Raw genomic sequence first — 57671 nt, forward strand, 5'->3', positions numbered from 1 at the left:
ACTGCACCCGACAGGGTGTGGGAGAGTAGGACACCGCCGAACACACTTTCACAGAACACCCCCGGGAACCACACGGTCCCCGGGGGTGTTCTGCATACCCGAACCAAAAACACCCCACCATGCACACCCCCACGAGCCACAGCGACCACACCCACCGAAAAACACCCCCCGAATGTGCGCTGACACCACCCCCACACGCACAACACGAGGGTGAAATCGACCCTTCCGGACCCGGAGACTCAGTACGAAACCAGAGGTCCGAACCAGGACGAGTGGATGCGTCTACGTTCTGGTCGGTGAGCATGTGTAGTTGCGTAACCCACATCGGGGCTCTGCAATTTTCAGTTTTCAACCCATTCTCTGTTTGGATGAACGGTGTCGGTCGACCGACGCAGAGCTTTATCTCTTTATAGAAAGGACCCGTTGTGCCGGAAGACAGCAACGACCGCCGCTCCTTCCGTGGCGACGGAAACCGTCGCTCCAACGATTCGCGGAGCCGTGCCGGCGGTGGCGCAGGCCGTTCGGGCAATCCTCGTCGAGGCGAGGGCGGTGGAGGTAGGTCCGACGGGCCTCCTCGTCGTCGAGGCGGTGAAGGCGGATTCTCGGGCGATCGCAGGGGAAGCGGACCCGCGGACAGGCGTCCGCCGCGTCCCGAGGAGCCGGATCTGCCCGACGAGGTCGAGGCCGGTCAACTCGAGCCTGCGATCCGTCGTGATCTGTTGAGTCTCGACAAGAACAATGCCACTGCTGTTGCACGGCATCTCGTGATGGCGAGCCGTTTGCTCGACGACGATCCGCAACTCGCGCTGCAGCACGCACGTGCTGCGCGGCAGCGAGCGGGACGTATCGCCGTCGTCCGCGAGACTGCTGGTGTGACTGCCTACCACGCCGGTGAGTGGGCGGAGGCTCTGTCCGAGCTCCGTGCAGCTCGTCGTATGGCCGGTGGACCGGGCCATCTGGCGGTGATGGCGGATTGCGAGCGCGGCTTGGGTCGTCCGGAGCGAGCTATCGAACTCGGTCGAAGCGACGAGGCGCGGGAGCTGACCGGTGAGGCGGCGTCGGAGCTGCGTATCGTCGTTGCCGGTGCGCGTATGGATCTGAGCCAGTTCGATCAGGCAGTGGTGACGCTGCAGACTCCTGATCTCGATGCATCGCGTTCGGGCACCGCGGCTGCGCGGCTGTTCTACGTGTACGCCGACGCTCTGGTGGCGGCAGGCCGCGTCGAAGAGGGCGTCAAGTGGTTCCTCAACGCGGCCGCAGCCGACGTCGACGGAGAGACGGACGCCGAGGAGCGCGTCGAGGAGCTGTCCGGGCAGTGACCACTGATTCGGTTCTGAGGTCTCAACACGACGTTCTGTTGCTCGATCTGGACGGCACCGTCTACCAGGGCAAGGATCCGATTCCGGGAGCGGTGGAGTACCTGCGCGGTCGTTCGGAGGACTCCGGGCGTATCGAGAAGCAGTATTTCGTCACCAACAATGCGAGTCGGTCGCCGTCGGATGTTGCGCAGCATCTCGTCGAGCTCGGGTTCGATACGTCGGAGGAGTTCGTGGTGACCAGTGCCCAGGTCGCTGCTCGGATGCTCGCTGAGCGTGTCCCTGCCGGCTCGACGGTCGTGGTGGTCGGCACGGATGCATTGTCGGCGGAGATTTCACTGGTGGGTCTGAGTCCGGTTCGTCGAGCCGAGGGCGAGCCTGCTGCCGTCGTTCAGGGGCACAATCCGGCGACGGATTGGGGAGTTCTCGCCGAAGCCGCGTTCGCCATCCGCGGAGGAGCTGTGTGGGTAGCCACCAACACCGACGCGACCCTGCCGACCGAAAGAGGTCTTGCGCCCGGCAACGGATCGATGGTCGCTGCCGTTCGAACGGCGACCGGCAGCGAGCCGCTGGTGGCAGGAAAGCCGGCGGCGCCCATCATGCAGGACGCCATTCGATTGAGTGAGGCTGCGAGCCCGCTGGTCGTCGGCGACAGGTTGGACACGGACATCGCCGGTGCCTGCACCATCGGCATTCCGTCGCTGCTCGTGCTCACCGGCGTCAGCAGTGCGTTGGATGCGGTGCGTGCGGTGCCGTCGGAGCGTCCGACGCACATCGGTTTCGACCTCGACGTGCTGAATCTGCCCTCCGACAAGTCTCGGGTCGGGGCGAAGCAAGGTTGGTCCGCTGAGGTCCGGGACGCTGCGCTGGTGGTGACCTACAGGGGAACCGACGCACCGGATACCGTGGACGGACTCCTGACAGCAGCCGACGCTGCGTATCGTTCCGATCGAGAGTGGAACACCGTGACGGTCGACGGGGTCGGCACCGAGGTGCTCGCTCGACTGCTTACGTAACCGGCGCGGCGTCGGGCGCTCGGGCACACGTCGGACCTATCCGATAGCGTTAGCGTCGATGAGCACGTCGATTCCACTTCCAGGGCAGCACCGCCCGCAGGATTCAGCGACCCCCGATGTCGACCCGAGCGCCGTCGTGTCGGAGGTCGACGCTTTGCTGGACCGGCTGCCGGGTGAGGGCGACGCACCGATGGATCTGAACGTTCAGGCGCAGATTCTCGGACGGGCGCACGACGTCCTCGTTCATGCGCTCTCCTCCGTGGACAAGAGCTGACATGGCACGACGCGCACGCGTCGACGCCGAGCTCGTTCGTCGTGGCTTGGCGCGCTCGAGGGAACACGCTGTGGAGCTGATCGCTGCCGGGCGGGTGAAGATCTCGGGAACGGTAGCAACCAAGCCTGCGACGGCCGTGGAGGCCGGTACGCCGTTGCTGGTGTCGGAGGCCGAAAACGAAACTCAGTGGGCGTCGAGAGGTGCACACAAGCTTCTGGGAGCACTCGAGGTGTTCGAGCGAGATGGCTTCTCGGTCGCGGGCAAACGGTGCCTCGATGCAGGGGCGTCGACGGGCGGGTTCACCGATGTTCTGCTGAGCAGGGACGCGAAGGAAGTCGTCGCTGTCGACGTCGGGTACGGCCAACTCGTCTGGCGCTTGCAGTCCGACGAGCGGGTTCATGTCGTCGATCGAACCAACGTGCGTTCCATCGATGCTGACACGATCGGAGGTCGCGTCGAGGTCGTGGTCGCGGACCTGTCGTTCATCTCGCTCAAACTGGTGTTGCCTGCGTTCGTGGCGTGCACGGACCCCGACGCGGACCTGGCATTGATGGTGAAGCCGCAGTTCGAGGTCGGCAAGGACCGTGTCGGTTCAGGCGGTGTGGTTCGTGATCCGCAGCTGCGCATCGAGACGGTCGTCGACGTGGCACGAGCAGCTGCCGAGCTGAACTTGTCGCTTCGGGACGTGACGGCGAGTCCGCTTCCCGGTCCCTCGGGCAACGTCGAGTATTTTTTGTGGCTACGATCGCACTCGTCCGCGCAGGAACCTGCTGCGGATGCCGATGTGCAGGCCTTGGTAGAACGCGCGGTCGAGGAGGGCCCACAATGACTTTCGTTCCGGCGACTACTCCGGTGCGCGAGGTCTTGCTGGTCGCTCATCCGGGTCGTCGCGAGATAGCCGACACCGCCAGACGGGTCGCGAAGGTGCTGGGTGAAGCGGGCATTCGCCTGCGCGTGTTGTTGGACGAGGTGGACTCGTCGCGTATCGAAGCCGTCGGCCCTACCGGTACCGACGTGACACTCGGTGCAGATCTGGAACTGTCGGTCGTCGAGTTCGGTCCCGACGCCGCCGCGGGTTGTGAGCTGGTGCTGGTGCTGGGCGGGGACGGTACGTTTCTGCGGGCAGCGGAACTGGCACGCAGCGCGGACATTCCGGTGCTGGGGATCAATCTCGGACGTATCGGGTTCCTTGCCGAAGCGGAGGCAGAGAATCTCGAAGAGGTACTCACCCGAGTGGTGAGTCGGGAGTACCGCGTCGAGCAGCGAATGACGTTGGACATTGCGGTGCGCGTCGGCGACCGGGTTGTCGAGCGAGGCTGGGCCTTGAACGAGGCAAGCATCGAGAACGGTTCACGCCTCGGCGTCCTCGAGGTCGTGTTGGAGGTCGACGATCGTCCCGTCTCCGCGTTCGGCTGCGACGGGGTGTTGATCGCGACGCCCACAGGGTCGACGGCCTATGCCTTCTCGGCCGGCGGTCCGGTGGTGTGGCCCGAGTTGGAGGCGATTCTGGTCATCCCCAGCAATGCGCACGCGTTGTTCGCGCGTCCTCTGGTGACCAGTCCGGAGTCGTTCATCGCCGTGGAAACGGATGCCGCCGGGCACGATGCGTTGGTGTTCTGTGATGGACGTAGAACCATGAAGTTGCCTGCCGGCGGCCGCGTCGAAGTCATCCGTGGGGGCACGCCGATTCGGTGGGTTCGCCTGGATTCGGCGCCGTTCGCCGATCGAATGGTCACCAAGTTCGCGCTACCTACATCAGGATGGCGGGGGAGAGCGAGGTAAGCATGCTCGAAGAGATTCGAATCGACAGCCTCGGAGTCATTTCAACTGCAAGCGCACAGTTCCACGAAGGACTCACAGTCCTGACCGGTGAAACGGGTGCGGGCAAGACGATGGTCGTCACGAGCCTGCACCTGCTGTCGGGTGCCCGCGCCGACGCAGGCAGGGTGCGCCTCGGCGCCGATCGTGCAGTCGTCGAGGGCAGGTTCAGCACCGAAACCGCGTCGGCGCAAGTTGTCGACGAGGTCGAGCGTGTACTCGAATCGGCCGGGGCTCAGCGCGACGAGGACGACTCCATCATCGCGTTGCGGACCGTCAACGCAGACGGACGATCGCGCGCCCACCTCGGGGGCAGAAGTGTCCCAGCAGCAATTCTGTCCGGCTTCACCGATTCGTTGCTGACCGTCCATGGCCAGAACGATCAGTTGCGGCTGCTCCGCGTGGACCGTCAGCTCGATGCGCTCGACCGGTTCGCAGGTGACTCCGTCGCCACGCCGCTGAAGAAGTATCGCACCGCACGCACCGAGTGGCTCGCTGCCAGAACCGAACTCATCGACCGCACCGACCGCAGCCGCGAGCTGGCACAGGAAGCCGACCGGTTGCAGTTCGGCCTACAGGAGATCGATGCCATCGCGCCCGAGATGGGCGAGGACGTCACCATCGCCTCCGACGTGCGACGGCTCGGCGACCTGGACTCGCTGCGCGAAGCCGCCGAAGGTGCCGGCGCAGCGCTGGTGGGGGCTGCGGACGACGTCGGCGACGGCATTTCGGCTCTTCATCTTCTGGGCGAGGCCAGAACAAGGCTTGAACAGACCGACGACACCACGTTGACCGATCTGCTGCCCCGGCTGAACGACGCGTTGGCGTTGGTCACCGATATCGGCGCGGACATCACGAGCTATCTCTCCGACCTACCGTCCGATCCGTCCGCGCTCGAGACGATGCTCAACCGTCAGTCCGAGCTGAAGTCGTTGACGCGGAAGTACGCAGCGGATGTCGACGGTGTCATCGCGTGGGCCGACGATGCGCGTGATCGTCTGTCGAAGATCGATGTGTCAGCCGACGCTCTTGCCGAATTGTCCGCGAAGGTCGAATCCGCTGCGGTCGAGGTGTCCGCGGCGGCGAGCAAACTGACGGCTGCGCGAGCCAAGGCAGCCGCGAAGCTGGCCAAAGCCGTCAGCGCGGAGCTGGCGGGTCTGGCGATGGGCAAAGCCAAATTGCAGCTGGATCTGCGCACGATTCCCGCCGGGCCCCAGGACTCCGCGCCGCTGTCGGTCGACGGTGCAGAGCTTCATGCCGGTGCCAGTGGTGTCGACGAGGTCGAGTTCAAGCTGTCGGCGCACGACGGGGCTCAGGCGCTACCCATCAGCAAGAGCGCCTCGGGTGGCGAGCTGTCCCGCGTCATGTTGGCGCTCGAGGTCGTGTTGGCAGGGTCCGACAAGGGCGCCACCATGGTCTTCGACGAGGTCGATGCCGGTGTCGGTGGTCGCGCAGCGGTCGAGGTCGGACGGCGGCTGGCTCGCCTGGCGAGGACGCACCAGGTCATCGTCGTCACTCACCTGCCTCAGGTAGCTGCATTCGCCGACACACATCTGGTGGTCGACAAAGCGGACTCGAAGAAGGGCGCTGCGAACAGCGGCGTGAAAACACTGTCCTCGTCGGAAAGAGTCGTCGAGTTGGCCCGAATGTTGGCAGGTCTGGACGACACCGAAACCGGTCGGGCCCACGCAGAAGAACTACTCGCCACCGCCCGCGCAGACCGACAAAAATAACCGCCGCAGCTTCGATTCGGTCATTCCTGCAGGCTCCACTCCTTCCTTCCGGTCATTCCTGCAGGCTCCACTCCTGCTGGTACAGATGTGACCAGTGTGGTAATTGGTTCGGCGCGCCTCCACCGTCGGGCGTGTCGTCGGCGTCATCATGGGTGCCATGAAGATGCCGGCTCTGCTGTCACGCAATCAGGATTCGCTGCCCGGAATCAGTGGTATCGCCCGGGTCGATCGCAACACTGCCAAGCTGCTGAAACGCGTCGGTCCAGGGGACATCGTCGTGCTCGACGAGCTCGATCTGGACAGGCTGACGGCGGATGCGCTCGTTTCGGCGGGTGTGCTGGCGGTCGTCAACGCCTCCCCGTCGATCTCGGGAAGGTATCCCAATCTCGGACCCGAGGTGATCGTCGCGAACGGCATCACCCTGATCGACTCGGCCGGCGCCGAGGTGTTCAAGAAGATCAAGGACGGGTCGAAGATCCGCTTGAACGACGGCGGCGTCTACACGGGCGACCGTCGCCTCGCCAAAGGTGAGGAGCAGAGCGAAGCCGAGATCTCCGATCGGATGATCGAGGCCAAGACCGGTCTGGTCGACCATCTGGAGGCGTTCTCGGGCAACACGATCGAGTTCATCCGCACCGAGAGTCCGTTGCTGATCGACGGTGTCGGTGTGCCGGACATCGACATCGTGTTGCAAGATCGCCATGTCGTGGTGGTGGCCGACGGTCCCGGTCACGCCGAGGATCTGAAGAATCTCAAGCCGTTCATCAAGGAGTACCAGCCGATCATCATCGGTGTCGGCGCCGGCGCGGACACGGCGATGAAGGCGGGATACCGACCCGATCTGATCGTCGGAGACCCCGAGGAGATCACGGCGCAGACCCTCAAGTCCGGCGCGGAGGTCGTTCTTCCTGCCGACTCCGACGGTCATGCCAACGGTCTCGAGCGCATCCAGGATCTGGGCATCGGCGCGATGACGTTCCCGGCGACGGGCGCGCCCGCCGATCTGGCACTGCTGCTGGCCGACCACCACGGGGCGTCGTTGATCGTCACCGTCGGTAGCCCGGCAAGTCTGGACGAGTTCTTCGACCGCGGTCGCCGCAATACCAATCCCGCAGCGTTCATGACCCGACTGAAGGTGGGCGCGAAATTGGTGGACGCCAAAGCCGTTGCGACTCTGTACCGCAGTCGCGTCTCCGGCGGGGCCATCGCTCTGCTGATCCTTGCGGCTCTGGTTGCGGTGATCGTCGCTCTGGTGGTGTCCAACATGGGCGGCGACGTGCTCGATTGGGCCGTGAATCTCTGGAATCAGTTCGCGACGTGGGTTCAGGGGCTGCTCGCGTGATTTCGATGCGTCAACATGCCATTTCGATCGCGGCGATCTTCGTTGCTCTTGCGATCGGAGTGGTTCTCGGTTCCGGGTTGCTGTCGAGCGGCCTCGTCTCGGGCCTTCGCGACGACAAGACCGATCTCGAGAACGAAGTCGGTGCGCTGCAGGACACCAACAATCAACTCGGTGAGCAGCTGAACTCAGCGGACGGTTTCGACGCTGCGGTGTCAGGCCGCGTCGTACGCGACGCGTTGCTGGACAGGAGTGTCGTCGTCATCAGCACTCCCGACGCGGACCCAGGCGACGTCGACGGCGTGACGCGGTCCATCGAGGCGTCGGGCGCTGCGGTGACGGGCCGGGTGTCGCTCACCGACTCGTTCGTCTCCGCTGCGAGCGGCGACGATCTGCGGACGCGACTCACCAACGTGGTGCCTGCCGGGATTCAATTGCGCACGGGTGCAGTGGATCAGGGCAGCATGGCCGGCGATCTGCTCGGTTCGGTGTTGTTGCTGAACGCACAGACCGCAGAGCCTCAGTCGACGCCGGAAGAGCTCGCGTTGGCTCTCGAGACGCTGCGCAGCGGCGGGTTCATCGCGTACGACAACGGTGCTGTTGCACCCGCTCAGCTCGCAGTGGTCGTCACCGGTGGTAGTTCCGAGGACGGTGACGGCAATCGAGGTGCGATCGTCGCGAGGTTCGCCGGCGGACTCGACGCCCGGGGAGCGGGCACGGTTCTTGCCGGTCGCACCGGAGCCGCGAACGGGAACGGGCCGGTCGCCGTCGTGCGGGCAGATCCGGCGTTGTCCACGGGCGTGAGCACGGTCGACAACGTCGACCGTGAGGCGGGACGGATCACGACAACCCTCGCGCTGCAGGAGCAATTGGACGGTGCTGCGGGGCGGTACGGCACCGGGGCCAACTCGACGGCAGTGACGGTGGGAGCCCCCGCGCGGTAACTCGCAGCACAGAAGTGGCGAGTCGTTCGCGTGAACTGCCGTAGTGGTGTTACCGTGAAGACCCGTGGGTAGCAGGCCCATTATGGACGTTGTACCTCTCTTGTCAGCTCTCTGGCAGGAGCAAGCCCTGCAGATTGGTCACGGGAGCATCATTGTCACGCCTTCAGTCGCGATCTGACACCAAGCACATCTTCGTCAGCGGAGGCGTTGCGTCTTCGCTCGGCAAGGGCCTCACGGCGTCGAGCCTCGGGCAGCTACTGACCGCACGTGGCCTTCGCGTCACCATGCAGAAGCTCGATCCCTACCTCAACGTGGATCCAGGCACCATGAATCCGTTCCAGCACGGCGAGGTCTTCGTGACCGAGGACGGCGCGGAGACGGACCTGGACGTCGGCCACTACGAGCGGTTCCTCGATCGCGATCTCTCCGGGTTCGCGAACGTCACCACCGGTCAGGTCTACTCTGCCGTGATCGCCAAGGAACGCCGCGGTGAGTACCTGGGAGACACCGTTCAGGTCATCCCGCACATCACCGACGAGATCAAGAGTCGTATCCTTGCGATGAACGGGCCGGATCTGCAGGGGCATCAGCCCGACGTCGTCATCACCGAGATCGGCGGCACTGTCGGCGATATCGAGTCGCAGCCGTTCCTCGAGGCCGCTCGCCAGGTCCGTCACGACGTCGGACGCGAGAACGTCTTCTTTCTGCATGTGTCGCTGGTTCCGTTCCTCGCCCCGTCGGGCGAGCTGAAGACCAAGCCGACGCAACACTCCGTCGCGGCGCTGCGCAGCATCGGTATTCAGCCGGACGCGTTGATTCTGCGCTGCGATCGGGAGGTCACTCCGGGCCTCAAGAACAAGATCGCGCTCATGTGCGACGTCGACGTCGACGGCTGCATCTCCACCCCCGACGCGCCGTCGATCTACGACATCCCGAAGGTCCTGCACAAGGAAGGCCTGGACGCGTACGTCGTCCGCAAGCTCGGACTTCCGTTCCGTGACGTCGACTGGACGGTGTGGGGCGGTCTCCTCGAGCGTGTTCACGAGCCCCGCGAGACGGTGCGTGTCGGCCTCGTCGGCAAGTACGTCGATCTACCCGACGCTTACCTATCGGTCACCGAGGCGCTTCGTGCCGGAGGTTTCGCGCACCGGTCGAAGGTCGAGATCAAGTGGGTGCCGTCCGACGAATGCGCGACGCCTGCCGGTGCGCATGCTGCCTTGGGCGATGTCGATGCGGTGCTGATTCCCGGAGGGTTCGGTATTCGCGGTATCGAGGGCAAGCTCGGAGCTATCGAGTTCGCGCGGACACGGAAGGTTCCGCTGCTGGGGTTGTGCCTCGGGTTGCAGTGCATGGTCATCGAGGCGGCGCGCTCGGTGGGCTTGACCGACGCCAATTCGGCCGAGTTCGAGCCGGACACGAAGTATGCCGTCATCTCGACGATGGCGGACCAGGAGGATGCTGTCGCCGGTGAGGCCGATCTCGGTGGGACGATGCGTCTGGGTGCCTACCCGGCGAAGTTGAACAAGGGATCTGTCGTGGCCGGTGCGTACGGTGCGACGGAGGTGTCCGAGCGTCACCGTCATCGGTACGAGGTCAACAACACCTACCGTGACCGAATCTCCAAGAGCGGCTTGGTATTCAGCGGGACTTCGCCCGACGGCCACCTCGTGGAGTTCGTCGAGCTGCCCGCGTCGGTGCATCCGTTCTTCGTCGGTACGCAGGCTCACCCCGAGCTGAAGAGCCGCCCGACGCGTCCGCATCCGCTCTTCGCGGCACTGATCAATGCGGCGTTGAAGTACAAGGCCGCCGAGCGCCTTCCGGTCGATGTGCACGGTGAAGAGGCCACCAAGGATTCCGAGTTCCCGGTGTCCGGTGCCACTACCGAAAGCGTCGGATGACCACTTCGGAATCCGGCTCGGGTCCGCAGGACCGCCACGAGTTCACCACCGTCGCAACCAAAACCGTGTACGAGGGTGCAATTCTGGCGCTTCGGCTCGACCAGGTCGAGATGCCGGGCGGACGTGTGGCCGAGCGTGAGGTCGTCGAACATCACGGCGCTGTGGCGATCGTGGCACTCGACTCGTCGGACCGCGTGGCGATGATCGAGCAGTACCGTCACCCGATCGGTCGGCGCCTGTGGGAGCTGCCTGCCGGTCTGCTCGACGAGCTCGACGAGCCACCTGTCGACGCCGCCAAGCGCGAACTGGCCGAGGAGACCGGTCTTGCCGCGGACACGTGGTCGGTGCTCGTCGACGTGACGGCGTCGCCAGGCTTCACCGACGAGTGTGTGCGGATCTTCCTCGCGGAAGATCTGTCCGAGGTGGACCGCCCGGAAGCACGGGATGAAGAAGCGGACTTGGTGCTGCAATTCGTCCCGTTGACCGAAGCCGTCCAACGCGCCCTGTCCGGCGAGTTCATCAACGCCTCCGCGGTGTCGGGGATCCTCGCCTTGGCAGCGTCCAGGGCTGGGTCGACGCCGCTGCGGCCCGCCGACGCCCCGTGGCCGGATCTTCCGACGACCTTCGAGCTGCGGAAGCGTTCTCACGGATAGGTCAGGGGTGCTGGCGAAGCAGATATCCGCGTATCTCGATCACCTCGAGGTCGAGCGCGGTGCTGCGAAGAACACTCTTTCTTCGTACCGCCGGGATCTTCGGCGGTACGAGGCCTTCCTGTCCGGGCATCACATCGACGATCTCGGAGTCGTCGGCGAACAGGACGTCACCGCGTTCGTCATCGAGCTCCGACGTGGGGGAGACGAGTTTCCACCTCTCGCTGCGAGTTCCGCCGCGCGCACCCTCATCGCGGTCCGCGGGCTGCACAAGTTCGCGGCACTCGAAGGCTTCACCCGCGTCGACGTGGCGAGGGCGGTCAAGCCGCCGACGCCCAGTCGTCGGTTACCCAAGTCTCTGCCGCTGGATCAGGTCATCGCGATTCTCGACGCTGCGACGACGGATGGCGCCGACGCTCCGAGAGGGCTGCGGGACAAGGCGCTACTCGAGTTGCTCTATTCGACGGGCGCTCGTATCTCGGAAGCCGTAGGCCTCGACGTAGACGACATCGACACCGACAACCGTGCGGTACTGCTGCGCGGCAAGGGCGACAAGCAGCGCGTCGTACCGATCGGCCGTCCGGCGGTCGACGCCGTCGACGCGTATCTCGTGCGGGGTCGACCGGCGCTGGCGAAGAAGGCGACTCCTGCGCTGTTTCTCAATGCTCGGAGCGGGCGGTTGTCACGGCAGAGTGCGTGGCAGGTGCTGCACACGGCGGCGGAACGGGCCGGTATCGCCACCGCGGTCTCCCCGCACACATTGCGGCATTCGTTCGCTACGCACCTGCTCGACGGTGGTGCGGATGTGCGCGTCGTTCAGGAGCTTCTCGGGCACGCATCGGTGACGACGACGCAGATCTACACCCTTGTCACCGTCAACACGCTTCGTGAAGTGTGGGCCGAGGCGCATCCGCGCGCCCGGTGACATGCTTTGCGCGTGTCCGGCGAAGGTGTCGACCGAGCACGCGGTAGCGTTGGACAGCAGTCGCGAAGGAAGAATCGCACAGTACGAACGGACAGGGGAGCGCTGGAGACGTGTCGACACCGTGGCCGCCAGCGGCGGAGTCTGGTTCGGAGAAGACCTGGGAAGAGTCGACCCCTACGCCTCCCGCTCCACCGGCACCGCAGGGCCCGGCCACGCACTCGGCTCCGGCGAGTGACTCGTCCTATCGAAGCTACGAGGCCACTCCCGACGGCCTCACGCCCCAGCATCCGCACAACGAAGGCGCGTTGTTCCATACGCGTCAGCCCGACACCAGCCGTGAGACGAGAGAAACCATTCCTGCGGCAACCGAATTAGGCCCGACCGGTCGCAAGACCAGGGAGGTTCCCGATCCCCAGCCCTTGGCGAAGCACGGTCCCGCGAAGATCATCGCGATGTGCAACCAGAAGGGTGGCGTCGGCAAGACGACGTCGACGATCAACCTCGGTGCGTCGCTTGCCGCCTACGGCAGGCGTGTCCTGCTCGTCGATCTCGACCCTCAGGGTGCGTTGTCGGCCGGCCTCGGCGTCGCGCACCACGAGCTGGATCTGACGGTCTACAACCTGCTCGTCGAGCCGAAGATTTCCGCCGACGACGTCCTGATGCGCACGCGGGTGGAGAATCTTGATCTTCTGCCGAGCAACATCGACCTGTCGGCAGCCGAGATCCAGTTGGTAACCGAGGTGGGCCGCGAGCAGACGCTCGGTCGGGTTCTGCATCCGGTGCTCGATCGGTACGACTACGTGCTCATCGACTGCCAGCCGTCGCTGGGTCTGCTCACCGTCAACGCACTCACCTGCGCCGACGAGGTGCTCATTCCGATGGAGTGCGAGTACTTCAGTCTGCGCGGTCTCGCGCTGCTCAACGACACCGTCGAGAAGGTGCGCGACAGGCTGAATCCTCGGCTGAAGCTGGCCGGCATCGTGGTGACGATGTTCGACGCGAGGACGCTGCATTCGCGTGAGGTCATGACTCGTGTCGTCGAGGTGTTCGGCGACGTCGTCTACGACACGGTGATCACTCGGACGGTCCGGTTCCCCGAGACCTCCGTCGCCGGTGAGCCGATCACCACCTGGGCGCCCAAATCATCTGGTGCACAAGCCTATCGGTCGTTGGCCCGTGAGGTCATCTACCGTTCCGGTCCGTAACCGATGACCGACACCGCCACCGAGACCACGCCGATCGAAGTACCCGAGAACGAGGACCCGTCGCGTTTTCGTGTTCGGCTGCTCAACTTCGAGGGGCCGTTCGATCTCCTTCTCACACTGATCAGTCAGCATCGCCTCGACGTCACCGAAGTCGCGCTGCACACTGTCACCGACGATTTCATCTCCTTCACCAAGAGCCTGGGCAAGGAGATGGGCCTCGATCAGACGACGGAGTTTCTGGTCGTCGCGGCGACTCTGCTGGATCTGAAAGCGGCGAGGCTGCTGCCGTCGGGTGATGTCGAGGACGCCGAGGATCTTGCCCTTCTCGAAGTGCGCGATCTTCTGTTCGCGCGGTTGTTGCAGTATCGGGCGTACAAGCAGGTTGCTCAGCTCTTCGGCGAGCTCGAGGCAGCAGCCCTGCGTCGGTATCCGCGGTCGGTCTCCGTGGAGGACCGCTACACCGACCTGATCCCCGAGGTGCTGTTGGGCGTCGATGCAGCTCGATTTGCGGACATCGCGGCGGCTGCCTTCCGGCCGAAGCCGATCCCGAAGGTCGGTCTCGATCACATTCACCAGCACTCGGTGTCGGTTCCCGAGCAGGCGAAGTGGGTCATGGAACGGCTGGAGAGCAAAGGCGAAGGCGCATGGACGCCGTTCTCGGAGCTGACCGAGGGATGCGAACACACCGTGGAGATCGTCGCGCGGTTCCTTGCGCTGCTCGAGTTGTTTCGCGAGCAGGTTCTGGCGTTCGAGCAGCCCGAGCCGCTGGGTGAGCTGTTGGTGACGTGGACGGGTAAGGAGAAGTCGGGGCAGGTTCTGGTCTCGGCGGTGGATTATGGATGAGCAACAGCCGCTCGACGTGGAGTCTGCGGAGGAGACGGACGAGCTGGACGACGCCACGCTCGTCTCGGCTCTGGAGGCCGTCCTGCTGGTGGTGGATTCGCCGGCATCGAACGAGCAGTTGGCGTCGGCCGTCGGGAGCGATGTCGGACGCGTGAAGCCGATTCTCCAGAGGATGTCCGCGGATCTGACCGAACGACGCAGCGGAATCGATCTCCGATACGCCGGTGACGGCTGGCGTTTCTACACGCGCACGGTGTACGCGCCGTACGTGGAGAGGCTGCTTCTCGACGGCGCTCGGTCCAAGCTCACACGCGCGGCATTGGAGACTCTCGCCGTTATCGCATATCGTCAACCGTTGACCCGCGCGCGAGTCAGCGCCGTGCGAGGGGTCAACGTCGACGGAGTGATGCGCACGTTGCTCGCTCGCGGACTGATTTCGGAAGCTGGAGTGGATCCGGAATCGAACGCAACCATGTACTCCACAACCGAGTTGTTCCTCGAACGGCTCGGTCTGGCTTCGCTCACGGATCTGCCACCGCTGGCACCGTTGTTGCCGGGAGTGGACCTGATCGACGAGATCAGTGACAGCATGGATACCGACCCGAGAGTCACCCGCTCCACCAAGAACCGCGGATCGAAACCCGATCCGGTAGCCGAGCTCGACTCGGACGACTGATAGGTAAAGAAGTGAACAAGCCCGCTCGCCGTGATGGCACACCGGACAGGAACAAACGACAGGCTCCGCGTAGGAAGCCGACGACCGGACGGTCGGAGGATCCGCGCGAGAACCGACGCAGGGACGATGCGCCCCGCGCCGGAGGACCCCGCAAGGCTGTCCCGCGCAAAGGCGTCGACCAGCGCAAACCCTTCGAGAACAAGCCGGTCGACAGTGGCATCAACGATCGCAGCAACGACGCAGTGCCGCGCAAGAAGCCCTCTCGGCCCAAGCCACCGAAGCCGCAGAAGAAGCAGGCTCCGTCGACCACCATTTCCAACGCGAAGCCCGCGAAGCACCAGTACATCGAGCCCGACGCCAAGCGGCGTCACGTCCCGCGCGGTGAGGGTGTGCGTCTGCAGAAGGTGCTCGCTCAGGCCGGTGTCGCATCGCGCCGGGCTGCCGAGGAACTGATCGCCGACGGTCGCGTCGAGGTCGACGGCCGCATCGTCACCGAGCAGGGAATCCGGATCGATCCGGACGTCGCGATCGTCCGCGTCGACGGCACACGCATCGTCGTGAAGGAAGAACTCGTTCACCTCGCGATGAACAAGCCGCGTGGATGGCAGTGCACCATGTCCGACGATCTGGGACGCCCGTGCGTCGGCGACATCGTCTCCGAGCGCGTGCAGGCAGGGCAGCGACTGTTCCACGTCGGACGTCTCGATGCCGACACCGAGGGCCTTCTGCTCTTCACCAACGACGGTGATCTTGCTCACCGCTTGATGCATCCGTCGTACGAGGTGTCGAAGACCTACCTGGCCACGTTGTTCGGCGCGATCCCGCGTGATCTGGGCAAGAAGCTCAAGGCCGGTGTCACCCTCGACGACGGTCCGGTGAAGGTCGACGGGTTCGCGCTCCTCGACATCTCCAACGGCCTGTCACTCGTGCGCGTCACGCTGCACGAGGGCCGCAAGCACATCGTCAGGCGCCTGTTCGACTCGGTCGGATTCCCGGTCGGTCGCCTCGTGCGCACCGACGTCGGCAACGTTGCTCTCGGCGACCAGCGTCCCGGCACGTTGCGTGTGCTGGGACGCGGCGAGGTCGGCAAGCTCTACGAGTCGGTCGGTCTGTGATGGACGATCTCGGTATCGACGGCCTGGTCATTGCCATGGACGGGCCGTCGGGAACCGGTAAGTCAACGGTCTCGCGCAAGCTCGCCACGGCACTCGACGCTCGGTACCTCGACACCGGTGCGATGTACCGCGTGGCGACGGTGTGGGTGCTGCGCGCCGGAATCGATCCGACGGATTCGGAGAAGGTGGCCGACGTCGTCGCGACGCTTCCTCTGGACATCGGCACCGACCCCGCCGCGGAGGCAGTCACTCTTGCAGGTGAGGACGTTTCGGAGGAGATCCGAGGAGAGGCCGTCACCAAGGCGGTCTCTGCCGTGTCGGCCGTTCCTCGGGTGCGGGAGCTCCTGGTGCAGAAGCAGCGCGACATCTCGGCGTCGTTTCCGCGGATCGTCGTGGAGGGTCGCGACATCGGGACCGTCGTGTTGACCGACGCCGACGTCAAGGTCTTCCTGACGGCGTCGCCGGAAGCACGGGCGGACCGACGCAACAAACAGAACATCTCTCAGGGACGGGTCGACGATTACGAGGCAGTTCTCGCCGACGTCCAACGCCGCGATCATGCGGATTCCACTCGCGCCGTATCTCCGTTGCGGCCTGCCGAGGATTCCGTGATCGTGGATACCAGCGATCTGGGCATGGACGGCGTCATCGACGCGTTGCTCCAGGTTGTGCACGACAGAACTGGAGTGAAGCAGTGACCGAGGAATTCTACGCAGGCGAGGTCGCAGGCGACGGCACGTGGAGCGAAGAGGGGGAGTGGGACCTTCTCGATTACGTCGACGGTGACGATGCAGAGGCAGCGGTCGCAGTCCCGACTCTCGCAGTCGTCGGACGGCCCAACGTGGGAAAGTCGACTCTCGTCAACCGCATCATCGGCCGACGCGAAGCGGTTGTCGAGGACATTCCCGGCGTCACGCGTGACCGAGTGTCCTACGAGGCCAACTGGGCCGGACGTCGGTTCCTGGTGCAGGACACCGGCGGGTGGGAGCCCGACGCCAAGGGACTGCAGCAGTCCGTTGCGCGCCAGGCCGAGTTGGCGATGAACACCGCCGACGCGATTCTGCTCGTCGTCGACGCACGCGTCGGGTCGACGACGACCGACGAAGCGGTTGCGCGGGTGCTGCGCCGCTCGAAAACCCCGGTGCTGTTGGTGGCCAACAAGGTCGACGACGGACGCACCGAGTCCGAGGTTGCATCACTGTGGTCGCTCGGCCTCGGCGAGCCGAATGCGGTGTCGGCGACGCACGGCCGCGGCACCGGTGATCTGCTCGACCGCGTTCTCGAAGCGCTCCCGGAAACTCCCCGCGAAGGTATTCCCGGGGGCGGTCCGAGACGAGTCGCCTTGGTCGGTAAGCCCAACGTCGGCAAGTCGTCGCTTATCAACAAGCTGTCCGGCGACGAGCGATCCGTTGTGCACGACGTTGCGGGCACCACCGTCGACCCCGTCGACTCGCTCGTCGAATTAGGCGGCAAGACATGGCGTTTCGTCGACACAGCCGGCCTGCGCAAGCGAGTCAGCCATGCCAGCGGCGCCGAGTTCTACGCGTCGCTGCGGACGAAATCGGCCATCGAGGCCGCCGAGGTCGCAATCCTGCTCATCGACTCGTCACAGGTCATCTCGGAGCAGGATCTCCGAGTTCTGTCGATGGTCGCCGACGCGGGCCGTGCGCTCGTGCTGGCGTTCAACAAGTGGGACCTCGTGGACGAGGACCGTCGACTGCAGTTGGAGAAGGAGATAGATCGCGATCTCGCTCGGGTGCCGTGGGCGCAGCGTGTCAACATCTCCGCGCACACCGGCAGGGCCGTGCAGAAGCTCGTTCCGGCCCTCGAAACAGCTCTCGAGTCCTGGGACAAGCGAATCCCTACCGGCAGGCTCAACAACTGGCTCAAGGAGGTCGTCGCGGCGACACCTCCACCGATGCGTGGTGGGCGTCTGCCGAGAATCATGTTCGCCACCCAGGCGACCACCCGTCCGCCGACATTCGTTCTGTTCACCACAGGCTTCCTCGAGGCCGGCTACCGCCGGTTCATCGAGCGGCGTCTGCGTGAAGAGTTCGGCTTCGACGGCAGCCCCGTCCGTGTCTCGGTCCGTATCCGCGAAAAGCGCGAGCGGCCGGGCAAGGGCAACAACCGCCGATAGATTCTCCGCCCACCCCTGACCAGGCGATTTCGTGTCAGGGGTGGGGCTGGGGTAATCTCATCGAGCGCCTTAACCGGCGCGGCGGGCTGTGGCGCAGCTTGGTAGCGCACTTGACTGGGGGTCAAGTGGTCGCAGGTTCAAATCCTGTCAGCCCGACACAATGCAGTTTCAAAGGCGGTCTCGGAGAAATCCGAGGCCGCCTTTGTGCTTTGACGTAAGTACCGCAAGCCGAACCTATTGCAGTTTCGGAGATTCGGGCCAGTTTGCCTTGCAGACAATGGGGCTGGCCGGAGTCTCAACCGTGGAGAGCAAGCCAGGTACCTGGTCAATCAGGTACCTGGCTTGCTTCCGCTGCACAGAGCTCGAGCGGGTCAGGTGATGGTCATGATGTAGCGGGTTGCTCCGTGGGGGTACTTGCTGCCAGTCGTGCTTTCCGTGTTCTCGGCCCGAAGACGGCGAGCGTAAAGGAACCGAAGAGCCACATACCTGCGATGAAGTAGAACACGCTTTGATAGCCCTGACCGTTGTAGAGAGCGACGATGATCAGTGGTCCGATGGCGTTGGAGAGTCGCCCCAGTCCGTAGGAGACGCCGGTGCCCAGTGAGCGCGCTCGGGTGTCGAACACCTCAGGGGAGTAGGCGTAAGCGACTGCCGTGTAGCCACGTTCGAAGAAGTTCACGAGGAATCCGAACGTGACGATCATGATCGGGTTGAACGTGAGACCATACAGCAGACCACAACCGGCAATGACTGCGCCGAAGATTGCCAGACACCACTTGCGTTCGAATCGGTCGGTGATCTGCGCTGCGAGCAACGATCCCAACGGTGCACCAACTGTTGTGAGCGCTACGTAGAAGATCGAATCCTCGACGCTGAACCCTTCGTTGGCGAGAAGAGTGGGTGCCCAACTGGAGTACCCGAAGAATCCGATCGTCTGGGTGATCCACATGACCGACAGGAGGATGGTCGGGAACAGGTATCGCTTCTGCAACAACATTTTCACGGGTGCTTTGGACTGCGAAGCGGTCTCGATCACCTCGGTCTTCGGTTCAGGAAGGGGCCCGGACTCGGCAACTATGTGCTCTTCGATGTCTTTCAGGACCGCATCTGCCTTGTCGTATTCGCCTTTGCTTTCGTACCAGCGTGGCGACTCCTTCAGTCGACGTGCAAATATCAAGAAGAGGATTCCGCATGCACCCCACAGATAGACCAACCGCCACGACCAGTCACTGGCCGGGACCACTGCACTGGCAATGAGGTTGGTGACCGGGGTCCCGCAGATCCCGATGGCAATCGCGTAGGCCTGGTACTTACCGCGGATCGCGCTCGGAAATATCTCGTTGACGTAGATGACCGCGGCGACGGTCATGGCCGACAGTCCTGCTGATGTAAGGATTCGCAGCAGTCCCAGGGAGTAGATGTCCCAGGAAAAGACCGAGAGGAAAGAGAAAGACGCGAACCAGATGGTGGTTGCGAACAGTGCCTTTTTGCGTCCGAGTCGGTCGGCGATGTAGCCGCCGATCATGGAGCCGAAGAACATGCCGACGAACGACAGCGAGGTGACGTAGGCGATCTGATTGACGTTGACGCCCCAGACCGAGATGAGTTTGGGGACGGTGGTGGCGAAAGTGTTCAGGTCGGCGAATTCGAAGAAGTACGCGAACGAGATTGCGATCAGGGTGATCTTGTGAAATTTGGACACCGGCATCCGATCGAGTCGGTTCGCCGCGTTGGAGTGTTGCATCGTCTTACTCAATTCTTGGGGGAGGGGAGCGGCGATCAGGCGGTCTCGTTCGGCCAGTACAGCCGCGTGGGGTTGGCGACAAGGAGTTTGTGCTGTAGCTCGGGGGTTGGTGCGAAGAGTGGAATGCGGTCGACTACGAGTCCGTCGTCGGGCATATGGTCGGTCAGGTTCGGGTGTGGCCAGTCGCTTCCCCAGAGCACCGAGTCCGGGAACTCGTCGACGACTTTCCGCTCGAAGGGGACGACGTCGATGTAGGCGCTACTTTCACCGTGAAGTGCAGCCGGCCCGATGACGGTGAGTCGTTCTGGGCAGCTAACTTTCACCCACGCGTTGTTGCGGTCTACGAACCTGAGGAACCGATCGAACTCCGGTCCGTCGACGGGCGCGGTGACGTCGGGTCGTCCCATGTGATCGATGACGATCGGGACGGGGAGTGTGTCGAAGAATCCTTCGAGGTCCGCGAGGTCCTGCCCCTCGAAGTAGATGACGATGTGCCAGCCGAGACGCTCGATTCGCTTGGCGATCGTGAGCAGTTCGGATTCGGGAGCGGTGTCGACCAAGCGTCTTAGGAAGTTGAAGCGCACTCCTCGGACGCCCGCGTCGTGCAGGGTGCGCAGTTCGGTGTCGGTGACGTCGGGGCGGACGGTGGCGATGCCGCGGGCAGTACCGCTGGAAGCTTCGACGGCGTCGACCATGGCGGTGTTGTCAGCTCCGTGGCACGTTGCTTGGACGATGACGTTGCGGGTGGCTCCGAGGTGGTCGCGGAGTGCGAACAGTTGGTCTTTGCTTGCGTCGCAGGGTGTGTACTTGCGCTCGTCGGCGAACGGGAACTGATCGGACGGTCCGAAGACGTGGCAGTGAGCGTCCACGGCCCCTGTCGGCATCGCGAAACGTGGTGCGCTCGGGTCGGGATACCAGTCGAGCCATCCAGGGCTTTTGACTGCAGGTGTGGTCATGCGGTTCTCCAGTCTCGAAGAGTTGGGTGTTGGTTTCGTATCTCGCGGCGCGCGACCGCATGGCGAATGTCGATTCGGTCGAAGTCCGCAGAGAACCCGTTGAGTGAGCTACGATTTGTACAACAATTTTGGTGACAATATTGAAGGTGGTTCGAAGTCGATGGCGGAACTGGGATCGAAGGAACTGATTACCGATCACACTGTGGTGACCGATGGGATTCGGCAGGCGATTCTCGGCGGTGACTTCGCACCCAATCAACGAATGGTCGAGGCTGATCTGTGCATGCAATTCCATGCCAGCCGGAGCGCTGTTCGCGCTGCTTTGCAAGAGCTCGGCGCTCAAGGCTTGATCGAACGTGTAGCCAATCGGGGCGCGCGGGTTCGGTCGGTGTCGCTCGATGAGGCAGTCGAGATCACCGAGGTTCGCATGGTCGTCGAAGGGTTGTGTGCCGCCCGGGCCGCTCGCAATGTCACCGACGCCGACATTGCCGAGTTCACCGATCTTCGCCGAGCTATCGCCGAATCCGCCGCAGCAGGCGACGTCTTTGGATACTCGCGTCAGAATCAGTTGCTGCACCGACGTATTCGTGAGATAAGCGCCCAGCGATCCGCAGACGAGATCTTGGAGCGGCTGCGCGGGCAACTCGTCCGCCATCAGTTCAAGCTGGCGATGCATCCTGGACGCATGTCGGTGTCGCTGCCCGAGCATGTTGCCATCATCGATGCCGTCTGCGCCCGCGACTCCGACGCAGCCGAGGCTGCCATGCGCGCACATTTGCGGAGCGTGATTACTGCTCTTCGCGAGGTTGCCGCAGCGCGGTAGATCCGGCACATCCTTCACTGGAGCGACACGCGAGGAACTCGAGGCCGACGGCGCATCGAGTTCTTCGTACGAGGTCATGGAGCTCCCGGGGATGTTGGTTGGGTGGTGACTCAGGTCACCTGGTGGGGACATACGTTAACCACGCTGTGGCCATTTCGTCAACAGTTCAGTCAATCTTTCTGTGTCCAAAATTGTTGACAATCTCGACGGTGATGTGGATTACTGATGGAGCAGCGGTCGCGTTCGTGGCCGGAACTTCGTCGTTAGGTGAAACCAGTGTCAGCAAATGTCACACCAGCCCTGCTGGTGATCAGTGCCCACGCCGGAGACTTCGTGTGGCGTGCGGGTGGCGCAATCGCGGCCGCCACGGCCCGTGGTGAACGAGCCAAGGTGGTGTGTCTCAGCTACGGAGAACGCGGAGAGTCGGCGCGTGCGTGGCGCGATGGAAAGACTTTGGAGGAGATCAAAGCGATTCGTCGCGGCGAGGCGGAAGCCGCTGCAACAGCTCTGGGCGCGGAAATCGAGTTCTTCGACGCGGGCGACTACCCTCTACTGCAGTCTCCCGAGATCGTCGACAAGCTGGTTCACGTCTACCGTGATGTCAAACCGACTGTAGTGCTGACACATCCGCTGACCGACCCGTACAACGCGGACCACCCTGTCGCGGCGAGAATGGCTCTCGATGCTCGGATCCTCGCTCAAGCAATCGGATATCCCGCCGAGGGTGAGGCCCTCGGGGCGCCGCCGGTCTTCTTCTTCGAGCCACATCAGCCCGAACAGAGCGACTTCAAGCCCAACGTCCTTCTCGATATCACCGAGGTGTTCCCGCAGAAACGCAAGGCGATGGAAAGCCTTGTCGCGCAGGAGCACATGTGGACCTACTACACCGACCTCGCGCGCAGGCGCGGTGTGCAGCTCAAGCGCAATGCCGGCCCTAATCTCGGTTTCACCACCGACACCTTGGGAGAAGCCTACGTGCGGTATTACCCCGAGGTCGCCGGGGTTCTGGCATGAGCTCGGTCATCGTCACCGACCCGGTGCGCACGCCACTCGAGGTCGTCGACGCACTGGCGCAGTTCGGGACGGCCACCGTCCACGAAGCGCAGGGGCGAACCGGCCTGCCTGGTCCGGAGTTTCGGCCGATCCAGTCGGGCGCCCGGATTGCAGGCAACGCAGTCACCGTCCACTCGTGGCCGGGCGACAACCTGATGATTCACGCGGCCATCGAACAATGCACTGTTGGTGACATTTTAGTGGTCGCGACCAATTCACCGTCGACCGACGGCATGTTCGGCGAGCTGTTCGCGACGGCGCTGCAGGTACGAGGTGTTCGCGGACTTGTGACCGCGGCAGGCGTTCGCGACCTCACCGAGCTCAACGAGATGGACTTTCCGGTGTGGTCCCGGGCTGTATCGGCCCAGGGGACGGTCAAGTCCACCGCAGGGTCGGTCAACGTCCCGATCGTGTTGGGGCAGGTTACGGTGAATCCAGGGGACGTGGTGGTGGCCGACGACGATGGTGTGGTCATCGTGCCTCGTCGCAGCGCGGCTGCAACGGTCGAATCGTCGCGTGCTCGTCTCGACAAGGAAGAAGCCGCACGGCAGGCCTTTCGAGGCGGGCAACTCGGTCTCGATCGGTATGGTCTGCGGCCGGTTCTCGCTGATCTGGGGGTCCGATACCTGACCCAGCAGGAATTCGATCGGGAACAACGGGGTGACGCATGACCGGTGGAATCCAGTGCACCTGGATGCGCGGCGGAACATCGAAAGGTGCGTTTTTTCTGGCCGAGGACTTCCCTGCCGATACGATCGAACGTGACCGTCTGCTTCTACGAATCATGGGCTCGCCGGACGCCCGTCAGATCGACGGTATCGGCGGGGGACACCCGCTGACCAGCAAGGTGGCGATAGTCAGGGTGTCCGATGATCCACGGGCGGACGTCGATTATCTGTTCCTTCAGGTCGGCGTCGACACGGCCACGGTCAGCTCGGCGCAGAACTGCGGCAACCTACTCGCCGGGGTAGGGCAGTTCGCCGTCGAACGAGGACTCGTCTCCACCGGCGAACACCAGACCACAGTACGAATCAAGATGCTCAACTCCGACAGCTACGCCGCTTCTACGTTTCCTACTCCGTCGGGAGACGTCGACTATTCGGGAACAAGTCGTATCGACGGTGTCCCCGGCACGGCAGCCGCGGTACGCATCGAGTTCTCCGACACAGCAGGGTCGAGTTGCGGGAAGCTCCTTCCGACCGGGAACGTGATCGATATCGTCGATGGTGTCGACGTGACGTGTATCGACAACGGAATGCCCACAGTGGTTCTGGCCGCGACCGATGTCGGAGTAAGCGGGCACGAGAGCCCGTCGGATCTCGAGGGCAACGCCGAACTCGCCGAACGTGTCGCGATCATCCGGGCGCAGGCCGCCAAGTTGATGGGGCTCGGCGACGTATCCGAAGCGACCGTTCCGAAAATGACGCTCGTGTCCGAACCTGACAACGATGGCAGTATCGCGACCAGGACCTTCATCCCGGTCCGGTGCCACACCGCCATCGGCGTTCTCGGCGCGCTCACCGTGGGAACAGCCGCCCGCCTTGGGGGGTCGGTAGCGGAACGAGTGACCCGCACTAGTGATGGCGGCGTAGTGCGAATCGAGCACCCGACCGGTTTTTTCGATGTCGACGTCGAAGTGGAATCGGCGACATCAGGTGAGGTCGACGTACGCCGCGCTGCGGTGATCCGGACCGCCCGAAAACTCTTCGCGGGCGAAGTGTTTCCGGGGCCTGAACGCGCTGAAACATAAAGACATTCTCGACGGTTGACCGTATTCTCCTCCGGGGCCGGCAATCACCCCGGAGAGCTCACTTCGAAAGTTGACCCATGCGTAACTCTTTCCCTCCACCCAGGCTCCCCGCTCCTCAAAGCTCGGAGTGGGAATGGCAGCTCGACGCTCGGTGCCGCACGGAATCGATTTCGATCTTCTACCCGCCGCGTGGAGTTCGCGGTGCGGCGTTGAGACGGATCGAGAACGCGGCAAAACTTCACTGTGCAACTTGTCCAGTAGTAGACAGGTGTCGCTCTTTTGCACTCGAAAACTTCGAGCCCTACGGAATCTGGGGTGGGCTGACTGCTTCGGAGCGGTTCGAACTGTTGGTGCGACCCCCCGATAACCCATCGATCGGGATCGAAAACGCGTCGCGTCGACGACCTGCCGGGCTGCGGTTGTCACCGGATCTCGCGCCCCCCGGACGGCGGCACGCTGTCAGCTTCTGTTGACGAGACTCGTCTCGTTCTCTACTCAGCTCCGCCCGTCAAGTCTTCCAAGGATCGTGCGTGCCCGCAGGATAGAGGCTTCGATGTCGTCCAGTCCGGCGGGGAGAGAGTCGACTTCACCGCGCAGGAGGGCCACATCCTCGAGTAACAGGTCGTACTGGACGTCGACGATGTTGTCGCCCATCCAGCTTTGCCCAGTGGACACTCCGATCACGTCGAGGAGAGTGCCCGCGGGCATCCCGAGCTGATCGGCGAGGGCGAGCATTCGAGCGGTCGAGGCCAAGTTGTACGTGGCAAGTGTGTTGTTGAGAAGTTTCAGCAGAGCAGGCCGACCGTAGGTCTCCATACGAAATACACTGCCCGCGATTGCTTCCAGCACGTCGTCGTCTGACGGCAGCGTCGCTGGACCGGCGAGGAACACGGTCATCGTGCCGTGTCGTGCGCCCTGGGGCCCGCCCGAGACCGGTGCCTCGAACACTCGCCAGTTGTTCGGCGCAGATGCCATGAGACGGCGGCTCCCATTCATACTGATTCTGCAATACAGAACTACCGATCAAGTATTGGACTGAATGTAATGGATGCCGTGATACTCGGGCTATGAGCATGCTGAATCCCGATGTACCCGATGACGTCTTCGCCGACGTTTTGAAGCAGATCTCGCACTTCGTTCGGTCGCGTGTCGTGCCGCGCGAACTCGAGATCATGAACAACGACGCAATCCCGTCGGATGTGCGGACGCAATCCGCAGAGATGGGATTGTTCGGTTTCGCGATTCCTCAGGAATGGGGCGGGCTCGGTCTCAACCTCATCCAGGATGTCGAAGTCGCCATGGAGCTCGGCTACACCTCGTTGGCTCTGCGTTCGATGTTCGGTACCAACAACGGTATCGCCGGGCAGGTTCTCGTTGGTTTCGGTACCGAGGAGCAGAAAGCGAAGTGGCTACCGGGCATGGCGGCAGGTGACATCGTCGCCTCATTCGCGCTGACCGAGGACGGTGCCGGATCCAATCCCGCTGGACTCAAGACCACTGCCAAGGTCGACGGTACGGGTTGGGTCATCAACGGCAACAAGCGCTACATCACCAATGCTCCGATTGCCGACGTGTTCGTCGTCTTCGCCAAGCTGGATCCGAAACCGGAGAGCGGCAACGGTATCGCGGTATTCCTCGCTCCCGCCGACACTCCGGGCATCGAAACCGGGGTGAAGGACGCGAAGATGGGCCAGCAGGGTTCCGGAACTGCGGACGTGACGTTCACCAACGTGAATGTCGACGCCGAGTCCCTCGTCGGTGGCAACGGGGACATCGGATACAAGGCAGCGATGACCTCGTTGGCACGCGGTCGGGTGCATATCGCGGCGCTGGCTGTCGGTCAGGCGCAGCGGGCGCTCGACGAATCGGTGTCCTACGCTGCAGCGTCGACGCAAGCCGGAGAGCCGATCGGCAATTTCCAGTTGGTTCAGGCGATGATCGCCGACCAGCAGGTGGGGGTGATGGCGGGGCGGGCGATGGTCCGCGAGGCTGCGAGGGCATGGGTGGAGCAGACCGACCGCCGCATCGCACCGTCTGCTGTCAAACTTTTCTGCACCGAAATGGTGGGCAAGGTTGCCGATCTCGCTGTCCAGATCCACGGTGGTGCGGGCTATATGCGTGAGGTTCCCGTCGAGCGCATCTACCGTGATGTTCGTCTGCTGCGCTTGTACGAAGGTACCAGCGAAATTCAGCGCTTGATCGTCGGCGGCGGGCTGATCCGCGCGCAGCAGAAGCGCAGCAAGTGAACGCACCACTCGACGGTGTCGCAGTCGTCGCGATCGAGCAGGCCGTCGCCGCGCCACTCGCAACCAGAAACCTCGCCGACCTCGGTGCGCGAGTGATCAAGATCGAGCGGACCGATGGAGGGGATCTGGCACGGGGATACGACCATGCCGTCCATGGTACGGCCGCTCACTTCGTCTGGCTCACCGCGGCAAGGAGTCTCTCGCAGTCGATCTCAAGTCTCCGCGGGGACGTGCGGTGGTCCACGAATTGATCGCCGCCGCAGACGTGTTCATCCAGAACCTCGCGCCGGGCGCCGTCGCACGACTCGGTTTCGGTTCAGATGAGTTGCGGGCAGCTCGGCCCGAATTGGTCGTCGTGAACATGTCCGGCTTCGGTAACGGTGGGCCCATGCGCGACCGCAAGTCCTACGACATGTTGATTCAGGCCGAATCCGGCTTGATCTCCATCACCGGCACCCCCGACGAACCCGCCAAGACAGGCATCCCCACCGCCGACATCGCGACCGGAATGTACTGCGCTCAATCGGTTCTGGCTGCGCTGCTGCGGCGCGGAAGAACAGGGGAGGGCGCCACAATAGACAACTCGATGCTCGACTCGACCGTGGAGTGGCTGGGAGACGCCATGTATACCCAGATGTACACAGAGGTGCAGCCGCCTCGCATGGGCGTCAGCCAAATTTCAATTGCTCCGTACGACCGGTATCCGACGCGCGACGGCCAAATTTTGATCGGCATGCAGAACGACCGCGGATGGCGGACTTTGGTAACTGACGTCCTCGATCTCCCTGAGATGGCGGACGATCCGCGTTTTGCCACCAACGTTTTACGGGTGCAGAACCGAGGGGAGTGCGACGCGGTCGTCGCCGCGAGCACTGCGGCGTTCACCACCGAAGACCTCGACTCGAAGTTGGCCGCAGCCGGGATACCCGCAGCACAGGTCAAACAGATGGCCCGGGTCGTCGAACACCCTCAACTCGTCGAGCGTGATCGGTGGCGCACCGTGAACACCGAACATGCCACGGCGCAAGCTCTCCTGCCTCCGAGCACCTTCGAAGATTTCGAAGCGCCGATGGGTGACGTTCCTGCGCTCGGGCAGCACACGCGAGCGTTGCTGGTCGAAGCCGGGCAGGACCCCGATGCTCTCTTGCGCAGCGGGGTCGCCGTGCAGAGCGCAGCATTCGACAGCTCAGCTTTGGATGCGGCGCTCACGCGCTGACGCTTGTTCACCTAGCTACGGAGACGGACTTTTCATGATTTCAGGAACTACAGCGGTCATCACGGGCGGAGCCCAGGGCATCGGCCTGGCGATCGCGACGCTGTTCGCGGAGAATGGCGCGAAGATCGTCATCGGTGACGTCGACGAAGCGAAGGCCAGGGAGGCTGCTGACGCGCTGCCTACCGACGCGGTCGGCGTTCGATGCAACGTGGCATCGGCGGAGGACATACAGGCGTTGGTGGAGGCTGGGTGTCTGCATTCGGTTCGATCGACATCATGGTCAACAACGCAGGCATCACTCGTGACGCGACGATGCGGCAGATGGCCGAAGATCAGTTCGATCAGGTCATCGACGTGCATCTGAAGGGGTGCTGGAACGGCACGCGGAGTGCGGCCGGTGTCATGCGTGAGAACGGCGGCGGGTCGATCATCAACCTGTCCTCGATCTCGGCGAAGGTGGGTTTCGTCGGTCAGAGCAACTACTCGGCTGCGAAAGCCGGAATTGTCGGACTCTCGAAAGCGGCCGCGAAAGAGGTTGCACACCTTGGTGTCCGGGTCAATGTCATTCAGCCTGGTCTGATCAAGACCGCGATGACCGAGGCGATGCCGCAGAAGGCGTGGGATCAGAAGATGTCGGAGATCCCGATGCAGCGTGCAGGTGATCCTCGCGAGGTGGCGTCGGTGGCGCTGTTCTACGCATCCGACCTGTCGTCCTACATGACCGGGACGGTCTCCGAGGTCACCGGCGGACGGTCATGTAGTACGACTACTGGACCGGTTGTCTGGTTGCGACGCCGCGTGACCGGCAGCGCGCGTGACCTGAACCGCTGTCTCCGTCCTACGTCGTCACGGCGTCGGTTGCCACGGTCTGACCCAGGACAGCGCTCAGCGCGGTGGTGAGGTCCGTGACGGCGGTCTCTTCATCGTCGGGACCACGTGCGGAGCGCCAGGCGACTACCCCGTCGGGGCGTACGAGAATCACTCCGTCTTCATCGATCTCGCGCAATCGAGCCCAGTGGCCGTACGCATCACGCGCATCGTCGGTTCCGATTCGGACCACACGAAGTGGTAGAACCGACCGTTTACCGACCGCGTCGACTGCCTGCACCCACAACCCACCGGACAGTCCTGTGACGACGCTGAACTGCCCACGTCCCACGAGGTCGAGCGTCGAGATGCGATGACCGCCGCCATCGACGAGCCACGCGTGCGGAATTTTGGCACCGGGACGTGTGGTTGGTTGGTGATGCAGTTCGCGATCGCGTGTCCAGGATTCTGCTGGGCAGCTGCTGTCGACCAGAACTGCCGACGATTCGTAGCGTTGGTTGAGCTCGACCCCGTGTGCATTGAACTCGTAGTTCTTCAGCGCGATCGCTTCCTCCAGGGCTCGACGTCTCCGCGCGCCTTCAGCGTCTCCGGCACGGCACGCTGCCAAGCCGGCGACGATTCCCTCGTCGTCGGTTCCGCCCGAAATGCCGAGGGCCTCGAAAATCGGGCCGAACTGAGTGCGGCTGAGGTTTGCGCGGTCCACGATCTGTTTGCCGACGGGGGCGCGTTCGTCGGTGTAGGTGTCGAGCAAGGCTGGGGCTGCGAACCCTCGGATCACCGCTGCCAGCTTCCAAGCGAGGTTGAACGAGTCCTGGATCGAGGTGTTCGAGCCGAGTCCGTTGGATGGTGGATGCCTGTGCACCGCGTCGCCGGCGCAGAACACGCGGCCGGCGCCGAATTCGGTGGCGTAACTGTGGTTGACAGTCCACAACGAGGTCGAGTCGATCTTCACTTCGATGCTGTCGTCACCCAAAAGATCATGCACAATCGTGCGGGCTTGGTCCTCGTCGAGTACGGGCGGTTCGTCGTCGATGTCGTACCCCCAAGTAAGCAACCACTCGTTCCAGGGACGAACCATTCGAATGAGGCCCATTCCGATTCCGCCCATATGTGCGCCGGGACGCATAGCCCAGTAGAGGACGCTCGGCCGGTGTGCAGCGTACTGCGACAGGTCGGCGGTGAAGCAGATGTTCATGCTGCCGCCTACGCCGCTTCGGCCGGCGATGGGGAGACCTATCTGCTCGGCAACAAGGCTTCTCGCGCCGTCTGCGCCGATGAGATAGCGGGCGCGGAGTGTGTATTCGTCACCACGAAGGCGATCGCGCAGCGTTGCGGTGACGCCGTCCGCGTCCTGCGTCAGGCTGACGAACTCGGTGTCGAATCTGCACGTTGCCCCGCGCTTGGCAGCGTTACTGATCAGAATGGGTTCCATGTACGTCTGAGGAAGATCGATCACGGGACACGGACTGGCCTGTGCGTACTCCGAGAGCTGGGCATCGCCACTGCCCCACGCCGAAATCCGACCGATCTCCTCGCCTGCCAGAGAGGTACAGAGGACCGTGTCGCCGATGATGTCCTGCGGACTGCCGAGTGCGAGCGCCTCGTCGTCCACGCCGAGATCGCGGAGGACCTCGAGCGTCCGTTGGTTGGTGATGTGCGCACGAGGAGTGTTGGCGACCCAGCCGTACTTACTGACCAACACGGTGTCGATCCCGTAGGTGGCCAACATCAGGGCAGCAGCGCCGCCGGCGGGTCCGCTACCGATGATCAGAACATCGGTGTCGTAATCGGGAGTGGTCATGGTTGTCTCCGAAGGTCGTCGGGTCCGGATTCGGATCCGGTTCGAGGTGGGGTCAGGATTCGGGGGCGAGGTGGAAGTCGAAGTCGAGGCGACGCCAGGAGCCTGGGACCTGTCTGCCATCGGGGGTAGGGCCCGTGTGCTCGGAGAAGTCGACGATAAGGCTTTCCTTGACGCCGAACACGGTGTCGGAGGTGAGATACGAGCCGTCCGAGGGGAAAAGTTGTGTGATCAGTTTTCGGTAGCCCGGTGCGGTGATCATGAAGTGTACGTGTGGCGCGCGGTAAGGGTGACGTCCTGCCGCAGCGAGCATGGCTCCGACGGGGCCATCATCCGGGATCGGGTATTCGTGCGGAAGAATCGTCCAGAACGTAAGACGCCCAGCGTCATCGGAGTGAAAGCGCGCACGAAGCGCCGGCCCCTCCAAGTCTGGAAGTTGAACGTCGTAGAACCCATCCTTGTTGGATTGCCACACGTCGATCACAGCGCCGGCAACGGGGATGCCTGCAGGGTCGGTCACACTCAGATCGACCCACAACGGCGTACCCGGCAGACCGTCGGCGATATCGCTGCCGCCGTCCGTTTCGGGTGGCCCCTCCACGTAGAACGGTCCGAGAACCGCAGACGGGGTCTGACTGGTTGCCCGGGAGTTGGTGAGGATGTCCACCGTGGTCGAGATACCCAGCGTGTCGGACAGCAAGATGAACTCCTGCCGGGTGTCGCTACAGATCTGTCCGGTCGCGGTGAGGAAATCGATGGCGTATCGCCATTCGTCTTCGGTGACGTCGTTGTCCGTCACGAAAGTGTGCGCATGGCGGACGAGGTCACCGAGTAGGTCTCGCAGGCGTGTGTCCGCCGTGTTGTCGAAGCTCTCGACCACCTCGGCTGCAGTGTGGTCGAGCTCTGCCCGCGGAAACGCAGCGCCGCCACCGGGGCGCTTCCCGAAGAAAGCTGCAGTCAGAAGTTCGTGGATTCCGTCGGTGGTGACGTTTCGGGGGTTTGGATATGGTGTTGTCGTCGCCGATCGGGCGGCCTCGTCGATGTCGTTGCGCAAGAATCCGAGGTCGGCAAGAGCGGTGGGGCCGCCGAGGGATGCAACGAGATCGAAGACCCCGGCCGGTGCGTCGGGAACCCGCATTGCGCCTGCTATTCGGCTCATCACTTCGGGGACGACCGCCGCGTTGTATGCCATCGCGTGCGGAAGGATGACCGTGTGGGTGGGGGAGTGCGGGAGACCGAAACTGCCTCCGAGGGTGTGGCACAACTTGTGATGGAGACCCATTCCTACCGCTGCGAGGCATTGACCCGCGAGCCATGCTCCCTGCAGGAGGTCGGCGCGGGCATCCCGGTTTTCGGGATCCTCGGCCGCGATGGGCAGCGATCTCGCGATCGCAGCAATGGCGTCCAATGCCATATTGTCCGTCACTGGGTTGGAATCAGCCGAGTAAAGGGCCTCCACTGCGTGCGCCATCGCGTTGATTGCGCTGGTCACGGTCAGCCCCCGCGGCAGACCCAGCGTCGCGTCGACATCGTAGATCACAGTCTCGGGCAGGATGCTCGCTGAAGAGCGAGTTGTTTTCACGCCGTCGGTGGTCTCCCCGAGTACGGGGGTCACCTCCGAGCCGGAATAGGTTGTCGGAACTATTATTTGGTCGTACCCAGCGCGGTGTGCCAAGGCTTTGGCCAACCCCGTGGTGGTGCCGCCGCCGATTGCTACGACGCAGTCGACATCATGGCTCGCGGCGAGTTCGACTGCGCGCAGGGTGATCTCGGTGGGTGTGTGCATCGCCGCCTCGTCGAAGTGGGCAACGATAAGGCTTCCCAAAGCCTCCTTGATGGTGTCGGCGGTGGCATTCGCCCGCGACCCGGTGACCAGAAGTACCCTGCTGCGGTTCAAGCGTCCGACTTCGCCGGCCACTTCACCGGCAGTTCCACTGCCGAACAGCACACGTGCGGGCGTGGACGTATAGGTGAAGGTTCTCATCGGCAATCTCCAATGTGTTGCGTGGATCACGTTGCACTTCATTGTTGGCCGCCGGTTACTTCCGTTCCTGCACCATTCGCGCGTCTCACTGCACCGAAAACGCATGCTGACACTATTGTGGCCGCGCCGGTGTCGAATCAGTGCGAGCGTCGGACTTCACCGGGTGTGGCGCCCAACTGCGCCCGCATCGTTCGAGTCAAGTGCTCTTGATGAGAAAATCCGCAGGACAGTGCGATGTCTGCGATGGGGTGCACGGTGGTGCGCAGTTCGTGCGCTGCGTGTTCGACTCGCAGCCGCATCAGATAGCGGTGAGGAGTCAGCCCTGTCGCAACCTTGAAACGGCGGGTCAGCTGACTGGTGCTCAGGGAGGCGACCGAGGCGAGATCCGCGAGTGGAATCGGTTCCGCGAGGCGAGTTTTCATCTCGTCGATGACGTCGTCCAGCTGGTTGTCTCCGAGTGGCACCGGACTCGGCGGGTGCTCGGTAGTGCGCGCAGCGTCGTAGTGGTGGACGAGGTGTGCCGCAAGCATCGACGTCAGATGATCGACGTAGGTGCGGGCCGAGGGTTGCCAGCGCTGGAGGGCGGCGTCCATCGCCAGGAGAAGCTGTTCGATCATCGGGTCGCGCACACCGAGTCGGGCAGTCAGTTCCAGCGAGTTGCCGCCGGCGACCTCCTCCAGTACCGCGTGGTCGAGGTTCGCATGAGTTGTACGTAAGCGTGATTCGAGCCCGACCGTCAGTTCGTGTCCTGCGGGATGGACGAAGAAGCCGCCTGCCGGAATAGTTCGGCGCTCGACGTGTCGTCCGCCTCCGTGCGCGACCGTAGCAGGGCCACTCAGATGTAGAACGATCAGATGTGTGCGTGCTGCGTCGAATCGGGCTTCGTAGGGCTGCTCGTCCTGCGTCGAGAGATAGACACCACGCCAGCCGTACCCGGCGCTCGTCCGGTCTGGATGGACCCAGTCCTGACCCAGGATCCCCACCGTGTCGGCGACAGCGAGTTCTCCATGGTTTGTCACACTCAGCGAGTCGCCTCCTCGACTTGCACGCCCGCCCGGTGGCGGTGCTCCCACGCAATGGTTGCAACCTAGGCGACAGCGTGTACGGATTTCGGTGAATCCGAGATGGGTTTCGCCATCTCAGGCTCTGCGCGCTCGCCGGGCTATGAGTCTCCGACCTCCGCAGCAGGTGATGCGGTGGTCAGAGCTTCTCCTTCGGAGGCGAGGCCCACCCTCAGGGCGGTGCCTCGCCTCCGGCCGACGAAGGTACGCAAGAACGGCGTATTCGGATCGTCACCGCCGTGGCCGCACGCAGCAAGCGCGCGAGTCGAGCCCCTGTGCCGAATTCGGTGTGCTGCCGAACGAGCCTGTTCTCGGATGCGCCACGAGATACGGAGACGTGCTTACTTGGCCAGTGCGGTCGCGATCGTGACGACGCGGGTAGCCATATGCTCTAGGGCCGCGTTGGTCGCGTCTTCGAGCTCGTTCTGGTTGTCGCCTCCGGTGACGTGACTCACACCGTAGGGGTTGCCATCCGCAAACTTCAGGCCGTCGGTGTATCCGGGCGGAACCAGGACGCCTCCAAAGTGCATCAGCGAGGTGTAGAGGCCGATTAGTGTCGTCTCCTGGCCGCCGTGTGCCGTCTGACTCGAGGTGTATGCCGCGTACGCCTTGTTCGCAAGTTCGCCTTTGGCCCAGTACCCACCGAGCGAGTCCATGAAGTTCTGGAAGGGTCCGGCCGTACTGCCGAAACGAGTCGGCGATCCGAGGATGACACCGTCTGCCCAGACGATATCGTCACCAGAAGCGGCAGGGAGATCCTTCGTCGCTTCGTAATTTGCCGACCACGCCGGGTTTTCGGCGAACGTGCTCGGGTCGCGGGTTTCGGTTATGTGCCGCACGCGAACCTCGGCCCCCGCAGCGGTGGCCGCGTCGGCAAGCCTGTTCGCCATCGTGGTTCCGTGGCCGGTTGCAGAGTAATAAATGATCGCAATTTTCGTCATGCGTGAAACCTCTCGTCGGGGGAAGGCGTGTGCAACGTTCGCCTACCCGCATCACAGCGACCCGACTCGCGTGGCGAGGGAGGGTGCCACACGGACGGGATAAGTAGTTGCCGCGGCAACTACTTAAGCCTACGGCACCTTATTGCCGTGTCAACTAGTTTAGGTCTGATGCAGGTCATGCGATAGACGCCCCATGTTCGCCGACGTCACGGACGCAGCCGCGCCCCAGCCGCCATGGTGCTTGGCAACTGGGGCGCGCCCGCGTGAGAGTGTTCTGTCGGTACTACGGTGGCCGATCGCTGCGAGTCAGTGTCGGGCAGGTGTGGGTTCGCTTGGTGCAGTACTGGTATTCACGGCGGTGGAGGGTGAGCCCTTGAATCGCGGAATAAACGCGGCCAGGACGAACGCCAGGACCGCAGCTCCGGCGGCGACGGCCATCGTGACATGGAACGCAGCCTCGGACGGGACAGATACTCCGCCGGCCGAAATCGTCATCTGCGCGAGAATCACTCCGGCCACCGCGCTCGCGAACGACGTTCCGAGGGATCGCATCAACGTGTTGAAACTATTGGCGGCTCCGGTTTCGGACGGGGGTACCGCGCCCATGATCAGGGCAGGCATTGCGCCGTATGCAAGTCCGATGCCGGCTCCGATGACGATCGAGATCAGGACGAGCAGCCAGACAGCGCTCAGCGTAAAGACTCCGATCAGATAACCCGCAGCGATGACAAGTGCACCTGCCATGAGTGTTGTCTTGGGGCCTTTCGAGGTGGTGATCCGCGCCGACAACGGTGCCACCAGCATCATGATCACTCCGGATGGTGCCATCACAAGGCCGGCGGCGAGGATGGACTGCCCCAAGCCGTAGCCCGTCGAACCTGGAAGTTGTAGAACCTGCGGGAACACCAAACTCATTGCGAACAGCGCAAAACCGATCGAGATCGATGCGAGGTTGGTGAAGAGGACCTGACGACCGATGGTGACACGAATGTCGACCAGCGGGAGGGCTGTGTGCAACTCCCACCAAGCCCAGAACGCGAACGCGGCCAGTGAGACAACCAACATGGCGATGGTGAGAGCGCTGGTCCAGCCCCAGGTCGAACCTTTCGATATTGCGAGCAACAGCGTGATCAAACCCGTCGAGAGGGACAGTGCGCCGAGGAAGTCGAAACTGCCGCCTGCGCGTACATCGGATTCGGGTACGGACGCGAGAACGAGCCCGATCACGACGACACCCAGGGCTGCCGATGTCCAGAACAAGAAGTGCCAGTCGGCGTACTCGGCGATGAGTGCTGCCGCGGGCAAGCCCAAAGCGCCACCGACGCCGAGAGATGCGCTCATCATGGCGACTGATCCGGCGAGCTTCTCGGTGGGTAGGACGTCGCGCATAACGCTGATTCCGAGGGGAATTACGCCTGCGGCCAGGCCCTGGAACGAGCGTCCGACGATCAGCGGGACGACACTGCTGCTGAGCGCGCCGATAACCGAGCCGAGTACGAGGAGGCCGAGTCCGACGAGAAGCAATCGGCGCTTGCCGAACATGTCGCCGAGTCGGCCCATCACCGGCACTGCTACGGCGCCGGCCAGCAGCGTTGCAGTCACCACCCAGGCTGTGTTGGCAGCTGAGGTGTTCAGGAGCGTCGGTAGCTGCGGTATCAGCGGGATGACAAGGGTTTGCATAAGCGCTACGACGATCCCCGCGAACGCGAGCACCGCCACGATGATGGTGGTGTTGCCGGGTTTCGCCCCGACAACACCTGTCGTCGATGTCGACATTCTGCCTCCGTGTGAGAAAAGTTAAAGCTTTGCTAAAGTGGCTAAATCGATTGATTTAAATTATTAAGTCACGTGACTTGATTCGTCAATGTCGACGGCGACTCTGTGACAGGGATTACCCCAGTCGGGAGCTCTTCGCCGCTAGGAGAGAGGTGAAGACGACTTGACCACAACGGGCCCGGGCATTCCTGCCGTACGGCCCGCGGAGACGCGGGATCGGATCTTGAAGGCTGCTGAGTTGCTCTTCGCTGAATACGGCGTGTACGCCGTGTCGAATCGCCAAGTCGCTGAAGCTGCAGGTCAGCGGAACACGTCTGCGGTGGGGTATCACTTCGGCACCAAGCAGGACTTGGTTGCAGCAATCTTCGAGAAGCACAACGACGCGATTGAGCGCTACCGCGTCGAACTGCTGAAGGAGACGGACGGCTCCAGTGACATTCGCGAGTGGGTCGGATGTCTGGTTCGTCCCTACATTCACCATCTCGAAATGCAGGGTGTCGAGACCTCGTACGCACGATTCAGCGCGCAGGTGATGACCGAACCCTCACTGCGCCAGGCGCTGTCCACGATCGCGCTGTCATCGCCGACGTTGCGGGCAACGCTGCGTGGGCTGCGAGAGTGTGTCTCGGAACTGCCCGAGACGGTTCAGCGTTCACGAGCCGACATGGCGCGGCACCTCATGGTTCACATGAGCGCGGAGCGAGAGCGGACGTCGCCCGGGCCCGATAGAGACGAAGCGAACGAGTGGCGCGCGTTTGCGGACGATCTGATCGACGCCATAGTCGGATTGTGGAATGCGTCCGTCAGTTCCGCTCGTTAGCGGCGTTGTTCGAGTAGACCGAGATCAAGGGTGCCTGAATCAACCTCGAGTGATGAGCAGCGCGCCGCCGAAGTGGCGTGCTTACAGTTCGGCACCTCGACTGTCGGGGTCAGGTCACGGTCGTTGTCGTTTGGCCTGGTAAAGAGAAGTATCGGCCTGTCGATACATGTCGGGCCAGTGAACCGACGTGGAGAGAGTGGTACAGATTCCGAACGTGAACGTGGTGGGCGACTTCGCGGCGACAGCTGTCAACAGTCCGAACAGCTTTTTCTGGTCGACCTGTACGCAGAACACGACGAACTCGTCGCCACCGATTCGCGCGATGACGGTACCCGGGGGAAACGAACCCCGCAGGTGCAATCCGAGCTGCATCAGCAGCACATCACCGGCGTCGTGCCCCAGAGTGTCGTTGACGTCCTTGAGTCGGTCCACGTCGAGAATTCCCAGGCTGACCGGGACTGGTTGAGCTGTCCTGCATCTTGCGAGCGCTCGAATGGTCGCCAACTCCAGCCCCGCCCGGTTCAGCAGGCCGGTCAATGGGTCCGTGCTGGCCGAGTAGATCAGCGCATTCATCAACGACCCGTACATCTGCGCGGAAAGCAGAATACTCGCGGCCAGCGCGACGTACGTGATCCACGACAACTGCGCCGGGGCGACGATCAACGCACCGATCACGGCGCAGGTGAACGCGATAACCAATATCGGTCCGCGGGGGAATGGGTTGAATGCCGCCAGATACATGGCCAGCAGGAGCGCCGCGATCGTAGTCATGACCTGTGCTACGAGTGTTTCGTTGAAGGCCATCGCAGCCGGGGTCGCTGCCATTGCCATCGCAGTGGCCGCGGCGAATCGTCCGGAACTGGGGTCGGATCGGTGCAGCAGTACAAGAGCTCCGATGCCGAGGGCGACTGCGGCGAGCCCTCCTACAATCGTGTCAGTGATGAATCTCGAGCCTGGCCATACGACGGCAGCGACGCCCAGTGCGTAGAGGATCGAGGTCCACGCCACGTACTGACGGAGAATACGAGCCTGTCGGTCGAACATTATTCTCGCCTTTGATCGGCGTCCCGAGGGCGATGGCGGCATAACCCATTGAACCCCGCGATCGGTATCGGCGGCAGCGAAAGAGTAAGCACCTCCTGGGCAAGGAATTCCGTCGAATCTGTCCCGGCTTACGGGACAGACGCTATTTCACGGCCTCGACTGCTTATAGCGTCTCGGAAAAGGCGAGTGCGTTGTTCGGTCGGCCACGTGGGCGGGCGGTCGTGTCGCATGCGCGCATCCGAATTCCGAATCGAAGGTAAGACAATATGAGTCGTACGAAGGTCGCGGTCATCGGATCCGGCAACATAGGTACCGACCTGGTGATCAAGCTGAAGCGGGTGGCGCAGAATCTGGAAATTGCTGTCCTCGTCGGGATCGATCCCGCATCGGATGGGCTTGCGCGAGCACGTCGCATGGGGATCAGTACCGTCGATTCCGGTGTGCAAGGCTTGATCGAACATCCGGAGTTTGCTGAGATCGACATCATTTTCGACTCGACGTCTGCCCAGGCTCACGTGTCCAACGCCGAAGCATTGCGACCATTCAACAAGCGTCTCATCGACCTGACTCCGGCTGCCCTCGGTCCCTACGTGGTGCCTGCCGTCAACCTCGATGCGCATCTCGACGCGCCGAACATGAATATGGTTACGTGCGGGGGCCAGGCAACGATCCCGATTGTCGCAGCGATCTCGGCGGTGACTCCTGTGCACTACGCAGAGATCGTAGCCTCGATTGCGTCCAAGTCAGCGGGCCCGGGGACTCGCGCGAATATCGACGAGTTCACCGAGACCACCTCGGAGGCCATCAAGGAGGTGGGCGGGGCCGAACAAGGCAAAGCGATTATCGTGCTGAACCCAGCTGAACCGCCGCTGATCATGCGCGACACAGTTCTGGCCCTGGTGTCGAACCCCGATCGGGAGGCTATCCGAGCGTCGGTTGTCGAGATGGTCGCGAAGGTGTCCGCCTACGTTCCCGGGTACCGGCTGAAGCAGGAAGTCCAGTTCACCCAACTCGACGATTCGGAGTCCGTGGCAACCCTCACCGGCGGGGTCGAGAAGGGGCCAGGACTGTGGAAGGTCACTGTCTTCCTCGAAGTCGAAGGCGCCGCCCATTATCTCCCCGCTTACGCGGGCAACCTCGACATCATGACCTCGGCTGCACTCCAGGTCGCCGAGAAGATCGCAGCGAATCAGTCCTTGGAGGCAGCACGATGACCGATCAGATTTCTCGGCCCACTGCCGCCGATGGTGCCGCTCTGTACATACAGGACGTGACGCTACGAGACGGTATGCACGCGATGCGTCATCGCATCACCCCCGCGAACGTCGCACGTGTCGCCAGTGCATTGGACACAGCAGGCGTCGACGCCATCGAGGTCACACATGGCGACGGGTTGGCCGGTCACAGTCTGACGTACGGTCCGGGGAGCAACACCGATTGGGAATGGATCGAGGCGGCTGCCGAGGTCGTACACAGGGCCAAGCTCACCACGTTGCTTCTTCCCGGCGTTGGAACCGTGAAAGAACTCGAACGAGCGTTCGCGATGGGTGTCACCTCGGTCAGGGTTGCCACCCACTGCACAGAGGCCGACGTGTCAGCCCAACACATCGGCAAGGCACGTGAGCTCGGCATGGACGTCTCGGGCTTCCTGATGATGTCGCATCTCGCTGAACCGCCACAGTTGGCCGAGCAGGCAAAGAAAATGGAATCGTATGGAGCACATTGTGTCTACGTCACGGACTCCGGTGGGCGCCTGACCATGAACGGAGTCAGAGACCGGGTGCGCGCATACCGCGATGTGCTCGACACGTCGACCCAGATCGGGATCCACGCTCACCAGAACCTTTCGTTGTCAGTCGCGAATTCAGTTGTGGCAGTCGAGGAGGGTGTGACGAGAGTCGATGCGTCGTTGGCCGGTCACGGTGCTGGAGCAGGCAACTGCCCTATCGAGCCCTTCGTCGCGGTTGCCGATCTCAACAACTGGAAGCACGGCTGTGACCTGTTCGGCTTGCAGGACGCGGCCGACGACATCGTGCGCCCGCTGCAGGACCGTCCGGTTCAGGTGGATCGAGAGACGTTGACGCTCGGCTATGCGGGGGTGTACTCCAGCTTCTTGCGGCACGCAGAGTCGGCCGCCGTGCAGTACGGGCTCGACACGCGTGCAATCCTTTTGGCAGTAGGCGAACGGGGACTGGTCGGTGGTCAGGAGGACTTGATCACCGACATAGCTCTCGACCTCGCTGCGAACAAGACGTGACGACCCCGTGACGGGTAAAATCTCGGATGAGGGCGGATCTGCCGATTCCGTTGCAGCGGAGCGTCATCCGTATGAATCGGTCGAGCCCAATCAGACGGACGACTTGGTGGTAATGCCAGCTGACAGGTATCAGGTCCGACCGTTCTTCGGTCCGGGTTCATACATTCAGTACTGAGAAAGATCGGACCGAAGGGCGATGAGTACAGACTCGACCATCGACGAGCAGGGGCCCGTCGCAACAGCGTCATTCGTGGCCGAGGTCGAGGTTGCCGCAACGCTCGTTCGAATTTCCAACCGGATGCGTACCACGCTCGATGACGCTCTAGCGTGCCATCGGCTCAGTTGGGCCGGTTACGAGGTGCTGGAAGGGGTGTGTTGTCGTGCACCGGTGTCGTATCGCTCGCTTTCGGTTGGGCTGGACAGACACCGCACGAGCATCACCAGCATTGTGGCGGGCTTGGTCGCTTCCGGGTTGGTCACGCGAAGGCTCGGCGGCTCCCGAAGCGACGAGTATGTCGTCGAGCCAACGCGATCCGGCCTGCGGACTTTCCGGAATGCGCAAAGAACACTGCTGGAGGTAGGCGAAAAACTCGTCCCGTTGGGTGACCCAACGGCGATTCTGATCGAATTGACCAGACTCGAAGAGGCAATGCGTAAAGTCAGATGACTTCCGCGAGCATCGCCCTGGCGATGTTCAACACGTCACGGAGATCGTCTCGCGCAGAGGGAATTGCTTGCCGGTACGTCGCGAATCCGTGGATCGTCGAGGGAATCTCCGAGTAGGTCGTTCTCACACCCGCGAGGATGCATTTGGCCGCGTACTCACGTCCCTCGTCACGTAGCGGGTCCAGCTCGGCCGTGACCACCAGCGTCGCGGGCATGTCGACCTGTGGTCCGCGAAGTGGAGACGCACGCCAGTGCGTCGGGTCCGAGGCGTAGTGCTCCTCGTACATGGCCATGTTCGAGGATTGAAGCCCGAACCCGTCTGCGAATGCAGTTTTCGACGGATAGAGTGCCTGCGGATCTGTCGCCGGGTACATCACAATTTGTGCGCCGACCTTGACTGCCGCGGGCCGATCACGCAAGGCCATGGACGTGACGATGGACAACGTTCCACCTGCGCTGTCCCCGAACAGAATCAGGTCGGTGACGTCGAGACCGTCGACATTGCCGTCTGCTATCCAGCGGACGGCGGCTTCGGCGTCGTCGGGTGCGGCCGGCCACGGATACTCCGGAGCCAGGCGGTATTCGACCGAGACGACGGGAAGGTCGAGTGACCGTGAAACCTCGGCCGCCAACGACGCATGGGTGTCGATACTTCCCACGACGAAACCGCCTCCATGGAAGAACACGACGGCGGGACCGGGTCCCCGTCCAGTCCGAGTGTCGAACAGGCGCAGAGCAATGTCACCGTCCGGTCCACGAGCCACCGAATCGCGAATGACCTCCATCTGACCTACTGGCAGATCAGATCCGGCCATCGCCTCGGGTGGCAGAGTTCGGATCATCGCAAGAAGCTCTGTGGTGAAGAGTGGTATCGGTGACGACTCCAAGTTCGCGAGGAATTCGCGAACGTCCGGACGCACGAAAATCTCAGACATTGTTGTTCGATTCTATAGGGAGGCAGCGTGATCGAGGTTCTCCGACCAACTCTAGCCGAGTGACGTGCGTCTTCACCGCCCTGGCTCACGCCGGGGCGGTGAGTCGCGTCGCGTCAGACTGTCGTCGGTGCCTCTACCAACTTCTTGGATTTGTCGAAATGAACGATATCGGCCAGGGTGCCGCCCAGGATCGCTGCGCGATCTTCGTCGTTCACTCCCTCGAAATTGAACGCCACGCAGTCCTCGCTGCCACGGAACGTTCCCTCTGCATGCGGGTAGTCGTTGCCCCAGATGATTGTCGAGATGCCGGTGATGTGGCGTGCCTTCACCGCCGTCGGATCGTCGGCGAACTGAACGTGAATCTGACGCTGCAAGTAGTCGGTCGGACTGAGGGGAAGCGGCCACTTCGCATTGATAGCGAACAATCGACCCATGGCAGGTTGGTCCTTCGGGCCCCGCGAGTCGTCCCAGAACCCGAGCCACCAATCGGCGTCCTGCCCAATACCGGTCCGCCACGACTTCTCCATCATCCCCATGTACGACACCAGCCACCCTGCGCCGAACTCGACGAGGCTGAAATGAAGGTCGGGGAAGCGTTCGCACACTCCGCCGCCGATGAGGGAAGCAATAATCTCCTGGGGACTCGCCGACGCGGTGTTTCCGCCTCCCATGGTGCGTCCGGCAACCATGTCGTCGGTCAGCTGCCCCTTGCCCATGTTCATAGCTGTCATCAACCCTCGGACAGTCGTCGCGGTCTCCGACACGTTCTCCTTGACGCTGACGCCACCCGTGGCGACGTGGAAGAAAACAGGAAGTCCGTGGGCTTGTGCTGCGGCCCAGACCGGGTCGTAATCCTTGACCCAGTAGGGCAAAGGTGGGATCTCGGGAAGCAACAGGGCCTGAATTCCCATCCGGGCGCAGCGTTCGATTTCTTTGACCGCGTCGGCAATGTCGGTGAGGGGGATCGCCGCCGTCGGTCGCAATCGCTTGCTGTACGGCAAGTACGTCTCGACGATCCAGTCGTTGTAGACCCTGCAGTGAGCCATCGACAGTTCGTGGTCGTCCGTGAAGAGGACGAAGAGGGACAAATTGGGGAACATCACCGAAGCATCGACGCCGTCGATGTTCATGTCGCGAACGATGTGCTCGGGTTCGCCGTCGGGCGTCTCGCCGCCGAGTTGCCGATACTTCGAGATCGTCCAACCGTCGAAGCCGATCGTGTGGAGCTTTTTGAACTCCGTGTGCCCGCCGGGAACGATCGGTTCGTCGAGAGTGAACTCCTCCTCCCACAGTGCGCGGTCACGTAGGTGTACAGGCAGTCTCGTCTTGAAAAGATCGGCCGGCTCGATGATGTGTGAATCGCCAGACACCACGAATTCTTTGAACATACGGCGTACCTCGAATCTCGGTGGGTTCTCCATCGCCCGAAGGTCGGGTAGCACTGAAAATTAATGTACCGATTGGTCGAGAGCAATGATTTGTAGGCTGAATTCCGCTCAGTAGTACAAGGTTTGGAAAGATGAGATCAATTTCTCGAATCCAACTTTTTGCTGACATCGGCTGTCGTACTGTGTAAGGTGCCCTTGTTCTGCGTTCGGTTGGCAGGGAACCCAGGGTTCTTCGACCGAACCAAGGATCACTGCTGAACCGTGTTCTCCCACTGAACAAGATGAGCCGTGGTTCCGCGGGACGGCAGGGCTTACCGTCCGGGTTTCCGGTCCTCGAACCGGCTTCCTACGGAACTGGACACACGATGACACGAGTATCAACGAACAACGCGAATGCCCACCCCATCGGCTTGGAGCACCTCAGTCTGTACGAGGACCCGGTCGCTGTGTTCGTGGACGCTGCCGCCGCGGGTGGCGCTGCCTCGGTCTGCCTGTCCGTCAACCACCCGGACATGCTCGACCGAGAGGCGCGCCGTGACGTTCGTGCACGGATTACCGACCTAGATCTGCGCATCAGCATGGGCGATGGCTTCCTGCTCAACGCCGACGCCGGGCTCGGTGGCCTAGAACGCCAGTTGGCCCTGTTGGTGGAACTCGGGTCGCCGCTCGCAAACACGTGTGCGTTCGAGCCCGACGAGAATGCACCGAGAGATCCCAACCGTATTCAGGACCTTCTGGGCGAGTTCTGCAGGCTCGCGGCGCAAGCAGATGTCGGAGTCTTGATCGAATTCACGCCGCTCTCGCATGTTCCGACACTGGCAAGTGCAGTCGAACTGGTCGGAGCGCTGGCGCAACCCAATTTGACGATCATGGTCGACACCCTGCATCTCGCTCGCGCAGGTGAAGGCCCGGACGATATTGCACAGGTCGATCCGGCGCTGTTCGGGTATTGCCAAGTCAGTGACGGCCCGACCGGGTTCGACGGGCTCGCTGCCTATATGGAGGAAGCGATCTACCAGAGGGCCATCCCCGGGACAGGCGAATTGCCTTTGGAGAGGGTGCTGTCGCTCCTGCCACGGGACATCACTGTCAGCGCAGAAGTCCCCTCGCGCACTCTGAAGGTCGACGGTATTTCATCACATGAGCGCGCGCGACGCGTGCTCGAAGGGAGTCGGCAGGTCCTGGCGCGGTCCAGAGACGAAGCAGCTTCGCTCTGAACGCCTGTGCGGCTGACGCCGGTATCGGAACGGCGTCAGGACTGGCTTTGGGCAAGCCTGGCCATCACCCGCGCCATCAGCTCGCGGTCCGATCGCGGACCGCCGGACGTAGTTGCACCGTAGCGTTCAATTTCGGCTGCGATGTCGAGTGGCCTGGTGAATTCGATGCCGGGGACGAGTTCGTTTTCGAGCAGGTCGTCCGGCACCAGCCAGGTGACTTCGAATTCGATACCGTCGGGGTCGCGGCCGTACAGCGCCTTAGTCCCAGCGTGGTTCGCAGCTCCTGTCAGCGCACCGGCCGCACTCAAACGCTCGCGTGCTCGCGCAAGTTCCTCCAGAGTTTCCACCTCCCAGGCCAGGTGGTAGATGCCTACTGCGCCATCCGCGGCCCGAGGCGCGCGGGCTTGGAACAGACCCAGGTCGTGTTCGTTTGCTGAACCGGACCCCCTCAAAAACGCACCGCCTGGGAAGTCTGCGGGTAGTTTGTCGAAACCTAGCGTTTCGCAGTAGAAATCGACGCTTCGTCTGACGTCGGAAACGAAAAGTACAGCATGGTTCAAACTTCTGACAGACATAGTTCTCCCTCGGGGCAGCGTGTTGGTCTTGAGGTGATCTGCGGGGACTTGAAATTCGAGCGCCTACCGACTCAGAGGACTAGGTATGAAGGATCGTCGGCGTTTCTGAGTCCCCATGTCTCGGGGCCCTCCGCATTGGTCGTCTCGTTCATCATGTCCGCCAAGTAGATCCGGTGATCGATTGCCCACCGTCCGTCTCGGCGCGACCAGCGATCAACGTACCGGCCGCGGTGATGGATGTCGGTAACTGTGCCTCCGGACGGAGTCGACCGTAACCAAACAGACACGTAGGCTTCACTAGTCGCTGAGGAGGCGCCCAGATCGACCGAGATGAGGGTGTTGCTCACAAGATGGGAGTGGGCATTCAACGTGAGGTGGTAGGTCCACACGAAGTCGAGGAATTGCGTTCCCGTCCCGCGAAATCCCGGTCCGTAGTCTGCCGTTCCATCGGCATGCCACACGCGGTCCGCCAGTGCTCGGTCCATTCGGTCGAGACCTCGAGCGTAGGAATACAGCACATCGGCGATCTCCTGCTTGGCGACAAGTTCTTCGATCGCGATCGATTCGGTGGGCCTCACTGTCAAAACCTCTTTCGGATGAAAATTCGACACGGAACGCTTGTCTCACCCTAGATACCGCTCGGTGATGGTCTCGGCGATGATCCCGATGACCGGGACGGGGCCGGTGATGTGAGCTGATTATCGAGACGACCCCACGCCTCCGGTAACGATGCGATTGCCCAGTGGCATTGTCGGGCGTGAATTTTCCAGGTGGTCCTCTGCAAGTACATCCAACTGCCGATCCGACATCGAGATCGGGGTCGACAAAACAATCCACTGCACATTCTCGGTGCACGGTGGTGTGGTGAGACTGCCCTCGTACGCGTAGTGATCGAGCGAATCCGGAAGGACCGCATCGAGATCGAGATCGACAACGGTCTCTGCATCAGCCGCGATCGCATCGACGAAGGGCTGCAGTCCATCCGCGGGTAAGCCCTTGTCGGCGAAGATGCCGAGTACCAACAATTTGCCGGCCGCGTTCGCGTGAACGAAGTGTATTTCGGCATCGAAACTCTTGCCGTCGATGGTGTGCTCGGATGGGCTGTGGACATGTAGTTGCTGGAGTTGGTAGCTGTTGCCCTCGTAGTCGATGCGAGTCCCACCCACCTGCGGGGAGACTTGCGTCGTATGTCCCGTGTCGGTGACAGGTCCCCTTACCGCCTCTGTCGCGACACCGACATCGTCACCTCCGTCCGGCACGACGTCGGGCAGATCGATGGGAGATTGGTTCTGCCCGGTGGAGCATTCTCCGAACGTCGGAGACAGACCTGCCCAGTCGGCGGGGCCGTCCGGGTCCTCATAGGACCAGTGTGGTTGATCCGATTGCACCGGTGTGGCCGCTGCCGAGCTCGTGAGTAGCGGGGTGCCCGCGCACAGAGCGAGGGTCAGGGCGGTAGTGAGCATAACCAGGGGACCTTGTGTTGTCAGTCGCATGAGAAGCCGTTTCGTCGAGATCCGCCTGCTCCGCATATCTCAGAACCAGCGAACCTGCTTCGCCACAACGTGTGTTGTGTGACGACCCGTCGTAGTCGAGCCTGGATACTCCAGCCGACCTCTGGGGCGCACATCTCATGGTGGCCCGACGGTAACGCCTAATCATCGCGCAGGAAGATGATATTCGGATACTGCGCAGGCAGTAGGTGCCCACCGGTAGTCGCTCAGATCAGAAGGGACGCAACGCTGGACAGCGCGACTGCGCCGACGCCTGCCACTATGCCTAGGACAGGTTGCTCGAGTGCCCAGCCCAGCAACGCAATCGACGTGGCGGTTGCTGCGGCCAGCGCACCCGGTGACGCTGCCAGCAGTCGTTTGTGTGTAGGCGTCTGCGCTGACGGTTCGGCATCTTCGGGGGTGTGTAAGGGTGACCTGGAGGATGGGCAAAAGAGTGCTGCAGACATGGGGACCTCTCCGTATCCTGTGTGTCGAATGGATACTGTCGAATGTTTCCCGCACAGTCGGGTCGAGTCATCCTCTGTCCGTAGGCGTTCGAGCTACTGCGGCCGTAGTAGCTGCCCTCCGCTCACCTCCAGATCGTCGCAGGATCCGTCACGCTCGATGGGGGTGGGACGGGCATTGCGTTCGGGGTGCGGGAAAACCGGGGAGCGGGGCGATGTTGAGTGACCCCATCGATGTCGACCAGAGTCTCTCGCGCTGCGAGGTGTGCTTGCGCGGGAGCTTCGGCGAAGGTCAGCACCGGCGAAACGCAGGCGTCGGTGCCGTCGAACATTGCAGCCCACTCGTCCCGAGTTCTGGTGAGAAATACCTCGGTGAACGTGTTGCGCAGCTCGGCCCAGCCCGAACGATCTTGTTGATCGGGCAGAGCGGCGGCGTCGAGACCCAGACCGGACAGCAGTTGGCGGTAGAACTGTGGTTCCAGGGCGCCGACGGCCATGTATTTGCCGTCGGCGGTCTCGTAAGTGTCGTAGAACGGTGTGCCGCCGTCCAGGCGGTTGACTCCGCGTTCGTCCGACCACCGATCAGTTCCTCGGTAGCTCCACACCATGTGTGACAGAGCAGCAACCCCGTCGACCATGGCTGCGTCGACTACCTGTCCGAGCCCTGAAGTCCGACGCTCGTACAGCCCAGCCAGGATGCCGAATACCAGGAACATGGAACCGCCGCCGAAATCGCCGACGAGGTTCAGCGGAGGCACCGGGCGCTCACCTTGTCTGCCGATTGCATGCAGTGTCCCGGTGACCGAGGTGTAGTTGATGTCATGGCCGGCAACGAGAGCCCATGGCCCCTCTTGTCCCCAGCCCGTCATGCGCGCGTAGATCACACCTGCGTTTCGGGCATGAACGTCCTCAGGGCCGAGGCCGAGCCGCTCGGTGACGCCGGGCCGGAATCCCTCGATCAAGACGTCGGCCCGTTCGAGAAGACTCAGGACCACCTCTACCCCTTCAGGGCTCTTCAGATCGCACTCGATGAGTGTCCGGCCACGCAGAAGCGGGTCGTGTTCGGTGGTTGTTCCCGGCCGCCCGACCCGTACAACATCAGCGCCCAGGTCGGCGAGCAGCATTGCGGCGTGTGGGGCCGGACCGAGGCCTGCGAGCTCGACCACGCGAAGGCCCTGCAGCGGGCCCATTTTCGACGATGTAGTGGCAGGCAAGTGTCCTCGTTTCGCAGGCGACAGCGACCATCATTCAATCTGGCAAGTACTACTAAGTCAACTATGTGGATACGCCCGAACGCGGAAACCCGCTGAAGCACCCGCCCAGTGTCGGCGGGTGCTTCAGCGTGAGATCGCGTCGAATCAGCTGATGGTGAGCGCCTCTCGTTCCGGCACAGCAGCCACTACCTCGGTCGAGCCTTGCGGTGAATGCTTCGGGAGGAACGACGCGACTACGAAGGCGATGACCGCGGCACCTGCAGCCACTGCCATGGTGACGTGGAAGGCCTGCTCCGACGGAATGGATGTGTCGCCCATGCTCATGGTCATCTGTGCCAGGATCACGCCGGCTACAGCACTGGCGAACGATGTTCCGAGCGAACGCATGAGCGTGTTGAAGCTGTTGGCTGCTCCGGTCTCCGATGCAGGCACCGCACCCATGATCAGGGCGGGCATTGCGCCGTACGCAAGTCCGGTTCCGGCACCGATGACGACGGAGATGAGAACAAGCTGCCACACCTCACTCATCATGACGACGCCGGTTCCGTAACCGATGGCGACGACGACGGCGCCGGCCATCAATGTGGTCTTAGGTCCATACAGGCGGGTGATCCGTGAGGACAGTGGTGCGATCAGCATCATCACCACGCCCGAGGGAGCCATGACCAACCCGGCGACCAACATGGACTGACCAAGGCCGTAACCGGTTGCCTCTGGAAGCTGGAGAACCTGCGGGAAGACCAACGTCATGGCGAACATGGAGAATCCGAACACGATCGAAGCGAGGTTGGTGAACAGCACCTGACGGCCGACGGAAACCCGCAGATCGACAAGGGGCCCGGTTGTGTGCAACTCCCAGAATCCCCACGATACGAATGTCACAGCGGAAGCGATGAACAAGCCGAGCGTGAGTTCGTTCGTCCATCCCCAGCTCGAACCCTTCGAAATAGCAAGTAGCAAGGTGATGAGGCCGGTGGACAGTGACACTGCGCCGATGAAATCGAACGAACCTCCGGTGCGGACCTTCGATTCCGGGACGACGACGACGATCAGTGCGGTTGCGGCCGCGCCGAGAACGGCAGCGGTCCAGAAGAGGAAGTGCCAGTTGGAATATTCGGCAAGGATCGCTGCGACTGGAAGTCCCAGTGCACCGCCGACGCCGAGCGATGCGCTCATCAGCGCCACCGAACCGGCCAGCTTCTCCTTGGGTAGGACATCACGCATCACGCTGATGCCGAGCGGGATCACACCGGCTGCGAGGCCCTGAAGCGCACGGGCGATGATGAGAGGAGTGAGGCTTACACTGAGTGCCCCTACGACAGAGCCCGCAACGAGAAGTGCCATGGACACCAACAGCATCCGGCGTTTGCCGAACATGTCACCCAAGCGGCCCATTACGGGTACGGCCACTGCGCCGGCCAACAGTGTCGCAGTAATGGCCCACGCGGTATTGCCGGGTGACGCATCGAGAAGTTCTGGAAGCTGGGGAATGAGCGGAATCACCAGTGTCTGCATCAATGCGACGACGATCCCGGCGAATGCGAGAACCGCCACGATACCAGCAGTAGCTGGTGGCTTGGTCTCTGAATGAGTAGTGGCAGTGGACATGTCGACCTCGTTAGGTTTGTGGGTTGGACTGTGATGTGCAGGTTTTCTGCCGGCGATCATCTCTTCGGCACACTGACAATCTTCGTCTCACCGGGCACCCAGGTCGTCGTCCCTGTAGATCGACCTGACCTACCGCACGTGCAGTAGGTCAGGTCGTGGTCAGCAGTAGCCATCGTGGTCAGGACGAGGATCTACCAGGTGACGGGAAGTTCGAAGACTCCGTACGCGAGGTACTCCTCCTTGAAGTGGAGGTTGTCGAAGTCGGTGGCCAGTGCCAGGGTGGGGATGCGTTTGAAGAGGGTGCTGTAGACGACTTCGAGTTCGATTCTGGCGAGTTGTTGTCCGATGCATTGGTGTGGGCCCCAGCCGAATGCGTGGTGGTGTCGTGCTTCGCGGGTGAGGTCGAGTTTTTCTGGTTCGGGGAAGGCGACGGGGTCGAAGTTGGCGGCGGGTAGTGGGGAGATGATTCCGTCGCCTGCTTTGATGGTGGTGCCTTCGTATTCGATGTCTTCGGTTGCGATTCGGCGTTGGAGCAGGTGGGGGATGGTGAGGTATCGGAGAAGTTCTTCGACGGCTCCTGCGATGACTTTTTTGTCGGTGGTGTCTCGGACGATGGCGAGTTGTTCGGGGTTCTGGAGTAGTGCTGCGGTGCCGAGGGAGATCATGTTTGCACTGGTCTCATGGCCCGCAATGAGCAAGATCTGACCGAGCATGGCTGCTCCCGGTAGATCCAGATCACCTGACTGAACGCGCTGTGCGAGATCGGATACGACGTCTTCGTCCGGTGCGTCCATCTTTTTCTGGATCAACTCGGTGATGTAGCCCATGAGAGCAATGCTCGAGGCTCCGCTCTCCTCTCGGGTTGCTTTGCTGTCGACGGCAGCTCTCGAGTGTTTTTCGAAGAACTCGTGATCCTCATAGGGAACACCGAGTAGTTCGCAGATCATCAGTGATGGCAGCGGCAGGGCGATGGCTTCGACGAGGTCGGTGGGGTTGGGGCCGGCCAGCATCTTGTCGATCAGCTCGTCGGTTGCCTGCTGGATACCCGGCCGGACCTTCTCCATCCGTCCACGGGTGAACGAGCTGGTCAGCATTCGACGAAGTTGCGCATGCTCGGGACCGTCCAAGTCGAAGATCGTCTTGGGTCGGTCGTTGATCGTCTCCGCCATCGAGCGGGTGGCGAGAGGAAAGCCTGGGAGGTGATCGTTGGCGCTCACGCGCGAATCGGACATGATGGTGCGCTGCGCTGCATGTGTGGTGACGAGCCAGGGTGTGCTGTCATCCCAGATGCGTGCCTTCGACAGGGCTGTGCCGTCGGCGTGCAGCTGACGCAGTTCGGGTGGCGGTAGGAAAGGACACTTCCCGTCACGGGGAGTTGGAAAGCTCGGGATCGCGTCCGCGCTGGCGGTGGGGTCGGTCATGTTTACTCCTCGATAGTTGTCGATCTCTGTCATTCCTCGATATGGATGGCGAGGGCTGGGCACACCATTGCTGCCTGCCGTACGTCTTCGGCCTGGTCTTCCGGCGGATTATCGGTGAGCAGAACGACGATGCCGTCCTCGTCGCGTTGATCGAACACCTCGAAAGCTGCTGCGACACACTGTCCTGCCGCGACGCACTTCTCCTGGTCGATGGTTACCTTCATGGTTCCTCCTTGTTGGGTGCCTCTGGTAGTCGGTGCATTTCGAGACTTGTCAGTTCAGGGCGTCGACGATGTCCTGCCGATGCAGACGAGCCTGCTTCGGCATGTTCCACCCGAGGATGCCCGTGACCGTTCCCGAGTTCTCATAGCGAGCAACGAAACGGCCTGCTGCAACATCGCCTTCGACGATCTGGACATCGGCGCCCTTCGTCAAGAAGCCGTACACCTGGAGTTTGACGTCGAACTGGTCGGTCCAGAAGTAGGGGACCGGCACGTACGGTTGGTCTTCGCCGACGATGACTGCGGCCACTGCGGCAGCTTGTTCGGTTGCGTTGGTGCGGTTTTCCAGACGGACAAGGGTGTCGAGCTTCTCGTGCTTCCATCGAGCGATATCGCCCACGGCGTAGATTCCTTCGGCGGCGCGGCACCGGGAGTCGCAGACCACACCATTCTCGATGGTCAGTCCGCTACCAGCGAGCCACTCAGTAGCCAGTACAGCGCCGATGGCAACCACCACGACGTCGGCGTCGATCACTTCGCCTGTACTCAGTTCGACTCCCGAAACATGGCCGTCCTGCGAGACGAATCCGGCGACTCCGGTGTCGAGCCGCAGATGCACACCACGCTCGGTATGCAACTCTGCCAACAGATTTCCAACCAACGGACCCACCTGCGCAGCCATCGGCACCGCTTGCGGCCCGGCGATGGTGACGTTGGCTCCCATGGTCGCGGCAGTTGCGGCTATTTCGCAACCGAGGACCCCCTCGCCCACGACCACCAGCTTGATTCCTGGAGCCAGTTCGGCGCGGAGGGCAATGGAATCGTCTAGTGTGCGTAGCACGTGGACGCCCGTCAAACCGTCTTGTCCAGGGAGCGAGCGAGGTCGTGCCCCGGTCGCGATTACGATGGCTTCGGCGTCGATCTCACGCCCGGACTCCGTTCGTACGGTGCGCGACGTCGTATCGAGCGACACTGCATTGTCGCCGACGATGAAGGTTGTATCCAGAGTCTCGAGATGTTCGTTGGTTCTGAGGATGGCCTTCTCCGGATCCCATGCACCAGAGAGGATTTGCTTCGACAGCGGTGGCCGATCATAAGGCGCGTGACGCTCACCGCCCAGGACGGTGATCTTCCCTGAGTACTTCTTGCGTCGTAACGCTTCGACGGTGGAGAGACCCGATGCCGAACCGCCGACGATCAAAACTTCGTTGGGAAGTGTCATCGGGTCACCGTGCGCTCGGGTGACGTGGTGGAGTTCGTCAGCAGCGCCGCACCGCGCTCGCCGGTTTCGGCGACGATCCGGTAGTTGCTCTCGATCACCGAGGAGACCTTGGCCGACTGCCGAGCAGAGACCCGACCGTGTGCGAAGTAACCGGCGATCCATGCAAACAATCCGTTGGCGCCGAGGATGATCGACATACCTGTCAGATCAGCATTCAAAGCGAAGATCGATCCAGCCAACAACCCGGCGCCGAGAACGCCAAGGGCCGCGGCGGCGGCGATGGCGGTCGAGGATACTGATCGCTCGGCCTTGACGACCGAGTCGAGCGCTCTGTCACAGGTGCGTTGTAAATCGACGACGTCGGCCCGGTTCTTGATTCCGCGGTCGCGCTTGAACTTCAACGAGACAGCGTCCGAACCCGGGCTTGTGTGCCCCCGCCCGTCCAGTTCCCAACCGAAGTTGCGGTAGGTATCGCGGTACAGGGACTCGCGGTCCGCTTCGGTTCGGAGACTGGTGTATTCGTACGCAGCGAAGCGGTTGTGGTCGTTGGTCGAGAAGTCGGTCATATCGGTTACTCCCTTGGTCGATCACCCTCTGGTCGGTGACGCACTACCTATGTTGGCGTGCGGGCGCCGGATGCGAATCGTCCAGAGGGATCGATAGGAAGTACTGCGGGGGGAGTACTGATGACATTTTCGGGGGTGAACGAAAAACGGAGCGGCCAGGGTTGTCTGACCGCTCCATGGACCGCTGTCCGAAGGTCTTACCAGGTGACGGGAAGTTCGTAGATTCCGTATGCGAGCGAGTCGCCCTTGAAGTGGAGGTTGTCGAAGTCGGTGGCCAGTGCCAGGGTGGGGATGCGTTTGAAGAGGGTGCTGTAGACGACTTCGAGTTCGATTCTGGCGAGTTGTTGTCCGATGCATTGGTGTGGGCCCCAGCCGAATGCGTGGTGGTGTCGTGCTTCGCGGGTGAGGTCGAGTTTTTCTGGTTCGGGGAAGGCGACGGGGTCGAAGTTGGCGGCGGGTAGTGGGGAGATGATTCCGTCGCCTGCTTTGATGGTGGTGCCTTCGTATTCGATGTCTTCGGTTGCGATTCGGCGTTGGAGCAGGTGGGGGATGGTGAGGTATCGGAGGAGTTCTTCGACGGCTCCTGCGATGACTTTTTTGTCGGTGGTGTCTCGGACGATGGCGAGTTGTTCGGGGTTCTGGAGTAGTGCTGCGGTGCCGAGGGAGATCATGTTTGCACTGGTCTCATGGCCCGCAATGAGGAGAATCATTCCCAGCATCGAAGCACCAGGCAGATCGATATCGCCTGCCTTGACCTTCTTGGCCAGGTCGGAGACGACATTCTCCTGAGGATCGTCCATGCGATCCTGGATCAGCTGGGTGACGTATCCGCCAAGGGCGCGGGTCGACTTGGTGCTTTCCTCTGGTTCGGTGTCGCGCGCGTTCGCAATCTTGGCGTGTACTTCGAAGAATTCGTGATCCTCATAGGGAACACCGAGTAGTTCGCAGATCATCAGTGATGGCAGCGGCAGGGCGATGGCTTCGACGAGGTCCGTGGGGTTGGGGCCGGCCAGCATCTTGTCGATCAGGTCGTCGGTTGCCTGCTGGATACCCGGCCGGACCTTCTCCATCCGTCCACGGGTGAACGCATTGGTCAGCAGTCGACGAAGTCCCGCGTGCTCGGCGCCGTCGGTGTCGAAGATGGTCTTCGGGCGGTCCGAGATTGTCTCCGCCATCGACCTTGTGGCGATGGGAAAGCCTGGGAGGTGATCGTTGGCGCTGACGCGTGGATCGGACATGATGGTGCGCTGCGCTGCATGTGTGGTGACGAGCCAGGGTGTGCTGTCATCCCAGATGCGTGCCTTCGACAGGGCTGTGCCGTCGGCGTGCAACTGCCGGATTTCCGGTGAGGGGAGGAAAGGGCACTTGCCATCTCGTGGAGTGGGGTACGGCGGAAGGTCTCGGGTGGCTGTGTCCGATGTCTCAGTCATTCCCGAAGATTAGTCCAATCGGTCGGTACAAACAATGGAACATCGAAGCCAGTTGCGGTTCAGGCCGAGATGGCCTCTCGGAATGCTGCAAGGTCGATGACTTCGGACGTCATGGGAAGAACTTTTTCGGTCAGCACGCGGTGGACCTCGGGGTCGAAGTCGGCGCAGCAATCGGACAACACAACTACTCGATAGTCGAGATCGGCTGCTTCGCGTGCGGTCGACAGGACTGCACCACTGGATGCAATTCCAGCCAGGACGATCGTGTCGATCCCGTGTGCCCGGAGGTCATCGTGCAGTCGTGTCGTAGAGAACGAGCCCATGCGGACTTTCGTGAACACCTCGTCGTCGCCGGCGACGCCGAGCCTGGAGTCGACCTGTGACTGTGGGCCGTCGGCCGGGGGAGTCATTGTGGCGAAGTGTCCGAACATCTTGTTGCGGGGAGATACGGTGACAGCATCGTCGGCAGTCAAGAAAACGCGGACGAACCTAGCGCGCGCACCCGACGAGCGCGCTGTGTCTATCGCAGTGCGAATACGTCCGATCAGCGCGTCCGTGTCGGTAAATCTCGACAGTACGGTCGGCTGCACGTCGACGGTCACTATGGCAGTTGTGCTCGGATCGATCGATGCGAGGTCGGTCATGTGAAGTCTGCTCCCGGTTGTTCGTCGACGATCGGGTGTCTTGCCCGAACCCATGAGTTTAGTGTACCTATCAGTCTAGATAATCTGGCTGAAGATGACGAAACTTGGGGAGGGCGCGATGCCGGAATTGGTAGTCAGCGACACGGTCGACGCAGTCGCCACCGTTCGGATCGACAGGCCACCGTTCAATGCGTTCGACACCGCGCTACGCATCGAACTGGGTGAGGTCGTGAGAGCTATTTCCGACGACGAGGGAGTGCGGGCAGTCGTCATCACCGGTGGAGCCACAGCGTTCGCAGCGGGAGCGGACCTCAAAGCGCTCAGTGTCATGGAATACGAACAGATTTCAGTGTGGAACCGTGCTTTGCAGCGGGTCTTCAACGACATCGCGGCCTTGCCGATGCCGGTCATTGCGGCTGTTAACGGCGTGGCTCTCGGTGGCGGAATGGAGTTGGCACTCGCCGCCGACTTTCGAGTACTGGCCGACGACGCGGTGTTGGCTCTACCCGAGGTGCAGCTGGGAATAGTGCCAGGCGCCGGAGGGATGCAGCGGCTGCGACGGCTTGTCGGCGTCAGCAAGGCGAAAGAGATACTCATGTCGGGCCGCAGGCTCGATGCCCGCGAGGCGTTGTCGATCGGAGTTGCCGAGCATGTAGTCGCGGCGGCAGACGTTGTGACTCACGCGCAGGCGCTCGCATCTCAGTTTGCCGCAGGCCCCAGATTTGCGTTGCAGGCGATAAAGGAGTCTATCGACTTGGGGGCCGACAGTCCGTTGGCGACAGGCCTTGCGATGGACAAGAACCTTCTCGCGGGACTCTTCGCTACCGATGATCGGAAGGTCGGGATCAACTCGTTCTTCGACCACGGCCTGGGCAAAGCGCGTTTCGGTACAACTCCCGAGTAACATCGGTCGAACCATGTAACCCGACCAGCTGAGGATTCCAATGGCGCGACCACCCGGGCACGGCCCCTCGTACGAGGTCAAGCGCCAGGAGATCATCGACCTGGCTGCCGGCCTTTTTGCAAAGAACGGTTATGCGGCTACGGGCATCGTCGAAATAGGCGAGGCGGTCGGCTTGGCCAAAGGTGCGTTGTACTACTACATAAAGTCCAAGGAGAATCTGCTCGTCGAGATTCAGGAGCGCGTGCTCGATCCGTTGGTGAACATCGGCAACCAGATCACCGATGTCGATACTTCCCCTGCGGTCAAGCTGCGATTGCTCTCGCACGCGCTTCTCGACATGATCTTCAAGCGGTTGGATCACATTTGGGTGTACGAGCACGACTACAAGCATTTGACGGGTGAGAACCTCACCCAGATGCTCAAGCGGCGGCACGAGTTCGAGGGTATTGTTCGAAATATTCTTATTTCCGCAATGAACGAGGGGATCTTTCTCAAGACCGATCCTGACCTGTGCATGTTGCAATTTCTCAACATGCACAACCACACCTACCAATGGTTGAAGACCGACGGCCGCTGGGATGCGGAAGCTCTGTCGAAAGCGTACTGCCGAACTTTGTTCACCGGTTTCGCTGGCGGTGCTTTCGATTTCATCTCTCTCGAAACCGAAGTGAGCCGTATCCAGACGCTGGGCGGTTATTGATTCGATCTCGGCCGAAGGCCTGTACGGACACGCGTCCGTACAGGCCTTTCTCGTTTCACCACCTCGCTGTCCGGGCGCTGGCGGCGGTGGTGGCCCCTTGACAGCGGATCGAATTTGGTTTTGTATACCGAGTGTTCTAAATTACATTCGAGGTCCGGTCCAGGAGGCTGCAATGAGCACGAGGTTCGAGTCGAAAACGGTGATCGTGACCGGGGCGGCGGGCGCGCTCGGTGCCACAGTGTCCAGGCGGCTTGCCTCCGAGGGGGTCTCGAATCTGGTCCTCGCGGACATGAACGCGGCGGCGCTCGGCCCGATTTCGGACGAACTCGGTGCAGCTGAGATAAATGTCGTTGCCGAGGCACTCGATGTCACCGACGGCGACGGCTTCGACTCACTCGTGGCCAGGACCGCCGAGCGATTCGGTACCCTCGACGCCCTCGTGAACTCAGCGGGCATCGTCTCGCCCAATGCACGAATTCACAATCTCTCGACGGCGGACTGGGAGCGGTCGTTCGCGGTCAACAGCACCGGCACATTTCACGGAATACGAGCTGTCGCCAGAACGATGCGTAAGCGTGCAACAGTGTCCATCGTCAACGTTGCGTCCGTCAGCGGAATGACAGCATGGGCATATGCCGCGCCGTACTGCGCTTCCAAAGCCGCCGTGGTCCATCTGACGCGCGTGGCCGCGCTCGAATATGCCAAGGAAGGAATTCGGGTCAACGCCGTGTGCCCCGGAACGTTTCCATCGGCACTGCACGAAGGTCTGCCCGCTGAGGCACTGGCGGCGATAGAGGCGAAACACCCACTCGGATTC

Annotated in this window: 54 protein-coding genes, 1 tRNA gene and 2 pseudogenes (1 of these 57 running past the window's edge); 34 read left to right on the top strand and 23 right to left on the bottom strand. The window is 62.3% G+C overall.

The window, feature by feature from the left end:
- Window positions 1-425: 425 nt before the first annotated feature.
- The 18 genes from CH292_RS20920 to CH292_RS21005 all read left to right on the top strand — a co-directional run bounded on the left by CH292_RS20920 (window position 426) and on the right by CH292_RS21005 (window position 18048).
- On the top strand, window positions 426-1319 hold the full coding sequence (locus tag CH292_RS20920) for a hypothetical protein (RefSeq protein ID WP_094655608.1): 894 nt from the start codon (window positions 426-428) through the stop codon (window positions 1317-1319).
- Window positions 1316-2332, top strand: coding sequence for an HAD-IIA family hydrolase (locus CH292_RS20925; protein ID WP_019667884.1), 1017 nt, complete (start codon window positions 1316-1318; stop codon window positions 2330-2332). Before CH292_RS20920 ends, CH292_RS20925 begins: the two co-directional genes overlap by 4 nt.
- 58 nt (window positions 2333-2390) lie before the next feature.
- Window positions 2391-2606 (top strand): hypothetical protein, encoded by a 216-nt coding sequence (locus tag CH292_RS20930; protein ID WP_019667883.1) that lies wholly within the window; start codon window positions 2391-2393, stop codon window positions 2604-2606.
- A gap of 1 nt (window position 2607) precedes the next feature.
- Window positions 2608-3435 carry a TlyA family RNA methyltransferase gene (locus CH292_RS20935; protein WP_094655609.1) on the top strand — a complete coding sequence of 276 codons (828 nt, stop codon included), beginning with the start codon at window positions 2608-2610 and terminating at the stop codon, window positions 3433-3435.
- Window positions 3432-4388 carry an NAD kinase gene (locus tag CH292_RS20940; RefSeq protein WP_019667881.1) on the top strand — a complete coding sequence of 319 codons (957 nt, stop codon included), beginning with the start codon at window positions 3432-3434 and terminating at the stop codon, window positions 4386-4388. Before CH292_RS20935 ends, CH292_RS20940 begins: the two co-directional genes overlap by 4 nt.
- Window positions 4389-4390: 2 nt before the next feature.
- Window positions 4391-6157, top strand: a complete 1767-nt coding sequence (recN, locus tag CH292_RS20945; RefSeq protein WP_170949222.1) for a DNA repair protein RecN — start codon at window positions 4391-4393, stop codon at window positions 6155-6157.
- 157 nt (window positions 6158-6314) lie between these two features.
- Entirely contained in the window at window positions 6315-7499 is a 1185-nt protein-coding gene (steA, locus tag CH292_RS20950; RefSeq protein WP_026348257.1) for a putative cytokinetic ring protein SteA, read from the top strand.
- Window positions 7496-8440 (top strand): copper transporter, encoded by a 945-nt coding sequence (locus tag CH292_RS20955; RefSeq protein WP_141216379.1) that lies wholly within the window; start codon window positions 7496-7498, stop codon window positions 8438-8440. The genes steA and CH292_RS20955 overlap by 4 nt, the downstream gene beginning before the upstream one ends.
- A 152-nt stretch (window positions 8441-8592) precedes the next feature.
- Window positions 8593-10338 carry a CTP synthase gene (locus CH292_RS20960; protein ID WP_020113236.1) on the top strand — a complete coding sequence of 582 codons (1746 nt, stop codon included), beginning with the start codon at window positions 8593-8595 and terminating at the stop codon, window positions 10336-10338.
- Window positions 10335-10991, top strand: coding sequence for an NUDIX hydrolase (locus tag CH292_RS20965; RefSeq protein ID WP_033188363.1), 657 nt, complete (start codon window positions 10335-10337; stop codon window positions 10989-10991). Before CH292_RS20960 ends, CH292_RS20965 begins: the two co-directional genes overlap by 4 nt.
- 7 nt (window positions 10992-10998) lie before the next feature.
- Complete coding sequence (gene xerD, locus CH292_RS20970; protein ID WP_094655611.1) at window positions 10999-11913, top strand: site-specific tyrosine recombinase XerD; 915 nt, start codon at window positions 10999-11001, stop codon at window positions 11911-11913.
- Between the two features lie 305 nt (window positions 11914-12218).
- Window positions 12219-13118 carry a ParA family protein gene (locus CH292_RS20975; protein WP_026348255.1) on the top strand — a complete coding sequence of 300 codons (900 nt, stop codon included), beginning with the start codon at window positions 12219-12221 and terminating at the stop codon, window positions 13116-13118.
- 3 nt (window positions 13119-13121) lie between these two features.
- Window positions 13122-13961, top strand: coding sequence for a ScpA family protein (locus CH292_RS20980; RefSeq protein WP_019667872.1), 840 nt, complete (start codon window positions 13122-13124; stop codon window positions 13959-13961).
- Window positions 13954-14637 (top strand): SMC-Scp complex subunit ScpB, encoded by a 684-nt coding sequence (scpB, locus tag CH292_RS20985; protein WP_019667871.1) that lies wholly within the window; start codon window positions 13954-13956, stop codon window positions 14635-14637. Before CH292_RS20980 ends, scpB begins: the two co-directional genes overlap by 8 nt.
- A gap of 11 nt (window positions 14638-14648) precedes the next feature.
- The gene (locus CH292_RS20990; RefSeq protein ID WP_019667870.1) at window positions 14649-15752 is read left to right on the top strand and encodes a pseudouridine synthase; all 1104 of its coding nucleotides are present in this window, start codon (window positions 14649-14651) and stop codon (window positions 15750-15752) included.
- On the top strand, window positions 15752-16450 hold the full coding sequence (cmk, locus tag CH292_RS20995) for a (d)CMP kinase (protein ID WP_033188366.1): 699 nt from the start codon (window positions 15752-15754) through the stop codon (window positions 16448-16450). Before CH292_RS20990 ends, cmk begins: the two co-directional genes overlap by 1 nt.
- Window positions 16447-17892: a ribosome biogenesis GTPase Der gene (gene der, locus CH292_RS21000; protein ID WP_019667868.1), complete on the top strand. Its 1446-nt coding sequence runs from the start codon at window positions 16447-16449 to the stop codon at window positions 17890-17892. The genes cmk and der overlap by 4 nt, the downstream gene beginning before the upstream one ends.
- Before the next feature lie 82 nt (window positions 17893-17974).
- A tRNA-Pro gene (locus tag CH292_RS21005) sits at window positions 17975-18048 on the top strand.
- Between the two features lie 226 nt (window positions 18049-18274).
- Here the strand turns inward: CH292_RS21005 and CH292_RS21010 are convergent.
- Entirely contained in the window at window positions 18275-19636 is a 1362-nt protein-coding gene (locus CH292_RS21010) for an MFS transporter (protein ID WP_094655612.1), read from the bottom strand.
- A 35-nt stretch (window positions 19637-19671) separates the two neighbouring features.
- The gene (locus CH292_RS21015; protein ID WP_094655613.1) at window positions 19672-20592 is read right to left on the bottom strand and encodes an amidohydrolase family protein; all 921 of its coding nucleotides are present in this window, start codon (window positions 20590-20592) and stop codon (window positions 19672-19674) included.
- Between the two features lie 103 nt (window positions 20593-20695).
- Here CH292_RS21015 and CH292_RS21020 point away from each other — a divergent pair, with 103 nt between their 5' ends.
- The 5 genes from CH292_RS21020 (at window position 20696) to CH292_RS21040 (ending at window position 24691) form a co-directional block, all read left to right on the top strand.
- Window positions 20696-21415 carry a GntR family transcriptional regulator gene (locus tag CH292_RS21020; RefSeq protein WP_256978376.1) on the top strand — a complete coding sequence of 240 codons (720 nt, stop codon included), beginning with the start codon at window positions 20696-20698 and terminating at the stop codon, window positions 21413-21415.
- 276 nt (window positions 21416-21691) lie between these two features.
- A complete protein-coding gene (locus CH292_RS21025; RefSeq protein ID WP_094655615.1) occupies window positions 21692-22429 on the top strand; it encodes a PIG-L deacetylase family protein in 738 nt (245 codons plus the stop codon).
- Window positions 22426-23139: a 4-carboxy-4-hydroxy-2-oxoadipate aldolase/oxaloacetate decarboxylase gene (locus CH292_RS21030; RefSeq protein ID WP_094655616.1), complete on the top strand. Its 714-nt coding sequence runs from the start codon at window positions 22426-22428 to the stop codon at window positions 23137-23139. Before CH292_RS21025 ends, CH292_RS21030 begins: the two co-directional genes overlap by 4 nt.
- On the top strand, window positions 23136-24218 hold the full coding sequence (locus tag CH292_RS21035) for a 4-oxalomesaconate tautomerase (protein ID WP_094655617.1): 1083 nt from the start codon (window positions 23136-23138) through the stop codon (window positions 24216-24218). The genes CH292_RS21030 and CH292_RS21035 overlap by 4 nt, the downstream gene beginning before the upstream one ends.
- Before the next feature lie 77 nt (window positions 24219-24295).
- Entirely contained in the window at window positions 24296-24691 is a 396-nt protein-coding gene (locus tag CH292_RS21040) for a WhiB family transcriptional regulator (RefSeq protein WP_094655618.1), read from the top strand.
- Between the two features lie 22 nt (window positions 24692-24713).
- Here CH292_RS21040 and CH292_RS21045 read toward each other — a convergent pair whose 3' ends face one another.
- Window positions 24714-25193 carry an NAD-binding protein gene (locus tag CH292_RS21045; protein ID WP_179278031.1) on the bottom strand — a complete coding sequence of 160 codons (480 nt, stop codon included), beginning with the start codon at window positions 25191-25193 and terminating at the stop codon, window positions 24714-24716.
- 92 nt (window positions 25194-25285) lie between these two features.
- Between CH292_RS21045 and CH292_RS21050 the strand changes: the two genes are divergently transcribed.
- The 3 genes and pseudogenes from CH292_RS21050 to fabG all read left to right on the top strand — a co-directional run.
- A complete protein-coding gene (locus CH292_RS21050) occupies window positions 25286-26464 on the top strand; it encodes an acyl-CoA dehydrogenase family protein (protein ID WP_094655620.1) in 1179 nt (392 codons plus the stop codon).
- Window positions 26461-27680: pseudogene (locus CH292_RS21055) on the top strand (CaiB/BaiF CoA transferase family protein). Before CH292_RS21050 ends, CH292_RS21055 begins: the two are co-directional and overlap by 4 nt.
- Before the next feature lie 34 nt (window positions 27681-27714).
- Window positions 27715-28433: pseudogene (fabG, locus tag CH292_RS21060) on the top strand (3-oxoacyl-ACP reductase FabG); the annotation flags it as partial.
- An 85-nt stretch (window positions 28434-28518) separates the two neighbouring features.
- On the opposite strand, the gene CH292_RS21065 reads toward fabG, so the two are convergent.
- From CH292_RS21065 to CH292_RS21085, 5 genes are all read right to left on the bottom strand, one after another.
- On the bottom strand, window positions 28519-30309 hold the full coding sequence (locus CH292_RS21065; protein WP_094655621.1) for an FAD-dependent monooxygenase: 1791 nt from the start codon (window positions 30307-30309) through the stop codon (window positions 28519-28521).
- Window positions 30310-30361: 52 nt separating this feature from the next.
- Window positions 30362-32290: a maleylacetate reductase and hydroxyquinol 1,2-dioxygenase domain-containing protein gene (locus CH292_RS29570; protein ID WP_094655761.1), complete on the bottom strand. Its 1929-nt coding sequence runs from the start codon at window positions 32288-32290 to the stop codon at window positions 30362-30364.
- Between the two features lie 137 nt (window positions 32291-32427).
- A complete protein-coding gene (locus CH292_RS21075) occupies window positions 32428-33309 on the bottom strand; it encodes a helix-turn-helix domain-containing protein (protein WP_094655622.1) in 882 nt (293 codons plus the stop codon).
- Between the two features lie 383 nt (window positions 33310-33692).
- The gene (gene wrbA / locus CH292_RS21080; protein WP_094655623.1) at window positions 33693-34292 is read right to left on the bottom strand and encodes an NAD(P)H:quinone oxidoreductase; all 600 of its coding nucleotides are present in this window, start codon (window positions 34290-34292) and stop codon (window positions 33693-33695) included.
- A 306-nt stretch (window positions 34293-34598) separates the two neighbouring features.
- The gene (locus tag CH292_RS21085; protein ID WP_094655624.1) at window positions 34599-36068 is read right to left on the bottom strand and encodes an MFS transporter; all 1470 of its coding nucleotides are present in this window, start codon (window positions 36066-36068) and stop codon (window positions 34599-34601) included.
- A gap of 163 nt (window positions 36069-36231) precedes the next feature.
- Here CH292_RS21085 and CH292_RS21090 point away from each other — a divergent pair, with 163 nt between their 5' ends.
- Complete coding sequence (locus CH292_RS21090; RefSeq protein WP_094655625.1) at window positions 36232-36888, top strand: TetR/AcrR family transcriptional regulator; 657 nt, start codon at window positions 36232-36234, stop codon at window positions 36886-36888.
- Window positions 36889-37002: 114 nt separating this feature from the next.
- On the opposite strand, the gene CH292_RS21095 is transcribed toward CH292_RS21090, so the two are convergent.
- Window positions 37003-37932: a GGDEF domain-containing protein gene (locus CH292_RS21095; RefSeq protein ID WP_179278032.1), complete on the bottom strand. Its 930-nt coding sequence runs from the start codon at window positions 37930-37932 to the stop codon at window positions 37003-37005.
- A 266-nt stretch (window positions 37933-38198) separates the two neighbouring features.
- Here CH292_RS21095 and CH292_RS21100 point away from each other — a divergent pair, with 266 nt between their 5' ends.
- The 3 genes from CH292_RS21100 to CH292_RS21110 all read left to right on the top strand — a co-directional run bounded on the left by CH292_RS21100 (window position 38199) and on the right by CH292_RS21110 (window position 40856).
- Window positions 38199-39146 (top strand): acetaldehyde dehydrogenase (acetylating), encoded by a 948-nt coding sequence (locus CH292_RS21100; RefSeq protein WP_094655627.1) that lies wholly within the window; start codon window positions 38199-38201, stop codon window positions 39144-39146.
- Window positions 39143-40189 carry a 4-hydroxy-2-oxovalerate aldolase gene (gene dmpG / locus CH292_RS21105; protein ID WP_094655628.1) on the top strand — a complete coding sequence of 349 codons (1047 nt, stop codon included), beginning with the start codon at window positions 39143-39145 and terminating at the stop codon, window positions 40187-40189. Before CH292_RS21100 ends, dmpG begins: the two co-directional genes overlap by 4 nt.
- Window positions 40190-40439: 250 nt before the next feature.
- Window positions 40440-40856 carry a hypothetical protein gene (locus CH292_RS21110; protein WP_143545784.1) on the top strand — a complete coding sequence of 139 codons (417 nt, stop codon included), beginning with the start codon at window positions 40440-40442 and terminating at the stop codon, window positions 40854-40856.
- Here the strand turns inward: CH292_RS21110 and CH292_RS21115 are convergent.
- Window positions 40849-41790 carry an alpha/beta hydrolase gene (locus tag CH292_RS21115; protein WP_094655630.1) on the bottom strand — a complete coding sequence of 314 codons (942 nt, stop codon included), beginning with the start codon at window positions 41788-41790 and terminating at the stop codon, window positions 40849-40851. The genes CH292_RS21110 and CH292_RS21115 overlap by 8 nt on opposite strands.
- A gap of 113 nt (window positions 41791-41903) precedes the next feature.
- Window positions 41904-43160, bottom strand: coding sequence for an amidohydrolase family protein (locus tag CH292_RS21120; RefSeq protein ID WP_218830189.1), 1257 nt, complete (start codon window positions 43158-43160; stop codon window positions 41904-41906).
- A 383-nt stretch (window positions 43161-43543) separates the two neighbouring features.
- On the opposite strand from CH292_RS21120, the gene CH292_RS21125 reads away from it, so the two are divergent.
- Window positions 43544-44395, top strand: a complete 852-nt coding sequence (locus CH292_RS21125) for a sugar phosphate isomerase/epimerase (RefSeq protein WP_179278033.1) — start codon at window positions 43544-43546, stop codon at window positions 44393-44395.
- 35 nt (window positions 44396-44430) lie between these two features.
- On the opposite strand, the gene CH292_RS21130 is transcribed toward CH292_RS21125, so the two are convergent.
- The 12 genes from CH292_RS21130 to CH292_RS21180 form a co-directional block, all read right to left on the bottom strand.
- Entirely contained in the window at window positions 44431-44970 is a 540-nt protein-coding gene (locus tag CH292_RS21130) for a VOC family protein (RefSeq protein ID WP_094655632.1), read from the bottom strand.
- 71 nt (window positions 44971-45041) lie between these two features.
- Complete coding sequence (locus tag CH292_RS21135) at window positions 45042-45548, bottom strand: nuclear transport factor 2 family protein (protein WP_179278034.1); 507 nt, start codon at window positions 45546-45548, stop codon at window positions 45042-45044.
- A 120-nt stretch (window positions 45549-45668) separates the two neighbouring features.
- On the bottom strand, window positions 45669-46433 hold the full coding sequence (locus CH292_RS21140) for a carbonic anhydrase (protein WP_179278035.1): 765 nt from the start codon (window positions 46431-46433) through the stop codon (window positions 45669-45671).
- Window positions 46434-46687: 254 nt separating this feature from the next.
- A complete protein-coding gene (locus CH292_RS28665; RefSeq protein ID WP_143545785.1) occupies window positions 46688-46927 on the bottom strand; it encodes a hypothetical protein in 240 nt (79 codons plus the stop codon).
- 122 nt (window positions 46928-47049) lie between these two features.
- On the bottom strand, window positions 47050-48138 hold the full coding sequence (locus tag CH292_RS21145) for a CaiB/BaiF CoA-transferase family protein (protein WP_306437486.1): 1089 nt from the start codon (window positions 48136-48138) through the stop codon (window positions 47050-47052).
- A gap of 144 nt (window positions 48139-48282) precedes the next feature.
- The gene (locus CH292_RS21150; protein ID WP_094655636.1) at window positions 48283-49746 is read right to left on the bottom strand and encodes an MFS transporter; all 1464 of its coding nucleotides are present in this window, start codon (window positions 49744-49746) and stop codon (window positions 48283-48285) included.
- A 191-nt stretch (window positions 49747-49937) separates the two neighbouring features.
- Window positions 49938-51167 carry a cytochrome P450 gene (locus CH292_RS21155; RefSeq protein ID WP_094655763.1) on the bottom strand — a complete coding sequence of 410 codons (1230 nt, stop codon included), beginning with the start codon at window positions 51165-51167 and terminating at the stop codon, window positions 49938-49940.
- Window positions 51168-51196: 29 nt separating this feature from the next.
- Entirely contained in the window at window positions 51197-51391 is a 195-nt protein-coding gene (locus CH292_RS21160; protein ID WP_094655637.1) for a ferredoxin, read from the bottom strand.
- Window positions 51392-51440: 49 nt separating this feature from the next.
- On the bottom strand, window positions 51441-52610 hold the full coding sequence (locus CH292_RS21165) for an NAD(P)/FAD-dependent oxidoreductase (protein ID WP_094655638.1): 1170 nt from the start codon (window positions 52608-52610) through the stop codon (window positions 51441-51443).
- Complete coding sequence (locus tag CH292_RS21170; RefSeq protein WP_094655639.1) at window positions 52607-53176, bottom strand: hypothetical protein; 570 nt, start codon at window positions 53174-53176, stop codon at window positions 52607-52609. The genes CH292_RS21165 and CH292_RS21170 overlap by 4 nt, the downstream gene beginning before the upstream one ends.
- Window positions 53177-53373: 197 nt before the next feature.
- Window positions 53374-54606, bottom strand: a complete 1233-nt coding sequence (locus CH292_RS21175; protein ID WP_094655640.1) for a cytochrome P450 — start codon at window positions 54604-54606, stop codon at window positions 53374-53376.
- 59 nt (window positions 54607-54665) lie between these two features.
- Complete coding sequence (locus tag CH292_RS21180; RefSeq protein ID WP_094655641.1) at window positions 54666-55250, bottom strand: cysteine hydrolase family protein; 585 nt, start codon at window positions 55248-55250, stop codon at window positions 54666-54668.
- Between the two features lie 94 nt (window positions 55251-55344).
- Between CH292_RS21180 and CH292_RS21185 the strand changes: the two genes are divergently transcribed.
- The 3 genes from CH292_RS21185 to CH292_RS21195 all read left to right on the top strand — a co-directional run.
- Window positions 55345-56154, top strand: coding sequence for an enoyl-CoA hydratase/isomerase family protein (locus CH292_RS21185; protein ID WP_218830190.1), 810 nt, complete (start codon window positions 55345-55347; stop codon window positions 56152-56154).
- 40 nt (window positions 56155-56194) lie between these two features.
- Window positions 56195-56854, top strand: a complete 660-nt coding sequence (locus CH292_RS21190) for a TetR/AcrR family transcriptional regulator (protein WP_094655643.1) — start codon at window positions 56195-56197, stop codon at window positions 56852-56854.
- A gap of 172 nt (window positions 56855-57026) precedes the next feature.
- Window positions 57027-57671, top strand: the 5' portion of a protein-coding gene (locus tag CH292_RS21195; protein WP_094655644.1) for an SDR family NAD(P)-dependent oxidoreductase. Its footprint extends 108 nt past the window's final position; the window shows 645 of its 753 coding nt (coding positions 1-645); the start codon lies at window positions 57027-57029; the stop codon falls past the right edge of the window.

This window comes from Rhodococcus sp. 14-2470-1a, assembly GCF_002259425.1.
Classification (GTDB): Bacteria; Actinomycetota; Actinomycetes; order Mycobacteriales; family Mycobacteriaceae; genus Rhodococcoides; species Rhodococcoides fascians_E.

Excerpts from the sequence above, each read along its gene's own strand:
- CH292_RS20930 (WP_019667883.1), top strand. The coding sequence starts at position 2,391 with ATGAGCACGTCGATTCCACTTCCAGGGCAGCACCGCCCGCAGGATTCA.
- CH292_RS20935 (WP_094655609.1), top strand. The coding sequence starts at position 2,608 with ATGGCACGACGCGCACGCGTCGACGCCGAGCTCGTTCGTCGTGGCTTG.
- CH292_RS20940 (WP_019667881.1), top strand. The coding sequence starts at position 3,432 with ATGACTTTCGTTCCGGCGACTACTCCGGTGCGCGAGGTCTTGCTGGTC.
- recN (WP_170949222.1), top strand. The coding sequence starts at position 4,391 with ATGCTCGAAGAGATTCGAATCGACAGCCTCGGAGTCATTTCAACTGCA.
- steA (WP_026348257.1), top strand. The coding sequence starts at position 6,315 with ATGAAGATGCCGGCTCTGCTGTCACGCAATCAGGATTCGCTGCCCGGA.
- CH292_RS20965 (WP_033188363.1), top strand. The coding sequence starts at position 10,335 with ATGACCACTTCGGAATCCGGCTCGGGTCCGCAGGACCGCCACGAGTTC.
- CH292_RS20980 (WP_019667872.1), top strand. The coding sequence starts at position 13,122 with ATGACCGACACCGCCACCGAGACCACGCCGATCGAAGTACCCGAGAAC.
- scpB (WP_019667871.1), top strand. The coding sequence starts at position 13,954 with ATGGATGAGCAACAGCCGCTCGACGTGGAGTCTGCGGAGGAGACGGAC.
- cmk (WP_033188366.1), top strand. The coding sequence starts at position 15,752 with ATGGACGATCTCGGTATCGACGGCCTGGTCATTGCCATGGACGGGCCG.
- CH292_RS21010 (WP_094655612.1), bottom strand. The coding sequence starts at position 19,636 with ATGCAACACTCCAACGCGGCGAACCGACTCGATCGGATGCCGGTGTCC.
- CH292_RS21015 (WP_094655613.1), bottom strand. The coding sequence starts at position 20,592 with ATGACCACACCTGCAGTCAAAAGCCCTGGATGGCTCGACTGGTATCCC.
- CH292_RS21030 (WP_094655616.1), top strand. The coding sequence starts at position 22,426 with ATGAGCTCGGTCATCGTCACCGACCCGGTGCGCACGCCACTCGAGGTC.
- CH292_RS21035 (WP_094655617.1), top strand. The coding sequence starts at position 23,136 with ATGACCGGTGGAATCCAGTGCACCTGGATGCGCGGCGGAACATCGAAA.
- CH292_RS21040 (WP_094655618.1), top strand. The coding sequence starts at position 24,296 with ATGCGTAACTCTTTCCCTCCACCCAGGCTCCCCGCTCCTCAAAGCTCG.
- CH292_RS21045 (WP_179278031.1), bottom strand. The coding sequence starts at position 25,193 with ATGGCATCTGCGCCGAACAACTGGCGAGTGTTCGAGGCACCGGTCTCG.
- CH292_RS21050 (WP_094655620.1), top strand. The coding sequence starts at position 25,286 with ATGAGCATGCTGAATCCCGATGTACCCGATGACGTCTTCGCCGACGTT.
- CH292_RS21065 (WP_094655621.1), bottom strand. The coding sequence starts at position 30,309 with ATGACCACTCCCGATTACGACACCGATGTTCTGATCATCGGTAGCGGA.
- CH292_RS29570 (WP_094655761.1), bottom strand. The coding sequence starts at position 32,290 with ATGAGAACCTTCACCTATACGTCCACGCCCGCACGTGTGCTGTTCGGC.
- wrbA (WP_094655623.1), bottom strand. The coding sequence starts at position 34,292 with ATGACGAAAATTGCGATCATTTATTACTCTGCAACCGGCCACGGAACC.
- CH292_RS21085 (WP_094655624.1), bottom strand. The coding sequence starts at position 36,068 with ATGTCGACATCGACGACAGGTGTTGTCGGGGCGAAACCCGGCAACACC.
- CH292_RS21095 (WP_179278032.1), bottom strand. The coding sequence starts at position 37,932 with ATGTTCGACCGACAGGCTCGTATTCTCCGTCAGTACGTGGCGTGGACC.
- CH292_RS21100 (WP_094655627.1), top strand. The coding sequence starts at position 38,199 with ATGAGTCGTACGAAGGTCGCGGTCATCGGATCCGGCAACATAGGTACC.
- dmpG (WP_094655628.1), top strand. The coding sequence starts at position 39,143 with ATGACCGATCAGATTTCTCGGCCCACTGCCGCCGATGGTGCCGCTCTG.
- CH292_RS21115 (WP_094655630.1), bottom strand. The coding sequence starts at position 41,790 with ATGTCTGAGATTTTCGTGCGTCCGGACGTTCGCGAATTCCTCGCGAAC.
- CH292_RS21125 (WP_179278033.1), top strand. The coding sequence starts at position 43,544 with ATGACACGAGTATCAACGAACAACGCGAATGCCCACCCCATCGGCTTG.
- CH292_RS21130 (WP_094655632.1), bottom strand. The coding sequence starts at position 44,970 with ATGTCTGTCAGAAGTTTGAACCATGCTGTACTTTTCGTTTCCGACGTC.
- CH292_RS21140 (WP_179278035.1), bottom strand. The coding sequence starts at position 46,433 with ATGCTCACTACCGCCCTGACCCTCGCTCTGTGCGCGGGCACCCCGCTA.
- CH292_RS28665 (WP_143545785.1), bottom strand. The coding sequence starts at position 46,927 with ATGTCTGCAGCACTCTTTTGCCCATCCTCCAGGTCACCCTTACACACC.
- CH292_RS21150 (WP_094655636.1), bottom strand. The coding sequence starts at position 49,746 with ATGTCCACTGCCACTACTCATTCAGAGACCAAGCCACCAGCTACTGCT.
- CH292_RS21155 (WP_094655763.1), bottom strand. The coding sequence starts at position 51,167 with ATGACCGACCCCACCGCCAGCGCGGACGCGATCCCGAGCTTTCCAACT.
- CH292_RS21160 (WP_094655637.1), bottom strand. The coding sequence starts at position 51,391 with ATGAAGGTAACCATCGACCAGGAGAAGTGCGTCGCGGCAGGACAGTGT.
- CH292_RS21165 (WP_094655638.1), bottom strand. The coding sequence starts at position 52,610 with ATGACACTTCCCAACGAAGTTTTGATCGTCGGCGGTTCGGCATCGGGT.
- CH292_RS21170 (WP_094655639.1), bottom strand. The coding sequence starts at position 53,176 with ATGACCGACTTCTCGACCAACGACCACAACCGCTTCGCTGCGTACGAA.
- CH292_RS21175 (WP_094655640.1), bottom strand. The coding sequence starts at position 54,606 with ATGACTGAGACATCGGACACAGCCACCCGAGACCTTCCGCCGTACCCC.
- CH292_RS21180 (WP_094655641.1), bottom strand. The coding sequence starts at position 55,250 with ATGACCGACCTCGCATCGATCGATCCGAGCACAACTGCCATAGTGACC.
- CH292_RS21185 (WP_218830190.1), top strand. The coding sequence starts at position 55,345 with ATGACGAAACTTGGGGAGGGCGCGATGCCGGAATTGGTAGTCAGCGAC.
- CH292_RS21190 (WP_094655643.1), top strand. The coding sequence starts at position 56,195 with ATGGCGCGACCACCCGGGCACGGCCCCTCGTACGAGGTCAAGCGCCAG.